At 68.4% G+C, this 45,467-nt stretch carries 43 protein-coding genes and 1 riboswitch (1 of these 44 running past the window's edge); of the genes, 22 read left to right on the forward strand and 21 right to left on the reverse strand.

The window, feature by feature from the left end:
• Positions 1-225 carry the 3' portion of a DUF4148 domain-containing protein gene (locus ACNQQL_RS22625; protein ID WP_347065806.1) on the forward strand. Its footprint begins 54 nt before the window's first position, so 225 of the gene's 279 nt are visible here — the last part of the coding sequence; its start codon lies off the left edge, out of view; the stop codon is at positions 223-225.
• 52 nt (positions 226-277) lie between these two features.
• Here ACNQQL_RS22625 and ACNQQL_RS22630 read toward each other — a convergent pair whose 3' ends face one another.
• A complete protein-coding gene (locus ACNQQL_RS22630; RefSeq protein WP_072435892.1) occupies positions 278-1,195 on the reverse strand; it encodes a 3-hydroxyacyl-CoA dehydrogenase NAD-binding domain-containing protein in 918 nt (305 codons plus the stop codon).
• Positions 1,196-1,440: 245 nt separating this feature from the next.
• Between ACNQQL_RS22630 and ACNQQL_RS22635 the strand changes: the two genes are divergently transcribed.
• Together ACNQQL_RS22635 and ACNQQL_RS22640 are read left to right on the forward strand one after the other, a co-directional pair.
• Complete coding sequence (locus tag ACNQQL_RS22635) at positions 1,441-1,881, forward strand: Hsp20/alpha crystallin family protein (protein WP_072435893.1); 441 nt, start codon at positions 1,441-1,443, stop codon at positions 1,879-1,881.
• 16 nt (positions 1,882-1,897) lie between these two features.
• Positions 1,898-2,308, forward strand: coding sequence for an Hsp20/alpha crystallin family protein (locus tag ACNQQL_RS22640; RefSeq protein WP_347065809.1), 411 nt, complete (start codon positions 1,898-1,900; stop codon positions 2,306-2,308).
• A gap of 111 nt (positions 2,309-2,419) precedes the next feature.
• On the opposite strand, the gene ACNQQL_RS22645 is transcribed toward ACNQQL_RS22640, so the two are convergent.
• Both ACNQQL_RS22645 and ACNQQL_RS22650 read right to left on the reverse strand, forming a co-directional pair.
• A complete protein-coding gene (locus tag ACNQQL_RS22645) occupies positions 2,420-2,731 on the reverse strand; it encodes a zf-TFIIB domain-containing protein (RefSeq protein ID WP_347065810.1) in 312 nt (103 codons plus the stop codon).
• Positions 2,732-2,822: 91 nt separating this feature from the next.
• On the reverse strand, positions 2,823-3,578 hold the full coding sequence (locus ACNQQL_RS22650) for a TerC family protein (RefSeq protein WP_072435896.1): 756 nt from the start codon (positions 3,576-3,578) through the stop codon (positions 2,823-2,825).
• 108 nt (positions 3,579-3,686) lie between these two features.
• On the opposite strand from ACNQQL_RS22650, the gene ACNQQL_RS22655 reads away from it, so the two are divergent.
• Both ACNQQL_RS22655 and ACNQQL_RS22660 read left to right on the forward strand, forming a co-directional pair.
• The gene (locus ACNQQL_RS22655; RefSeq protein ID WP_347065813.1) at positions 3,687-4,580 is read left to right on the forward strand and encodes a LysR family transcriptional regulator; all 894 of its coding nucleotides are present in this window, start codon (positions 3,687-3,689) and stop codon (positions 4,578-4,580) included.
• 227 nt (positions 4,581-4,807) lie between these two features.
• A complete protein-coding gene (locus tag ACNQQL_RS22660; RefSeq protein ID WP_347065815.1) occupies positions 4,808-5,887 on the forward strand; it encodes a DUF2242 domain-containing protein in 1,080 nt (359 codons plus the stop codon).
• Between the two features lie 263 nt (positions 5,888-6,150).
• Here ACNQQL_RS22660 and ACNQQL_RS22665 read toward each other — a convergent pair whose 3' ends face one another.
• Positions 6,151-7,071: a pyridoxal-phosphate dependent enzyme gene (locus tag ACNQQL_RS22665; RefSeq protein WP_347065816.1), complete on the reverse strand. Its 921-nt coding sequence runs from the start codon at positions 7,069-7,071 to the stop codon at positions 6,151-6,153.
• Positions 7,072-7,228: 157 nt separating this feature from the next.
• Here ACNQQL_RS22665 and ACNQQL_RS22670 point away from each other — a divergent pair, with 157 nt between their 5' ends.
• Both ACNQQL_RS22670 and ACNQQL_RS22675 read left to right on the forward strand, forming a co-directional pair.
• Positions 7,229-8,140 (forward strand): LysR family transcriptional regulator, encoded by a 912-nt coding sequence (locus ACNQQL_RS22670; RefSeq protein ID WP_347065818.1) that lies wholly within the window; start codon positions 7,229-7,231, stop codon positions 8,138-8,140.
• Between the two features lie 628 nt (positions 8,141-8,768).
• Positions 8,769-9,974 (forward strand): MFS transporter, encoded by a 1,206-nt coding sequence (locus ACNQQL_RS22675; RefSeq protein WP_347065820.1) that lies wholly within the window; start codon positions 8,769-8,771, stop codon positions 9,972-9,974.
• Positions 9,975-10,022: 48 nt separating this feature from the next.
• Here the strand turns inward: ACNQQL_RS22675 and ACNQQL_RS22680 are convergent, their stop codons facing one another.
• Genes ACNQQL_RS22680 through ACNQQL_RS22690 form a run of 3 tightly spaced genes read right to left on the reverse strand, consistent with a single transcriptional unit; the run spans position 10,023 to position 13,684 of the window.
• Positions 10,023-11,045 (reverse strand): histone deacetylase family protein, encoded by a 1,023-nt coding sequence (locus ACNQQL_RS22680; protein ID WP_310135013.1) that lies wholly within the window; start codon positions 11,043-11,045, stop codon positions 10,023-10,025.
• 25 nt (positions 11,046-11,070) lie between these two features.
• A complete protein-coding gene (locus ACNQQL_RS22685) occupies positions 11,071-12,342 on the reverse strand; it encodes a Zn-dependent hydrolase (protein ID WP_347065823.1) in 1,272 nt (423 codons plus the stop codon).
• Positions 12,343-12,373: 31 nt separating this feature from the next.
• Positions 12,374-13,684 (reverse strand): MFS transporter, encoded by a 1,311-nt coding sequence (locus ACNQQL_RS22690; protein ID WP_347065825.1) that lies wholly within the window; start codon positions 13,682-13,684, stop codon positions 12,374-12,376.
• Positions 13,685-13,876: 192 nt separating this feature from the next.
• Between ACNQQL_RS22690 and ACNQQL_RS22695 the strand changes: the two genes are divergently transcribed.
• Complete coding sequence (locus ACNQQL_RS22695; RefSeq protein WP_204426087.1) at positions 13,877-14,833, forward strand: LysR family transcriptional regulator; 957 nt, start codon at positions 13,877-13,879, stop codon at positions 14,831-14,833.
• Between the two features lie 58 nt (positions 14,834-14,891).
• Here ACNQQL_RS22695 and ACNQQL_RS22700 read toward each other — a convergent pair whose 3' ends face one another.
• The 8 genes from ACNQQL_RS22700 to ACNQQL_RS22735 all read right to left on the reverse strand — a co-directional run bounded on the left by ACNQQL_RS22700 (position 14,892) and on the right by ACNQQL_RS22735 (position 24,137).
• The gene (locus tag ACNQQL_RS22700; protein ID WP_347065827.1) at positions 14,892-15,962 is read right to left on the reverse strand and encodes a porin; all 1,071 of its coding nucleotides are present in this window, start codon (positions 15,960-15,962) and stop codon (positions 14,892-14,894) included.
• A 165-nt stretch (positions 15,963-16,127) separates the two neighbouring features.
• Positions 16,128-17,558, reverse strand: a complete 1,431-nt coding sequence (locus tag ACNQQL_RS22705) for a purine-cytosine permease family protein (protein ID WP_258282114.1) — start codon at positions 17,556-17,558, stop codon at positions 16,128-16,130.
• Between the two features lie 534 nt (positions 17,559-18,092).
• Positions 18,093-18,722 (reverse strand): NAD(P)H-binding protein, encoded by a 630-nt coding sequence (locus ACNQQL_RS22710; protein ID WP_072435908.1) that lies wholly within the window; start codon positions 18,720-18,722, stop codon positions 18,093-18,095.
• 182 nt (positions 18,723-18,904) lie between these two features.
• The gene (locus ACNQQL_RS22715) at positions 18,905-19,087 is read right to left on the reverse strand and encodes a hypothetical protein (RefSeq protein ID WP_347065830.1); all 183 of its coding nucleotides are present in this window, start codon (positions 19,085-19,087) and stop codon (positions 18,905-18,907) included.
• A 26-nt stretch (positions 19,088-19,113) separates the two neighbouring features.
• The gene (lpdA, locus tag ACNQQL_RS22720) at positions 19,114-20,505 is read right to left on the reverse strand and encodes a dihydrolipoyl dehydrogenase (RefSeq protein WP_347065832.1); all 1,392 of its coding nucleotides are present in this window, start codon (positions 20,503-20,505) and stop codon (positions 19,114-19,116) included.
• A 5-nt stretch (positions 20,506-20,510) separates the two neighbouring features.
• A complete protein-coding gene (locus tag ACNQQL_RS22725; protein ID WP_347065834.1) occupies positions 20,511-21,860 on the reverse strand; it encodes a dihydrolipoamide acetyltransferase family protein in 1,350 nt (449 codons plus the stop codon).
• Position 21,861: 1 nt separating this feature from the next.
• Positions 21,862-22,908, reverse strand: coding sequence for an alpha-ketoacid dehydrogenase subunit beta (locus ACNQQL_RS22730; RefSeq protein ID WP_371286988.1), 1,047 nt, complete (start codon positions 22,906-22,908; stop codon positions 21,862-21,864).
• Positions 22,905-24,137, reverse strand: coding sequence for a 3-methyl-2-oxobutanoate dehydrogenase (2-methylpropanoyl-transferring) subunit alpha (locus tag ACNQQL_RS22735; protein ID WP_072435912.1), 1,233 nt, complete (start codon positions 24,135-24,137; stop codon positions 22,905-22,907). The genes ACNQQL_RS22730 and ACNQQL_RS22735 overlap by 4 nt, the downstream gene beginning before the upstream one ends.
• Before the next feature lie 1,013 nt (positions 24,138-25,150).
• Between ACNQQL_RS22735 and ACNQQL_RS22740 the strand changes: the two genes are divergently transcribed.
• The 7 genes from ACNQQL_RS22740 (at position 25,151) to ACNQQL_RS22770 (ending at position 32,389) form a co-directional block, all read left to right on the forward strand.
• Positions 25,151-26,176 carry a substrate-binding domain-containing protein gene (locus tag ACNQQL_RS22740; RefSeq protein ID WP_347065836.1) on the forward strand — a complete coding sequence of 342 codons (1,026 nt, stop codon included), beginning with the start codon at positions 25,151-25,153 and terminating at the stop codon, positions 26,174-26,176.
• A gap of 73 nt (positions 26,177-26,249) precedes the next feature.
• Positions 26,250-27,278: an ABC transporter substrate-binding protein gene (locus ACNQQL_RS22745; RefSeq protein WP_347065838.1), complete on the forward strand. Its 1,029-nt coding sequence runs from the start codon at positions 26,250-26,252 to the stop codon at positions 27,276-27,278.
• Positions 27,279-27,295: 17 nt separating this feature from the next.
• Positions 27,296-28,120 (forward strand): ABC transporter permease, encoded by an 825-nt coding sequence (locus ACNQQL_RS22750; RefSeq protein ID WP_072435915.1) that lies wholly within the window; start codon positions 27,296-27,298, stop codon positions 28,118-28,120.
• Positions 28,121-28,130: 10 nt separating this feature from the next.
• On the forward strand, positions 28,131-29,033 hold the full coding sequence (locus tag ACNQQL_RS22755) for an ABC transporter permease (protein WP_347065840.1): 903 nt from the start codon (positions 28,131-28,133) through the stop codon (positions 29,031-29,033).
• Positions 29,034-29,062: 29 nt separating this feature from the next.
• Positions 29,063-30,094 carry an ABC transporter ATP-binding protein gene (locus ACNQQL_RS22760; protein WP_204426079.1) on the forward strand — a complete coding sequence of 344 codons (1,032 nt, stop codon included), beginning with the start codon at positions 29,063-29,065 and terminating at the stop codon, positions 30,092-30,094.
• Between the two features lie 86 nt (positions 30,095-30,180).
• Complete coding sequence (locus ACNQQL_RS22765) at positions 30,181-31,005, forward strand: phosphodiesterase (protein ID WP_347065842.1); 825 nt, start codon at positions 30,181-30,183, stop codon at positions 31,003-31,005.
• Positions 31,006-31,189: 184 nt separating this feature from the next.
• Positions 31,190-32,389: an MFS transporter gene (locus tag ACNQQL_RS22770; RefSeq protein ID WP_347065844.1), complete on the forward strand. Its 1,200-nt coding sequence runs from the start codon at positions 31,190-31,192 to the stop codon at positions 32,387-32,389.
• A 21-nt stretch (positions 32,390-32,410) separates the two neighbouring features.
• Here ACNQQL_RS22770 and ACNQQL_RS22775 read toward each other — a convergent pair whose 3' ends face one another.
• The gene (locus ACNQQL_RS22775) at positions 32,411-33,583 is read right to left on the reverse strand and encodes an EamA family transporter (protein ID WP_072436413.1); all 1,173 of its coding nucleotides are present in this window, start codon (positions 33,581-33,583) and stop codon (positions 32,411-32,413) included.
• A gap of 508 nt (positions 33,584-34,091) precedes the next feature.
• On the opposite strand from ACNQQL_RS22775, the gene ACNQQL_RS22780 reads away from it, so the two are divergent.
• Positions 34,092-34,445 carry a type II toxin-antitoxin system RelE/ParE family toxin gene (locus ACNQQL_RS22780; RefSeq protein ID WP_347065847.1) on the forward strand — a complete coding sequence of 118 codons (354 nt, stop codon included), beginning with the start codon at positions 34,092-34,094 and terminating at the stop codon, positions 34,443-34,445.
• Positions 34,442-34,723, forward strand: a complete 282-nt coding sequence (locus tag ACNQQL_RS22785) for a helix-turn-helix domain-containing protein (protein WP_048251311.1) — start codon at positions 34,442-34,444, stop codon at positions 34,721-34,723. The genes ACNQQL_RS22780 and ACNQQL_RS22785 overlap by 4 nt, the downstream gene beginning before the upstream one ends.
• Positions 34,724-34,795: 72 nt before the next feature.
• Here the strand turns inward: ACNQQL_RS22785 and ACNQQL_RS22790 are convergent, their stop codons facing one another.
• The 3 genes from ACNQQL_RS22790 to ACNQQL_RS22800 all read right to left on the reverse strand — a co-directional run bounded on the left by ACNQQL_RS22790 (position 34,796) and on the right by ACNQQL_RS22800 (position 36,652).
• A complete protein-coding gene (locus tag ACNQQL_RS22790; RefSeq protein WP_347065849.1) occupies positions 34,796-35,584 on the reverse strand; it encodes a molybdopterin-dependent oxidoreductase in 789 nt (262 codons plus the stop codon).
• Positions 35,585-35,613: 29 nt separating this feature from the next.
• Positions 35,614-36,246: a cytochrome b/b6 domain-containing protein gene (locus ACNQQL_RS22795; protein WP_347065851.1), complete on the reverse strand. Its 633-nt coding sequence runs from the start codon at positions 36,244-36,246 to the stop codon at positions 35,614-35,616.
• A gap of 154 nt (positions 36,247-36,400) precedes the next feature.
• Entirely contained in the window at positions 36,401-36,652 is a 252-nt protein-coding gene (locus ACNQQL_RS22800) for a pentapeptide MXKDX repeat protein (protein WP_347065853.1), read from the reverse strand.
• A gap of 269 nt (positions 36,653-36,921) precedes the next feature.
• Positions 36,922-37,038, forward strand: a riboswitch (TPP riboswitch).
• 124 nt (positions 37,039-37,162) lie between these two features.
• On the opposite strand from ACNQQL_RS22800, the gene thiC reads away from it, so the two are divergent.
• The 5 genes from thiC (at position 37,163) to ACNQQL_RS22825 (ending at position 42,864) form a co-directional block, all read left to right on the forward strand.
• The gene (gene thiC / locus ACNQQL_RS22805; RefSeq protein WP_072435924.1) at positions 37,163-39,094 is read left to right on the forward strand and encodes a phosphomethylpyrimidine synthase ThiC; all 1,932 of its coding nucleotides are present in this window, start codon (positions 37,163-37,165) and stop codon (positions 39,092-39,094) included.
• 258 nt (positions 39,095-39,352) lie between these two features.
• Positions 39,353-39,565: a glycine zipper 2TM domain-containing protein gene (locus ACNQQL_RS22810; protein WP_034183179.1), complete on the forward strand. Its 213-nt coding sequence runs from the start codon at positions 39,353-39,355 to the stop codon at positions 39,563-39,565.
• Positions 39,566-39,771: 206 nt separating this feature from the next.
• Complete coding sequence (locus tag ACNQQL_RS22815) at positions 39,772-40,035, forward strand: hypothetical protein (RefSeq protein WP_347065856.1); 264 nt, start codon at positions 39,772-39,774, stop codon at positions 40,033-40,035.
• A gap of 139 nt (positions 40,036-40,174) precedes the next feature.
• Positions 40,175-41,101 (forward strand): DMT family transporter, encoded by a 927-nt coding sequence (locus tag ACNQQL_RS22820; RefSeq protein WP_034183177.1) that lies wholly within the window; start codon positions 40,175-40,177, stop codon positions 41,099-41,101.
• Between the two features lie 482 nt (positions 41,102-41,583).
• On the forward strand, positions 41,584-42,864 hold the full coding sequence (locus ACNQQL_RS22825) for an EAL domain-containing protein (RefSeq protein ID WP_347065858.1): 1,281 nt from the start codon (positions 41,584-41,586) through the stop codon (positions 42,862-42,864).
• A 70-nt stretch (positions 42,865-42,934) separates the two neighbouring features.
• Here the strand turns inward: ACNQQL_RS22825 and arfB are convergent, their stop codons facing one another.
• Both arfB and ACNQQL_RS22835 read right to left on the reverse strand, forming a co-directional pair.
• Positions 42,935-43,339: an alternative ribosome rescue aminoacyl-tRNA hydrolase ArfB gene (arfB, locus tag ACNQQL_RS22830; RefSeq protein WP_347065860.1), complete on the reverse strand. Its 405-nt coding sequence runs from the start codon at positions 43,337-43,339 to the stop codon at positions 42,935-42,937.
• The coding region (locus ACNQQL_RS22835; protein WP_347065862.1) for an AAA family ATPase at positions 43,336-45,467 on the reverse strand (2,132 nt) is incomplete at its 5' end. The genes ACNQQL_RS22835 and arfB, both read right to left, overlap by 4 nt.

Consider the following 45,467-nt stretch of genomic DNA (forward strand, 5'->3'; position numbering starts at 1 on the left):
GCCTTCGCCCAGACCGATGCCGCCGCTCCCGAACAGGGCCTGACACGCGCGGAAGTCATCGCCCAGTTGAAGCAAGCCTATCTCGACGGCGAACTGCCGACAAACGACGGCAACTATCCGCCGAGCGCCGCGACGCGCGCGCGCAACCGCGAACTCGTGCAGGCCGCGAGCCCCTCGTGGCTTGCCCGGACGCCGCAGGCACCGCAAACGGCAGCGCAGCAGTAGCCGAGCGCGGCGGCCCATCGCCGCCCGGCCGATACCCGGCGCTGCGACGCGGTCAGGGCAAAAAGCTGCGGCGCCGCGCGTCGATCAGCTCGACGAGCAGCCGGTCGCGCTCGGCCGCCAGCTCCTGCATCGAATGCTCGCCCTGGATCGCGCGCAATTCGTCGGTCAGCTTGCGGTCGACGTCCGGATCGAACGAAGGCGTGCCGAGGTCGTCCCACCAGCTCGCGATCGGCCCCGACAGGTGTTCGAGGAAGTGCGCGATCCCGCCCGCGCCGCCGCCGAGGTGATAGGTCAGGCACTGCCCCATCAGCCCCCAGCGCAAGCCAGGGCCCCATGCGACCGCCTTGTCGGCATCGGCCACGCTCACGACGCCTTCGCCGACGAGGTGATACACCTCGCGGAACAGCGCGGCCGCGAGCCGGTTCGCGACGTGGCCGGTCATCTCCTTGTTGAGGACGATCGTCTGTTTGCCGAGCGCATCGTAGAAATCCTTCACGCGCGCGATCACGTCCTGGCCGGTCGCGTCGCCACCGACCAGCTCGACGAGCGGAATCAGGTGCGGCGGGTTGAACGGATGCGCGATCAGGCAGCGTTCCGGATGCTTTTCGCACGCGGTCTGGATGTCCGACATCTTCAGGCCCGACGAACTCGACGCGATCGGCACGTGCGCGGGCAGCACGTCGTCCATCTGCCGGTACAGCGCGCGCTTCAGGTCGAGCCGTTCCGGGCCGTTCTCCTGCACGAAGTCGACGCCGTCGAGCGCGCGCACGAGATCGGCGTCGAACGACAGCCGCGCGGAAAGTTCGGCGGCCCGGTCGCCGAGAAACGCGGCCAGCGCGTCGCGCAGCCGCGCGTCGGCTTGCGGCGCCGGATCGGTCGCGACGACGTCGAAGCCCTGCGTCAGATAAAAAGCGGCCCAGCTCGCGCCGATCACGCCGGCGCCGACGATCGCGATGCGTCGAATGTCCATGGTTGTCCCGTCTCGTTGGTCTGCTGATATCGCGGCGATTGTCGCATCGAATCGCACGGGCACGCGTTGACGCAAGTTGCAGATTCCCTCTTGAAATGTGCTGCGGCGGCCACTAATTACGCGTTGCCGGGCAGTGCTCCACGCAAACGCACTGCCCCCGTTTCGACCCAGTGGAGCCACCCGTCGCGCCCGCCGCAGGCGTCGCGCCGTCGCGTCTCCCGCGTTCACTGTTCCGGAGGACCATCATGAGCGGTATCCATAACGGCCAGGATCTGTTCGACGAATTCGCCCGCGTGCAGCGGCAGGTGGCGAACCTGTTCGGCGAGCTCCCGTCCGGCATCCGTGCGGTGCGGCCGGGCGCATTTCCCGCGCTCAACGTCGGCGCCACCGACGATGCGATCGAGATCGTCGCGTTCGCGCCCGGCATGGCCGCGGCCGACTTCGACGTGTCGATCGACAAGGATCTGCTGACGATCAGCGGCGAGCGCAAACCGGCGCCGCGCGGCGAAGGCGACGACGTGCGCACGTATGCACAGGAGCGCTTTCACGGCACATTCCGCCGCGTCGTCGAGCTGCCGCAGAATGCGGACGCCGACAACGTCAGCGCGCGTTACGAAAACGGCTGCCTGCTGATTCGCGTCGGCCGGCGCGAAGCATCGAAGCCGCGTGCGATCACCGTTCAGTAATCTTCAGGATACCGACATGAACACGAACCCGACCCTTGCCGAACGCCACGCCGCCACTGCCCACCCGGCTGCCGCGGAAGCCGCGCGACGGCCCGCAATCACGCCGGCCGTCGACATCGTCGAGAACAATCTCGGCGTCACGCTGCGGGCCGACCTGCCTGGCGTGCCGCGCGAGAACCTCGACGTGAAGGTGCACGACAACACGCTGACGATCGAAGCCGACACGCAGATCGACACGCCGGCCGACCTGCGTGTGCGGCATGCCGAAGTCCGCACGCGGCGCTATGCGCGTACGTTCGTGCTGAGCCCCGATCTCGACACGTCGAGGATCGACGCGAACCTGCGTGACGGTGTGCTGACGCTGACGATTCCGCGCCGCGAAGAAACGCGCCCGCGCCGCATCGACGTGACGGCAGGCAACGCGTAAGCTTCGGCGCGCCGAAGCGCGGCATGTTGCGACATGCATGAAAAGGCCCCGCCGGGCGCGATACCCGGCGGGGCCTTTTTGCAACCGGCGACGCGCGCGCCGTATGCGGATTCAATCGAAATCGAACAGGTCGAACATCGATTTGCGGCTGCGCTGGCCGTCGTGCCGGTGACGGTCGTCGTGCGAGCGGCCGTCGCGCTCCCAGCCATCGCGATCGCGCGACGCGTGGGTGTGGGCGTGGGCGTCGCGCGAAGCAGGCGGCTCGTCGCGCCGCGCCGGCGCATCGCCGCCCTCGCGGGCGATCAGCTTGTCGAGTTCGCCGCGATCGAGCCACACGCCGCGGCACGTCGGACAGTAGTCGATCTCGATCGACTGGCGCTCGGCCATCAGCAGGTCGGGCGTCTTGCAGACAGGGCATTTCATCGCGTTTCTCCTTTCCGTGCGAATTCCAGACGAATTCCATATCAAGGCGCGCGAGCCGGCCGTTGCGGCGGCCGGCATCCCGCGCGCTGGCTCAGTGGCCTTCCACCCGTGCCGCGCGCTTCGCCTTCGCGCGCCGCGCCAGCATGTTCATGCCTTCGACGAAAGCCGAGAACGCCATCGCCGCGTAGATGTAACCCTTCGGCACGTGCGAACCGAAGCCTTCGGCGATCAGCGTCATGCCGATCACGACCAGGAACGACAGCGCAAGCATCACGATGGTCGGGTTGCGGTCGATGAAGCGTGCGAGCGGCTGCGCAGCGAACAGCATCACGGACACGGCGACGATCACCGCGACGAACATGATCGGGACGTGCTCGGTCATGCCGATCGCGGTCACGATGCTGTCGATCGAGAACACGATGTCGAGCATCACGATCTGGCCGATCGCGGCCCACATCGTCAGGCCGGCCGCGCCGCCGGAACCGCCGTCGCCGTCAACGTCGTGCGACACGTGGTGATGGATCTCGGTGGTCGCCTTCCACACGAGGAACAGGCCGCCCGACAGCAGGATCATGTCGCGCCACGAGAACGCGTGGTCGAAGAGCGTGAACACGGGTTCGGTGAGGCTCGCGATCCACGCGACGCTGCCGAGCAGCGCGAGGCGCATCACCAGCGCGAGCGCGATGCCGAGGCGCTGCGTGCGGGCACGCTGCGCTTCGGGCAGCTTGTTGCTGAGGATCGAGATGAAGATCAGGTTGTCGATGCCGAGCACGACTTCCATCACGACGAGCGTCAGGAGCGCGGCCCAGACGGCGGGGTCGGCGGCAAGCGTCAGCAGGTAGTCCATGAAATGGGCCGATACGAAAGTGGAAAGCCCGATGATATGCCGACCCGGACTTCGAAAAAATCAGAGAGAATCTGATTTTAAGTTCGGTTTTTACGAAGTTTCGATCCGATGCTCAATTTCCGACATCTGTACTATTTCTGGGTCGTCGTGAAGGAAGGCGGCTTCGCGCGCGCGGCCGGGCGGCTCGACATGGCCGTGCAGACGATCAGCGCGCAGGTGCGCGAGCTCGAGAAATCGCTCGGGCACCAGTTGTTGCGCCCGGCCGGGCGCGGCGTCGCGATGACCGACGCGGGCCAGGCCGCGTATGCACGCGCGGAGGTCATCTTCGAGATGGGGCGGCTGATTCCCGACGAAGTGCGCGCGGCGGCCAGCCAGCCGACCGTGCGGCTCGCGGTCGGCCTCGCGGACGGCATCTCGAAGCTCGCCGCGCACGCGATCCTCGCACCGGTGCTCGATACACCCACGCTGCGGCTGCTGTGCCACGAGGGCGAGCACGATGCGCTGCTCGCGGAACTCGCGCTGCATCATCTCGATCTCGTGCTGGCCGGCCAAGGTGCGCCGTCGGGGTCGAACCTGCGCGTGACGAGCGAACGGCTCGTCGCATCGCCGGTCGACTGGTATGGCCCCGCGGCGCTCGTCACGCCGGCCGCGCGGCAACGCTTTCCGCAGTGCCTGGCCGACCTGCCCGTGCTGCTGCCGACCGCGCATTCGGCGCTGCGCGCGCGCCTCGACCGGTGGCTCGAAGGCGAACGGATCGTGCCGCGCGTGGCCGGGGAATTCGAGGACAGCGCGCTGATGGCCGTGTTCGCGGCGCGCGGCCTCGGCGTGTTCCCGCTGAGCGAGCTCGGCGCAAACGACGCGTCGCTGCTGCGCGGCCTCAGGCGGCTCGGGCGCGCGGGCGACGTGACCGAGGAAATCCACGCGATCCGCTCGCGGCGCGGCGAACATCATCCGCTGACGTCGCGATTGCTGGCTTCCGCGCGGCCGTCGCCGGCCGGCTAGCGCCGGTTCGCGATCGTTCTCGCCGGTAACGGTTCGCCGAAACTGTCATGGGCGGAAACAGCCGCCGAAGCGAACGCGACATCAAACGAAACTATAATGACGCCCCGGCCATCCGAGATTGCCACGCGCCCATTGCCGGCCCCGCCCTTGCGCGACGGCCGCCATCCGGTTGCGGCGCGACGCGCGCAACCCCGCGCGGCATCTCGCCGAGCCTTCTGAAAGACGCCATGCACAACCGATTTCGCCTGTTTTCCGTTTCGTGCGCGCTCGCGGCCGCGACCGTGCTGGCGGCGTGCTCGTCGCCGCCCAAGCCGATCTACCAGCAGGAACAGTTCGACGCGGCGACCAGCCCGTATGCGCATACGTTCCACTCGAAATCCGACGCGGCCTGCGAGGCCGCGCGGCGCGCGCTGTTGAGCCAGGGTTATGTGGTGTCGTCGTCGCGCAACGACGCGGTCGACGGCAGCAAGAATTTCCAGCCGAACAACGACATGCACGTCGTGATCGAGTTTCACGTGGTGTGCGCGGACGCGACCGCGGACGGCTCGTCGAGCATCGCGTACGTGAACGCAGTGCAGGACCGCTACACGCTGAAGAAGTCGAATACGTCGGCCAGCGTCGGCCTCAGCGTGTTCGGCTCGCTGTCGCTGCCGATCGGGTCGAGCGACGACGCGCTCGTCAAGACCGCGAGCGAGACGATTCCCGCCGGCGTGTTCTACGAGCGCTTCTTCAATCTTGTCGACCATTTCCTGAAGATCGACCCGGCCCGCCGCGACCGCGCCACCGTGAAGGCCGCCGAGAAGGAAGCCGTCACGCCGCTGCCCGAACCCGCGCCGACGCCGCAGGGCGAACCGCTGAAGATGACGACGCCGGTCGTGCCGACGCCGCCCGCGGCGCCGGTGCCGCTTTCGGTGCCGGGTGTCGCGCCCGGGTCGGCCGCGAACGCCGTGCCGGCCGCGGCGTCGGCCGTTGTCGCGCCGGCTGCGATGCGCGCGGCCGCGCCGATGGCGGCGTCCGGCTCGGCGGCAGCATCGGCTTCAGCTCCCGCTTCGGTTTCTGCACCTGCTTCCGGCACGGCGTCGCCGCCTGCCGGTGCGGCATCGACGCCCGCCGTTTCGGCACCGGCCGCAGCAACGCAGGCATCGGCCGTCGTGCCGGCGCCTGCGTCCGCCACGTCCGCACCCGCATCGGCATCCACGCCGTCGAGCGTCTCGACTGCGCCGGCGAACAAAACACCCGCCCCCGCCGCTGCGAACCCCGTCGCGTCATCCGCGCCGTCCGGCGCGAGCGCACCGGCCGCGCACTGACCGGCCGTCCAACTGGCCGTCCAACCGGCCGTCCGTATCGTCGCGCCCGGCCGCATCCGGCGCAGCGCGACGATACGCATCCCCTTCGCCCCCCCAGGAATTTCCGCGCGCCCGGCTGCCTGCCGGCTGCGTTTTCGCCATTGCGATAACCGGAACGTGACGTCGACGCGTCGCGGCAAGCCCTGCATGGCCGATGCCCGCCGTCGCCGAAATCGACGACCGTCCTTCCGTCACCCGACCAACCTGCGTGGCGGCTTCCCCGCTTACCGCAACGTTGCGCGCAGCGTCTGCAGATGCTCGACGGTCGCCGTCACGCCGCCGCAGACGATCACGGCGATGTCCGATGCCGACGCAAGCACCGGCACCGGCCGCTCGAGCGCGGCCAGCGCGGCGCCGCACGCGGGCTCGACGACGATCCGGTGTTCGTCCAGGAACCGCAGCGACGCGGCCACCGCGTCCGCGTCGGACACGACGACGGGATGGATCTCGTGCCGCGTCGCCCATTCGACCGCCGCGTCGCACGGCCGCTTCGCGCCGAGCGACGTCGCGATGCTCGCGATCGCCGCCAATTCGACCGGGCGCCCCTGCGCGACCGAGCGCGCATAGCAGTCGGCGCCTTCCGTTTCGGCCGCGACGACCGGCACGTCGTGCCAGCCATTGCGCGCCAGCCCTTCGAGCACACCGCACAGCAGCCCGCCGCCGCCGACCGCGAGCACGACCGCGTCGGGCTTCGGGCCGACGGCCGCCAATTCGTCGATCATCGTCGCGTGGCCCTGCCACAGCACGCGGTCGTCGAACGGATGCACGAACGCGTCGTGCTCGCCGAGCGCCGACTGCGCGAACGCGTTCGCCTCGGCCCAGCTCGCACCGTGCACGACCAGTTCCGCGCCCTCGACGCGAATCAGTTCGCGCGCGCGGGCCGACGCGCTTTCCGGCACGACGACGAGCACCGGCACGCCGAGTTCGCGCCCGCAATACGCAACCGCGATACCCGCGTTGCCGCCCGACGACGACACGAACCGCCGCGCGCCGGCCGCGTGCCGCGCTTCGCAGACGGCGCCGATGCCGCGCAGCTTGAACGAGCCCGACGGCTGCAGCGCATCGAGCTTCAGCCGGATGGTCCTGCCGAGCCGGCGGGATGCGATTTGCGAGCGGATATAAGGGGTCGGGATATGAAGCGGCATGGAGCGAGACACGATCGGAACGGAGGGAACGCACGCGACTCGCGAACGAGTGCGGCAACGACGGTCATCGTACGGCACGCACGCCATGCTTTCCAATACCATCGAATGGCATTTGTTATGCTTCACAGGCATATCAACGAACCGGGACGGGCTCCGCATGCGCCAGATCGAACTGCGTCACCTGCGTTACTTCGTGGCCGTCGCGCAAGCCGGCAGCGTGATGGCCGGCGCCCGCGCGGCCGGCATCGTCCAGCCCGCGCTGTCGCGTCAGATCCGCGAACTCGAGGACGCGATCGGCACGCCGCTGCTGATCCGCCGCACCACCGGCGTCACGCTCACCGCGGCCGGCGCGAGCTTCCTGCGGGATGCGACCGGCCTGCTCGCGACGCTGCAGGACAGCCGCGAACGCGCGCTGCGCAGCGCGGCCGGCCAGCTCGGCGAACTGCGGCTCGGCGCGCTGCCGAACTGCCTGCCGCTGCCCGTCGTCGCGAACGTGCTCAAAGCGTTTCGCGACGCGTGCCCGGACGTGAAGCTGTCGATCGCGCCGATGCTGTCGGCCGAACAGGCGAGCGCGCTGGTGCGCGGCCAGCTCGATGGCGGGATCATGGCGTGGCGTCGCGAAGAGGCGCCGCACCTGTCCGGCGTGCGGCTGCTGAGCGATCGTTTCGTGCTCGCGATGCCCGCGCCGCCCGGCGGACGCTTCAACGCGCCGCGCACGCTGGCCGACGTCGCGAACGAGCCGTTCGTCTGGTTCGACGCACAGCGCTCCGCCGCCCACCACCGGTTCCTGATGACGCAGTGCCGGCAGGCCGGCTTCACGCCACGCATCGCTCAGGTCGGCAGCGACATCCCGACGCTGATCGGCCTCGTCGCGGCCGGAATGGGCTGTGCGTTCGTGCCGGAAAGCGCGTCGCCGACGTGCCCGCGCACGGTTCGGCTCGTCGCGCTCGACGAGCTAGCGAGCCGCTTCGATATCGAGTTCGTGTTCGACGGCGCGGCGGCGGCACCGTCGCCCGTCGTCGCACGGTTTCTCGCGGCCGTGCGCGAGGCGGCCGGCGCACCGGATTGACCCGGTACCGGATACCGGTCAGGCGCGGCAAGCGCTCGAGCGGTGCGATTCGCGCCGCCGGCCGGCGAACGGATTCCGCCCTCCGTCAAATCGACGTTCAGCCGTTGCAACGCGCTAAACAGCGGCATCGCGCCCGCGAAAAATCTTTTTAAGCGATGACGACGGACGCCCCTGCGCCCGTATTTTTAAATTGACACCAAAAACGGCCGTTTAACGCCATTTCGAATTGTCATGTGCCGAAATATACTTCGCGCGCATCCAGTCCTCGTGCCAAAGAGAGGATGCGTTTCCGCCCCGGTCACGGCCCCCCTGTGACCGGGGCTTTTTTGCCTGTGCGCCGTGCCGGCAAAGGGTTTTTGGGCTACGACGCGATGCCCGCGCCGGGTTGCAGCCAACGCATGAACGCCCCGTTCGATCTCCCCGGGCACACGCCGCTGCGCAGTCGCCGGCCGGCTCCCGGATCGCCACGAGCGGGCCTCGCGCGCACGCGGGACGCGCTCCGCATTGTTGACATGGAATCAAGATAATTTCGTCAGCATGCGGCTTTTTCCGCAAAAGTAATGCAGGCACACTTCGCGCTGTCGTCAATGGCCCGTGCCGTTGCCCCTCGATTACAGGAGCCCACCGCGTGAACACCACGACTTCCTCTCCTTCCCACCCGGGCGGCAGCGCCGCGCTGCCGCTGCTGGCGCTCGCCGCCGGCGCGTTCGGCATCGGCACGACCGAATTCTCGCCGATGGGCCTGCTGCCCGTGATCGCCGACGGCGTGCACGTGTCGATCCCGCAGGCCGGCATGCTGATCAGCGCGTATGCGATCGGCGTGATGGTCGGCGCCCCGCTGATGACGCTGCTGCTCGCGCGCTGGTCGCGCCGCTCGGCGCTGATCGCGCTGATGTCGATCTTCACGATCGGCAACCTGCTGTCGGCCGTCGCACCGGGCTACACGACGCTGCTGCTCGCCCGCCTCGTGACGAGCCTCAACCACGGCGCGTTCTTCGGGCTCGGCTCGGTGGTCGCGGCCAGCCTCGTGCCGCGCGACAAGCAGGCCAGCGCGGTCGCGACGATGTTCATGGGTCTCACGATCGCGAACGTCGGCGGCGTGCCGGCCGCGACCTGGCTCGGCCAGATCATCGGCTGGCGCATGTCGTTCGCGGCGACCGCGGGCCTCGGCCTGATCGCGATCGCCGGCCTGTTCGCCGCGCTGCCGAAGGGCGAAGCCGGCAAGATGCCCGACCTGCGCGCCGAACTGTCGGTGCTGACGCGCCCGGTCGTGCTCGGTGCCCTCGGGACGACGGTGCTCGGCGCCGGTGCGATGTTCACGCTCTACACGTATGTCGCGCCGACGCTCGAACACCTGACCGGCGCGACGCCCGGCTTCGTGACCGCGATGCTCGTGCTGATCGGCGTCGGCTTCTCGATCGGCAACATCGCGGGCGGCCGTCTGGCCGACCGCTCGCTCGACGGCACGCTGGTCGGTTTCCTGCTGCTGCTGATCGCGACGATGGCCGCGTTCCCGCTGCTCGCGAGCACGCATGCCGGCGCCGCCGTCACGCTGCTCGTGTGGGGTATCGCGACGTTCGCGGTCGTGCCGCCGCTGCAGATGCGCGTGATGCGTGCGGCTCACGAGGCACCTGGCCTCGCGTCGGCCGTCAACATCGGCGCGTTCAACCTCGGCAACGCGGTCGGCGCGGCAGCCGGCGGCGCGGCGATCTCGGCCGGCTTCGGCTATGCGGCCGTCCCGCTCGTCGGCGGGCTGATCGCCGCGGCCGGACTCACGCTCGTCGTGCTGCAGATGGCGCAGCGCCGCCACGCACCGGCCACCGCCAATTCGTAACCGCGCCCCGTCCCGCGCCGGCGGCGCATGCAATCCCGCGCTGCTGCGTCAGCGCGCGCCGGCGAACCCGCCGAAGAACGCACGCGCGTTCGCGTCGAGGCTGTCGAGGTGATAACCGCCCTCCTGCACGATCACCGTCGGCAGGCCGAGCGCGCCGATCGCGCCGCCGAGCCGCCCGAAACCGTCGGTCGTGACGGCGACCTGCGATTGCGGATCGTCCTTGTAGATGTCGAAGCCAAGCGCGAGCACGAGCGCATCGGGCTGGAACCTCGCGAGCGCGCGCAGCGCGTCGTCGAGCCGCTCGAAGAACACCGACTCCGGCGCGCCGTGCGGCATCGGCAAGTTGAGGTTGAAGCCGTCGCCCGCCCCCGCGCCCGTCTCTTCCTCGTAGCCGGCGACGACCGGGTAGAAGTTGGTCGGATCGCCGTGAATCGATACGTACAGCACGTCGTCGCGGCCGTAGAATATCTCCTGCACGCCCTGCCCGTGATGCATGTCGGTGTCGAGGATCGCGACCCTGCGATGGCGGCCGAGCAGCGATTGAGCGGCAATCGCCGCATTGTTCAGGTAGCAGAAGCCGCCGGCCGCGTCGCGACGCGCATGATGGCCGGGCGGCCGGCACAGTGCGTAGGCCTCGCGCGCGCCGTCGTTGACGTCGGCCGCGGCCGCGAGCGCACCCTGTGCGGACCAGTACGCGGCGCGCCACGTGTTCGCGCCGACCGGGCAGCTGCCATCGGCGAGGTAGCGCGCGGCTTTCGCGAGTATGCCGCGCAGAGGGTTCGGATCGCGCACGAACACGTTCGACATCACTTCGTCGCCCCAGTCGTCGGGCATCTGCTTCCAGTCGCGGTGCGCGTCCTCGAGAAAGCGCAGGTAGTTCATGTCGTGCACGGCCGCGATCGGCGCGGTGCCGCGGTCGGCCGGCTCGCGCACGTCGAAGTCGAGCGAGCGCACGGCGGCGACGAGCCGCGCCGCGCGCTCGGGCACTTCCTGCGGTTCGCGCATCTGCCCGCGCGACAGGTAGCTGCGCGGATGGTGCAGCAGTTGTTCGGGATGGAAATAGGTTTTCATCGTTCGTCCTCGTCGATTCGCCGCGTCATGCCTCGTGCGCGGTGGTTGCCGCTTCGACGCGCGCCGCGATGCCGGCGCGCGCCAGCACCGCATGGAGCAGCACGTTCGTGCCGCGCGTCACGTCGTCGGGCAATGCATCCTCTGCTTCGTTGTGCGACAGACCGTCGACGCACGGGATGAACACCATCGCGGTCGGGAAGCAGCGCGCGAGCAGGATCGCATCGTGGCCGGCGCCGCTGACGATCCGCTCGTTCGTGTAGCCGAACGCGGCCGCCGCCTGCGCGACCAGCTCGACGCAATCGCGATCGAACGGCGTCGCCGGGCTGCGCCAGCAGGTATCGATCGCGACCTGCACGCCGCGCACGGCGGCGATGCGCGCGCACGCATCGCGCAAGTCGCGCTCCATCGCATCGACTTCGGCATCGTCGTGATGGCGCAGGTCGACCGTGAACGTCACGTCGCCGGCAATGGTGTTGCGCGACGCGTTGCGGATCCCGACCTGCCCGATCGTCGCGAGCCCGCGCGGCGCGTAGCCGGCGACGATCCGTTCGAGTTCGAGCGCGATCTGCGCGCTCGCGAAATATGCGTCCTTGCGATACGGCATCGGCGTCGTGCCCGCGTGCGCGGCGATGCCCGTTACCGTCACGTCGAGCCAGCGGATCGCCTGCCCGCCCGTGACGATGCCGATCGTCGTGCCGTTCGCCTCGAGCACGGGCCCCTGCTCGATATGCGCTTCGAAATACGCATCGACGGCGCCGCCCGTCGCGCGCGTGCCGCGATAGCCGCATGCGTCGAGTGCCGCGCCGAGCGTGACGCCGTCGGCGTCCTGCTTCGCCAGTGCGTCGGCGAGCGGCAACGCGCCCGTGAACACGGCCGAACCGAGCATCGCCGGCGCGAAGCGCGCGCCCTCCTCGTTGGTCCACGACACGATCTCCAGCGGCTTGTCGGTCGCGATGCCGGCATCGTTCAGCGTGCGCACGAGTTCGAGCGCGGCGAGCACGCCATACACGCCGTCGAAGCGGCCACCTTCGGGCTGCGTATCGAGATGGCTGCCGATCAGCACCGGCGCGGCCTGCGCATCGGTGCCGTCGCGCCGTGCAAACAGGTTGCCGGCTGCGTCGACGCTCACCGTCATCCTCGCATCGCGGCACCATTGCGCGAACAGGTCACGACCGCGGCGGTCGTCGTCGGTGAGCGCGAGGCGCCGCACGCCGCCGCGCGGCGTCGCTCCGACGCGCGCCATGTCGGCCAGGCTCTGCCACAGACGTGCGCCATCGATTTCCAACAGGTCTTTCATCTGCACTCCGGATGAATTCGTTCTTAGCGGTTCAATGCGAGCCGAGCGCTTCGGCGGCGGCCGGCTGCGCGGCCCGGCGCGCATCGAGCGCGACGATGCAGAGCAGCGAGATGCCGGCGAGACACGTGTAGAACACCGCGAGCGGCCACCACTGACCCGTGAAGCGATGCGCGAGCCACGTGCCGACGAGCGGCGTCAGGCCGCCCGCGATCGCGCCGCAGATTTGATAAGCGAGCGAGATCGCCGAATAGCGCACGTGCGCGGGAAACACGTCGCTCACGAAGCCCGCGATCACCGAGTAGAAACCGGCCATGCATACGACCGCGAGCGCGATGCCCGCGACGAGCGACGCGGACGTGCCGCCCTGCACGAGCATGAACATCGGATACGGCGACAGCATCGCGAGCAGCGCCGCGAGCTTCAGGAAGCGCGCGCCGCCGATCCGCTCGGCGATCCATGCGGCGATCGGCTGCGCGACGAACTGGATGATCGCGACCGCGAACAGGCTGTCGAGGATCAGCGAGCGCGATACGCCGACGTACTGCGTCGTGTAAGCGATCATGAACGTGTTCGTGAAATAGACGCCCGCGATCCCGATCGTGTTCGCGCCGATGCATAGGGCCACGAGCCCCGACGCGGAACGGAACACTTCGGCGACCGGCAGCTTCACCGTGCGGTTCGCTTCCTTCACGCGTGCGAATTCCGGCGACTCGTTCACGCCGAACCGGATCAGGATGCCGACCACGAGCAGCACCGCGCTCGCGAGAAACGGCAGGCGCCAGCCCCATGCGAGGAAGTCGGCCTTGTCCATCGACGTGACCGCGCGGAACGCGATCAGCGACAGGATCAGTCCGGCCGGGCTGCCGAGCTGCGCGAACGACGCGAAGAACGTGCGGCGCCCCTGCGGCGCATGCTCGCCCGCCATCAGCACCGCGCCGCCCCATTCGCCGCCGACCGCGATCCCCTGCACGACGCGCAGCACGACGAGCAGCACCGGCGCGAGCATGCCGACCTTCGAATAGTCGGGCAGCAGCCCGACGCAGACGGTCGCCACGCCCATCATCATCAGCGTCGTCATCAGCGCCTTCTTGCGGCCGATACGGTCGCCGAGATGGCCGAAGATGACACCGCCGAGCGGCCGCGCGAAGAAGCCGACCGCGAACGTCGCGAACGACGCCATCGTGCTGACGAACGGGTCGTGCGACGGGAAATAGAGTTCGCCGAACACGAGCGCGGCAGCGGTCGCGTAGATGTAGAAGTCGTACCACTCGATCATCGTGCCGATGAACGCGGCCGTCGCGGCGCGTCCCGGCTGGCGGGCGGAAGGAAGGGACTGGGTCATGCGGGCTCCTGACGCGCGCCGCGTTGCGGGCGACACGCAATATCGTGGTGACGGCCGTCTGTCGCGGCCTCGCGCCGCACGCTGCGGCACCCCTCCTTTATCGGCGACCGCAAATCATTAGTCAAATTTCAAGTTGTTATTCGCTGTATAAATTTAACTAATACCCACCCCGACGCCTCGCCCGGAGACCCGATGCGCCCCGACCTCGCCCCGTTCCTGAACGACCGTCTCGACTGGAACCTGCTGCGCACCTATCTGGTGATCATGCAGGAGCGCAGCGTGAGCCGCGCGGCCGCGCGCCTGCATGTGACTCAGCCGGCCGTGAGCCAGGCGTTGCGGCGGCTCGAGGACGCGCTCGAGCGCCGGCTGATCGAGCGGCGCGGCGCGCACTTCGCGCCGACGCCGGCCGGCGAAGCCGTGTACCGGATCGCGAGCGACATTTACGGCGGCATCTCGCGCCTCGAAACGGAAATCGACGACAGCACAGCCGACCTGACCGGTTCGATCCGGCTGCTGACGGTGAGCCGCATCGAATCGCCCGTCTACGACGAATTCCTCGCGGACTTCCATCGCGCGTATCCGCGCATCGACCTGCAGATCGAAGTGATGCGCTCGTCGGACATTCTTTCGTCGCTGCTGCAGAAGACGGCCACGGCCGGGCTCGGCCTGTGCCGCACGCCGCACGACAAGCTGGAGATGCGCTGCTTCCTGCGCCAGCGTTATGCGATCTACTGCGGCCGCCATCACCGGCTGTTCGGGCAGACGCAACTGCGGATGGACGATCTGCTCGCGGAGAATTTCGTGTCGTTCACGAGCGACCAGATCGGCGACAGCCTGTCGCCGCTCACCGTGTTCCGCGACCAGAAGGGTTTCACGGGGCGCATCGTCGCGTCGTCGCCGAGCCTCGATGAAGTGCGGCGGCTGATCTTCGCGGGCTACGGGATCGGCTGCCTGCCCGAGCACATCGTGCGCGACGATATCGCGCAGCAGCGGCTGTGGCGGCTGCCGCCCGACGACGGGCTCGTCGATGTCGACGTGTTCCTGCTGTGGCATCGCGACCGCAAGATGAACGCGGCCGAGCACGCGTTTCTCGACGCGATGGAGCGCTGCATGCAGCGCTATTCGCTCGCGGAGCGGCTGGGGAAGTAGCGGCGCGAACGCGCCCGGGGAAAGCGCCGGGCGCACACGGCCCGGCGCGTCGACGACGTCAGAAGCGATGCACGATGCCGAGCTGCACGCCTCGCGCATTCGCGCCCGGATACGCGAGCGGCAGGCCAGGGTTCGCCGCGCCCGCGAGCGTGTAGCCGGCCTGGTTGCGGTTGCGCAGGTACGACAGCGCGCCATAGAAGCTCGTGCGCTTCGACAGGTCGTATTCGTACATCAGCCCGAGCTGGTCCGCGTTGTTGCCCTGCGACGACTGGTCGTGCAGATACGCGTAACCGAGCGCGACATAGTTGGCCGGGTTGAACTGGTATTTGACCGACAGCCCGTACACGCGCGAATCGATCCCGAGGTCGGCCCACTTCACCGCGGAGAAACCACCGTAGACCGTCGCCTTGCCGATCGCATACGACGCGCCGGCCATGATCGTGCGATCGGTCGTGGTCGCCGTCGCGTTCTTCAGCCACTGGCCCGCGACGAACGCCGCGAACGGCCCGTGTTCGTAGGTCAGGTCGAACTGCTGGCTGGAGCCTGCCGAGCGCGCACCGCCCGCATCGCCGAACCCGAAATACAGCCCGCCCTGGAAGCCGGCGATCTCCGGGCTCTGGTACGACAGCGTATTGCTGGTGCGGAACGCGAACACGGTCAGGTTGTCCATGCCGGACGCCTGCGTGACACCGCCGAACGCATCCTGCCCGCCCTGGTCGTTGAACAGCGGCGAATTCTGCCGGCCCGCGCGCACCTTGCCCCACTGCCCCGCGATGCCGACCCACGCCTGACGGTTGAACATGCTGCCCGAACTCGCCAGCGAGCCGTCGTTCGGGTTGAAGCCGTTTTCCAGCGCGAACTCGATCTTCTGCCCGCCGCCGATATCCTCACCGCCCTTCAGCCCGAACCGGCTGCCCCACTGGCCGCCCGAGTTGATCGCCGCCGTATAGCCGTTGCCGGTATTCACGTACTGCGCGAATTCGTCGATCACGCCGTACAGCGTGACGCCGTCCTGCGCGAACACGGCTCCCGAGCCGCCAAGACACACGGCTGCGACCGTCATCCGAAGAACGGCATGCGGCGGCCGTACCGGCGAAGCGCTCGCGCGGCATTTCATTTGTTTAGTCATACTATTTGATGAAAGGAGAGTGAGACGATGCCGGGCACGGCAATCGCGCCGCACCGGCATCGCAAGACAGGAAATTTGTGGACCACCCGGCGCCGGCAACGCCGGGACCGACGCGACATGCTGCTCAGGCCGGCCGCCGGCCGGCCCGATGCACGACGCGTGTCGTCAGTGGTGAACTTCGCCGCGTTCGAGCGGCAGGATCAGGCGCTCGGGGATGCTGCGCCGCGACGCGCGCGCGCCGATGTAATACAGCACGGCCGGCACGATCAGGCCGAGGATCCACGAGATGTCGGTGCCGCCGAGCGCGTCGACGAGCGGACCGGTGTAGATGTGCGTCGACATGAACGGCAACTGCACGAGGATGCCGACCACGTAGATCGTGATCGCCATCGCGTTCCAGCGGCCGTAGCGGCCATCCGGATCGGACAGCGCCGGCACGTCGTAGCGCGAGCGCGTGAAGCAGTAGTAGTCGACCAGGTTGATCGCGCTCCACGGCGTGAAGAACGCGAGCAGGAACAGGATGAACGCGGTGAATTCCTTCAGGAACGAATGGCGGCCCGCGAGCGCGATCAGCGTCGACACGCAGATCATCCCGAAGATGTACACGAGGCGGCTCTTCGACGACACGGCACCCTTGCCGCGAAAGCCGCTGACGATCGTCGCCATCGACATGAAGCTGCCGTATGCGTTGAGCGCCGTCACCGTCACCTTGCCGAACGCGATGCTGAAGTACAGCAGCGCGGCCACGGCGCCCGTCGAGCCGAGACCGACGATATACGCCACTTCATGGTGCGCGAACTGGCTGCCGGCCAGCGCGGCCGCGAACACGCCGAACACCATCGCGGCCTGCGCGCCGATCACCGAGCCCAGGCCGACCGCGAGAAACGTCGCGACCGACGACGTCGAGCGCGGCAGGTAGCGCGAATAGTCGGCGACGTACGGGCCGAACGCGATCTGCCACGACGCCGACAGCGACATCGACAGCAGGAAGCTCGCGAGCGAGAAATGCCTGTTCGCGAGCAGCGCTCCGACGTCGTGGTTCGCGAACAACTGCGAGAACATGTAGACGAACGCGACGATGCCGACCACGCTCGCGATCCGGCCAACGAAGTGGATCGCGCGATAGCCGAACACGGTCAGCACGACGATCACGGCCGCGAACAGCAGGATGCCGGCCGCGTCGTCGACGTGCAGCAGCTGCGCGACGGCCTGCCCGGCCAGCACCGAGCCGCTCGCGGAAAAGCCGATATACATCAGGCATACGAGCACGATCGGGATCATCGCGCCGTACACGCCGAACTGCACGCGGCTCGAGATCATCTGCGGCAGCCCGAGCTGCGGCCCTTGCGCGCCGTGCAGCGCCATCACGGCGCCGCCGACGAGCTGGCCGAGCAGCAGCGCGACCAGCGACCAGAACACGTCGCCGCCGAGCACGACGGCGAGCGCGCCCGTGACGATGGCCGTGATCTGCATGTTGGCCGACAGCCACAGCGTGAACTGGCTCAGCAGCCCGCCGTGGCGCTCGGCGTCGGGAATGAAGTCGATCGAGCGAACCTCGATCAGGCCGCCGGCTTTTCCACTGGAATTCGTTGACACGGGGAAATCTCCACAATACTCAGGACCGCAAATGGTTTGAAAAGACAGGAATCTGCGAGCCGCCCTTTCGGCTCTTCGGGTGCGGGGCGCCGTGGATCGCCGGCATGCGCCACGCACGCACGGTTTGCACGCTGGCGCGCAAGCGGCACGACGTGTGCCGACATTGCCAGCGGATGATCTTGTATATACAACTTGCGAGATATCGGTGATTACCCGATAACCGTCGATTTTCGAAATTGTTCTAACGATCGGGACGTGTCCGACTGGTTTTTCGTAAGCTCGAAGTTTGAAAAATGAAAGGCCTCGCGCTTGTGCACGAGGCCTGTTTGCATGACGAATCAGTTTTGAGAACGCGCGATGTGTCGGGGGTCGGCCGATGTGCGCATCACGCGTTCGGCTCGCGCGCGCCCGACCCGATCTGGAGCGCCGGAATGTCATCGCCGGCGTCATCGAGCTTGCCGGTCGAATGCCGGCCGAGATGACGGGTATGCATTCACCGCAGCGCTCGCCGAACAGTTCGGCGGGTGCTCCGTTTCAGACGAGCCGATCCGATGCGACGACCTGCACACCCGGCCGCGCATCGATCGCGGCGTCGACCAGCGCGCGCGCAATCCGCGACGCGGGATTCACGCGCCACTTTGTCGGCAATACGGGCCGGGCGACGTTCAACGCGAACACCAGCAGCCGCTCGCCGAGCCTGAATTCGTCGCGGCTGCCGCCGATCAGGCCCGGCCGCACATAAGTGAGCGACGCGAACCCGACGCCGGCCAGCGCGTGTTCGACCTCGCCCTTGACGCGGTTGTAGAAGATGCGCGACGCCGGGTCCGCGCCAAGTGCCGAGTTCAGCACGTAGGCCGGCGTGCCGTGCCGGTGCGCGAGCCGCGCGACCGCGAGCGGATAGTCGTGATCGACGCGCCGGAATGCGGCCTGCGAACCGGCAGCGCGCATCGTGGTGCCGAGCGTGCAGATCACCGCATCGGCCTGCCACCAGTCGGCCGCGTCGGGCAGACGATCGAAGTCGACCTCCAGCGCGCGCATCTTCGGATGCGGCGACAACGGCCGGCGCGCGAGGACGACCACGTGATCGACCCGTGCATCGGCAAGCGCGACTTCGAGGACGTGGCGCCCGACGAGCCCGGTCGCGCCGACGAGCAGCAGTTTCATGTCCGGTTCTTCCGTGTGGAGCCTGCGTTGGCGGGCCGGAAGCGGCCCGGTTTCCGACTATCGACATGATGGTCGGCCGACGTGGCGCCGGCAACCGTCCCGCATCTCTAAAAATTACAGGCCGCACTCATTCCATATCTCGAACCGGCCGCGTCACGCCGCCGGCTCCGGGCCATCGCATCTCAGATCATTAAGATCATGGTTATTCGATATTTGTGCGACGAACGATATAAAACCCATTCGCGGGCTTTTTGCGTCGCCAAAGCCGTGCGCGATCGATTCGGATTTGCTTCGACGCAGGAACCGGCACAGCTCGCAGCAAACGGCACGACAACCTGAAAGCCGCCGATGCGCGCATAGCGCACCGGCGCCTCCGTTTCAGAACGACGCGTCAAACATGCAACGCGTGCCCCAGCGCACGCAATGCCGCCTCCTGCAGCGCTTCGCCCAGCGTCGGATGCGCGTGAATCGTGCCGCCGATGTCTTCCAGCCGCGCGCCCATCTCCAGCGACTGCGAGAACGCCGCGGCCAGCTCCGACACGCCGCGCCCGACGGCCTGCCAGCCGACGATCAGGTGGTTGTCGCGCCGCGCGACGACGCGAACGAAACCTTCGGTTGCCTGCAGCGTCATCGCGCGCCCGTTCGCCGCGAACGGAAACGACGCGCTCAGACAATCGACGCCGGCCGCGCGGGCGTCGTCCGGCGAGCAGCCGGCCGTCACGATCTCGGGATCCGTGAAGCACACGGCCGGGATCGATGCCGGCATGAACTTGCGGCGCCGGCCGGCGATCAGTTCGGCGACCACCTCACCCTGCGCCATCGCGCGATGCGCGAGCATCGGCTCGCCGGCGACGTCGCCGATCGCCCACACGTTGCGCATCGACGTCCGGCATTCGTCGTCGATCCACAGCGCCCGGCCATTGCGATCGAGCGGCAGCGCTTCGAGCCCGAAGCCGTCGACGCGCGGCCGGCGGCCGACCGCGACCAGCACACGATCGGCCGGCAGCGTCCGTTCGGCGCCGTCGGCCGCCTGCACGCGCACCGCGCCGTGCTCCGCGAGCCCGAGCACCTTGTGGCCGAGCCACAGCCCGACGCCGAGCCGCGCGAGCGAATCGGCAACCGGCCTCGCGAGCTCGGCATCGTACGCAGGCAACACGCGCTCCGCCGCTTCGACGACGCTCACGTCGACCCCGAGCTTGCGATAGACGATCCCGAGTTCGAGCCCGATATACCCGGCCCCGACGACGACCAGCCGCTTCGGCAACGTCGCGGGCGACAGCGCCTCGGTGGACGACACGACATGCCCGCCGAACGGCATCGACGGCAGTTCGACCGGTTCGGAACCGGTCGCGAGCAACAGGTGTTCGCAACCGATCCGCGCCGTGTGGCCGCCGGCGATGACGTCGACCGTCTTGCCGTCGATCACGCGCGCGTCGCCGTGCAGCACGCGCACGCCGTTCTTCTTGAGCAGCGCGCCGACGCCGCGCGTCAGCCGGTCGACGATGCCGTCCTTCCACGCGACGCTTTGCGCGATGTCGATCTCGGGCGTGCGCACGCGGATCCCGAGCGCCGCTTCGCCGGCCTGGCCGCAGGCCTGTTCGAATGCGTCGGCCACGTGGATCAGCGCCTTCGACGGAATGCAGCCGATGTTCAGGCACGTGCCGCCGAGCCGGTCGCGCTCGACCAGCACGGTCGGAATGCCGAGCTGGCCGGCGCGGATCGCGGCGACGTAGCCGCCCGGGCCGCCGCCGATCACGAGCAGCGTGGTGTGTTCGTTTTTCATCGGCCTCACTCCACGAACAGCAGTGCCGGGCGTTCGAGCACCCCGCGCACGGCCTGGATGAATTCGGCCGCGTCCGCGCCGTCGACGACGCGATGGTCGAACGACGACGACAGGTTCATCATCTTGCGCGCGACGACCGCGCCGTCGCGGATCATCGGCCGCTCGACGATCCGGTTCACGCCGACGATGCCGACTTCGGGATGATTGATCACCGGCGTCGACACGATGCCGCCGAGCGCGCCGAGGCTCGAGATCGTGATCGTCGAGCCGCTCAACTCGTCGCGCTGCGCGCGGTTCGCGCGCACCGCATCGGCGAGCCGCGCGATTTCGGCGGAGATCGACCACACGTCACGCGCTTCCGCATGACGCAGCACGGGCACCGTGAGGCCGCCGTCCGTCTGCGTCGCGACGCCCATGTGCACCGCGCCGTAGCGTGTGACGACGCCCGCTTCGTCGTCGAAGCGCGCGTTGATCTGCGGGAAGTCGCGCAGCGCGATCACCATCGCGCGGATCAGCAGCGGCAGCGGCGTGAGCCGGCCGCGCGTGTCGCCGTAGCGGCGGTTCAGGTCCGCGCGCAACGATTCGAGCTCGGTGACGTCGATTTCCTCGACGTAGCTGAAGTGCGGAATGCGGCGCTTCGCTTCCTGCATCTTGCGCGCGATCGCACGCCGCAGGCCGATCACCGGCACGTCGGTTTCGTCGTTGCGTTCTTCGTAGCCGTGCGCTTGCGACGCACGCGCCGCACCGCCGCTCGTCTTCGCATACGCATCGAGGTCCGCGTGCAGGATCCGCCCGGCTTCACCCGTGCCGCGCACATAGCGCAACTCGATGCCCATGTCCCATGCGCGCTGACGCACGGCCGGCGACGCGAGCGGCCGTTCGCCCGGCGCGAGCGCCGCGCGCGGCTGCGCCGCAGGTTCGGCACGTTCCGCACGACGGGGCTCCGCGGGGGCGCGGTTCGCCGCACGATCCGGCGTCGCAGCGGCCGCAGGCGCTGCCGCCGGCACGTCGGCCACCGGCACCGACCTTGCCGCCGCTGTCGTTTGCACCGGCGCCGCTTCCGCCTTCGCCTTCGCATCCCGCACCGGCGCACCCTGCTTCAGATTGCCGTCGCCTTCGACCTCGAGGCGAATCAGCTCGCTGCCGACCGCCATCATCTCGCCGATCCGGCCGCCAAGTTCCAGCACCTTGCCCGACACCGGCGACGGAATCTCGACCGCCGCCTTGTCGGTCATCACGTCGGCGAGCGGCTGGTCTTCGTTGATCGTCTGTCCGACTTCCACATGCCAGGCCACCAGCTCGACCTCGGCGATCCCTTCGCCGATGTCCGGCATCTTGATGACATGAATCCCCATTTCACGCCTCCATCACGCGTCGCAACGCTTCGCCGACCCGGGCCGGGCCCGGAAAGTACGCCCATTCCTGCGCATGCGGATACGGCGTGTCCCAGCCCGTCGTGCGCTCGACCGGCGCCTCGAGGTGGTAGAAGCAATGTTCCTGAACCAGCGACACCAGTTCCGCGCCATAACCGCAGGTGCGCGTCGCCTCGTGCACCACGACGCAGCGCCCGGTCTTGCGCACCGACGCGACGACCGTGTCGAGGTCGAGCGGCCACAGCGTGCGCAGGTCGATCACCTCCGCGTCGATGCCCGTCTCCTCGGCCGCCGCGAGCGACACGTGCACCGTCGTGCCGTACGTCAGCACCGTCACGTCGTTGCCGGGCCGCACCACGGCGGCCGTATCGAGCGGCACCGTGTAGTAGCCCTCGGGCACCGCGCTCGCCGGATGCTTGAGCCACGACGTGACGGGCCGCTCGTGATGGCCGTCGAACGGCCCGTTGTACAGCCGTTTCGGCTCGAGGAAGATCACCGGATCGTCGTTCTCGATCGACGCGATCAGCAGCCCTTTCGCGTCGTACGGATTCGACGGCATCACCGTGCGCAGCCCGCACACCTGCGTGAACATCGCCTCCGGGCTCTGGCTGTGCGTCTGGCCGCCGTAGATGCCGCCGCCGCACGGCATCCGGATCGTCATCGGCGCGGTGAACTGGCCGGCCGAGCGATAGCGCAGCCGCGCGCCTTCCGACACGATCTGGTCGGATGCCGGGTAGAAATAGTCGGCGAACTGGATCTCGCACACCGGGCGCAGCCCGTATGCGCCCATCCCCACCGCCACGCCGACGATCCCGCCTTCCGAGATCGGCGCATCGAACACGCGCGACTTGCCGTATTTGTTCTGTAGTCCTTCGGTACAGCGGAACACGCCGCCGAAATAACCGACGTCCTGCCCGAACACGACCACGTCGCCGTCGCGCCCGAGCATCACGTCCATCGCGGAGCGCAGCGCCTGGATCATCGTCATCGGCTGCGTCGCCGTGCCTGTCTCGAGTTGCGCCATGGTCATGCTCCCAGTTCCTGGCGCTGACGGCGCAGATGCGCGGGCAGCTCCTTGTACACGTCGTCGAACATCGAGGCCGGCGACGGAATCCGGTCGTCGGCCAGCGACCCGTATTTCTCCGCTTCCTTCTGCGCGGCGATCACCTCGGCCTCGAGCTCGGCCGTCAGCGCGTCCTGCGCGCTGTCCGACCAGATGCCCTTGACGATCAGGTGGCGCTTGAAGCGGGCGATCGGATCGCCGAGCGGGAAATGGGACCAGTCGTCGCTCGGCCGGTACTTGGTCGGATCGTCCGACGTCGAATGCGCACCGGCGCGGTAGGTCACCCACTCGATCAGCGTCGGGCCGAGATTGCGGCGTGCGCGTTCGGCCGCCCAGCTCGACGCCGCGTAGATAGCGAGGAAGTCGTTGCCGTCGACGCGCAGCGACGCGATCCCGCAGCCGACGCCGCGCCCCGCGAACGTCGTGCCTTCGCCGCCCGCGATCGCCTGGAACGTCGAGATCGCCCACTGGTTGTTGACGACGTTCAGCACGACCGGCGCGCGGTACACGTGCGCGAACGTGAGCGCGGTGTGGAAGTCAGCTTCGGCCGTCGCGCCGTCGCCGATCCACGCGGACGCGATCTTCGTGTCGCCCTTGATCGCCGACGCCATCCCCCAGCCGACCGCCTGGATGAACTGCGTCGCGAGATTGCCGGAAATCGAGAAAAAGCCCGCGTCGCGATCCGAGTACATCACGGGGAGCTGGCGCCCTTTCAGCGGGTCGCCTTCGTTCGACATGAGCTGGCAGATCATCCGCTCGAGCGGCACGTCGCGCGCGATCAGGATGCTCTGCTGCCGGTAGGTCGGGAAGCACATGTCGCCGTCGCGCAGCGCCATCGCGTGCGCGGTGCCGATCGCCTCTTCGCCGAGGCTCAGCATGTAGAACGAGATTTTCTTCTGGCGCTGCGCGATCATCATGCGCGCGTCGAAAATGCGGGTCTTGAGCATCGCGCGCAGCCCGGCGATCAGGCGCGCATCGTCGAGGTCCGGCGCCCACGGGCCGAGGGCGTTGCCGTGGTCGTCGAGCACGCGCACGAGGCTGCGGGCGAGATTGGCGGTATCCGCCGGGGCAACGTCGATCGGCGGGCGGCGGACCGCGCCGGCCGGCGATAGATGCAGATAGGAAAAGTCCGTCTTGCAGCCCGGGCGCCCGGTAGGCTCCGGCACATGCAGACGCAATGGCTCTGACAGGCTCATCGTGTCGTCTCCACGCTCGATTGTGTCTCACGCTGATAGGCGCGCGCGGCCGGTTGCCGGCCTGCGCGCGGGCTGGCGCGCGGATAAGCACGCCAGCCTTGGAAATCTATGCAATGCCGCGCCGGCCGTCGATGACCAACCCGCTCGATCGCGGTGAGCATATTTGCCATGATAGGCGCGGGATGGCGGGATGGTATGCCTGTCGCGGCTGACGGTCGCGCGCGCTTGTGTCGGTTGCATGGTCATCGCATCCGACGCGATGCCGCAAAAACAAAAAACCCGCGAGCGTTCGATCTCTCGCGGGTTTTCGGGCCTTCATGGAATCGCGTGGAAGCGATCGTGGTGCCGGGGACCGGACTTGAACCGGCAAGCCTGTTAAGGCGGCGGATTTTCGTCACACTGCTTCTTTCGAAGCCGGTGTCGCGAGCGCGATGCCGTTCGTGCGCTGGACTATGCCTTCGCCGTCGCGCGCGGGCGTGACCGCTGCCCGTGCGCCTTAGGCGCCCCCCGTCTAGTCTCTACACCTTCCTCGCGGGAGCCGCGAGGCTTGGCTCGGCGTTGCCTCGATGCGCGCATCAGGGGTTTCGCCGAATTTGAAGGGTTCTGCACCGACCGTTTCCGGCCGGGCACTCAATCGTTTAAGTCCGCTATGTTTACCAATTTCATCACCCCGGCAAGAGGGCGGACGCGATTCTACCATTGCTTGCGCATACGTTCCCTTATTCGGACGACATGCATTGGGACGCGTCGTACGTGCGCGCGCCATCGCCGCTCGACGCACCATCGCATCGCACGCATTCATCCAGTGTAATCAGCGCCGATACGACACTGCCCGCGATTTCGTCCCGCGCCGCAACATCCGTCGATACAATCGAGTCCGCCTTGTCCGACGGTCGCAAACTGTCTGACGTTTGTATCGTGCCTGTTGCGAAACAAGCGTCGCGTACGTCATCGCGAAGTCACAAACGTTTTCGATAATCCCCCTGCCGAAAACGTTTACATCGCGCTACTTCATGACCTCGACCATCAAGGACGTCGCTGCCCTCGCGGGCTTCTCGATCGCCACTGTCTCGCGCGCGATCAACGCACCGCATACCGTCAGCCCCGCCACGCTGCAGACGATCCGCACCGCGATCGACACGCTGCAGTTCCGCCCGAGCCCGCTCGGCCGGCAACTACGCGGTGAACGCACGCGGCTCGTCGGCGTCGTCGTGCCGACGCTGTCGAACCCCGTGTTCGCCGACTGCCTGCAAGGTATCGACGAGCTCGCGACGGCGGCCGGCTTCAAGCTGATCCTGATGACGACCGAGTACGACGCGGCACGCGAGCGTCACGCGATCGAGACGCTGCGCGAGCAGCGCGTCGAAGGGCTGATCCTCACCGTCGCCGACGCGGACACGCACCCGCTGCTCGACATGCTCGACCGCGACGGCCCGCATTACGTGCTGATGCACAACGACACGCAGCGCCGCCCGTCGGTATCGGTCGACAACCGCAGCGCCGCCTATGACGGCGTGCGGCTGCTGACCGCGCGCGGTCACCGCCGCGTGCTGATGCTGGCCGGTTCGCTCGCCGCGTCGGATCGCGCGCGCCAGCGCCATCTCGGCTATGCGCAGGCACTCGAGGAAAGCGGCGTCGCCACGCTGCCGCCGGTCGAAGTCGACTTCAACGCGCCCGAGCTGCCCGACGCGGTGCTCGCGCATTTGACCTCGCGCGCCACGCGTCCGACCGCCCTCTTCTGCAGCAACGACCTGCTCGCGATGGTCGTGATGCGCGGCCTGCGCCGCGCGGGCTTCTCGATCCCGGACGACCTGTCGGTGCTCGGCTTCGACGGAATCGCGATCGGCGAACTGCTCGCGCCGCCGCTCGCGAGCGTCGCGACACCGAACCGCGACATCGGCCGCCACGCGTGGCGGCGTCTCGTCGAATGCATCGGCGGCGCGACGATCGAACGCAAGTCGCTGATCCTGCCGCACGCGGTACGCGACGGCGCGACGGTCGCACCGCCCGCCACCGACCTGCAATTGCGCAAGGCCTGAACGCACCGGCGTGCCACCACGCACGCCGACCACCACATCACCCCAGCGCCACACACTCGCCCGGAGACCCACCGTGTCCTTTCGCCTGACCTCGCTGCTGCGCGCACTCGCCGCGCCGCTCGCCTACGCCGCGCTTTTCGCCGGCGCACCCGCCGCCCATGCCGACGAAACGGCGATCTGCTACAACTGCCCGCCCGAATGGGCCGACTGGGCCGCGCAGATCGCGGCGATCAAGCAGAAGACCGGCATTCGCGTGCCGTTCGACAACAAGAACTCGGGCCAGTCGATCGCGCAGCTGATCGCCGAACAGAAGAGCCCGGTCGCCGACGTCGTCTACCTCGGCGTGTCGTCGGCATTCCAGGCGAAGGACAAGGGCGTGATCGCCCCGTACAAGCCCGCGCACTGGAACGACATTCCCGCGAACCTGAAGGATCCGCAAGGCTACTGGTTCGCGATCCACTCAGGCACGCTCGGCTTCTTCGTGAACAAGGACGCGCTCGACGGCAAGCCGGTGCCGCGCTCGTGGGCCGATCTGCTGAAGCCCGAATACAAGGGCATGGTCGGTTATCTCGATCCGTCCAGCGCATTCGTCGGCTACGCGGGTGCGGTGGCCGTCAACCAGGCGCTCGGCGGCAGCGTCGACAACTTCAAGCCGGCGCTCGACTGGTTCCGCAAGCTGAAGGCGAACGCGCCGATCGTGCCGAAGCAGACCGCGTATGCGCGCGTGCTGTCCGGCGAGATTCCGATCCTGCTCGACTATGACTTCGACGCGTATCGCGCGAAATACAAGGACAACGCAAACGTCGAGTTCGTGATTCCGAAGGAAGGCACGATCGCGGTGCCGTATGTGATGAGCCTCGTGAAGGGCGCGCCGCACGATGCGAACGGCAGGAAGGTGCTCGACTTCGTGCTGTCGGACGAGGGCCAGAAGCTGTGGGCCAACGCCTACCTGCGCCCGGTGCGCGCGCAGGCGCTCGGCGCCGATGTCGCCGCGAAGTTCCTGCCGGCGAGCGAGTACGCACGTGCGAAGCCGGTCGACTTCGGGAAGATGGCGGCCGGTCAGCAGGCGTTCGGCCAGCAGTACCTGCAGGTGATGCAGTAAGCAGCAGGACGCAACCGATGCTCGATCTGACTTTCCCGCTGCGCTGGCGCGTCGCGCTCGTCGCGCCGGCACTCGCGATGTTCGCCGCGTTCTGGCTGCTGCCGATGGCGGCGCTCGTGCAGGTGTCCGCCGACGGCGCGTTTTTCTCTCAGTACGCGGCGCTGCTCGGCAATGCACGCTACATGAAGAGCCTCGGCGAGACCGTCGCGCTGTCCGCGGGCGTCACGCTCGCGACGCTCGCGCTGTCGACGATCTCCGGCCTGCTGCTCGCGCGCCGCGAATTCGCCGGCAAGCGCGTGCTGCTCGCGCTGCTCACGTTCCCGCTCGCGTTCCCGGGCGTCGTCGTCGGCTTCATGGTGATCATGCTCGCCGGGCGCCAGGGTCTGATCGGCATGCTGTCCGCGAAGCTCACGGGCGACAAGTGGGTGTTCGCGTATTCGGTCGCGGGCCTGTTCGTCGGCTACCTGTACTTCTCGATTCCGCGCGTGATCGTCACCGTGATCGCGGCCGCGTCGAAGCTCGACGCGTCGCTCGAGGAAGCCGCCCGCTCGCTCGGCGCGTCGCCGTGGCGCATCTTCGTCGACATCGTGCTGCCCGCGCTCGCGCCGGGCCTGATCGCGGCCGGCGCGATCTGCTTCGCGACCGCGATGGGCGCATTCGGTACCGCGTTCACGCTGGCCACCGACCTGAACGTGCTGCCGATGACGATCTATACCGAGTTCACGCTGAACGCGAACATCGCGACGGCGGCCGGCCTGTCGATCGTGCTCGGCATCGTCACCTGGGCCGTGCTCGCGCTCGCGCGCCGCTTCACCGGCCATACCGCCGCCGCCGCGGCCTGAGGATTTCTGCATGCAATCGCTTTCCGGCTCTTCCGCGCCGTCGCCGGCGCCCGCTTCCGCTTCCGCGCAGGCGAACGGTGTTGCGCGGCGCGCGCCGCGCGTCACGGGCGTGCGTGCCATCGCCGCGCTGCAATGGGGTGTCACGCTGCTGCTGTGCGCGTTCCTGATCGTGCCCGTCGTGATGTCGGTGCTCGCAGGGCTGACCGTCAACTATTTCCGCGGACTGTCGAGCGGCCTCACGCTGCGCTGGCTCGAACAGGTGTGGCAGCAGTATCACGGCTCGGTCGCGCTGTCTCTATACGTCGCGTTCGCGACGCTCGCGATCGTGCTCGCGGTCGGCGTGCCGGCCGGCTATGCGCTCGCGCGCAGCAAGAGCCGCGTCGCGCGCGCAATCGAGGAGGCGCTCGTGCTGCCGGTCGCGCTGCCGGGCCTCGCGTCGGCGCTCGCGCTGCTGGTCGTGTACGGCGGCTTCACCGCGTTCCGGATGAGCCTGTGGTTCATCGTCGTCGGCCACGTCGTGTTCACGCTGCCGTTCATGGTGCGCGCGGTCGCGGCCGTCGCGGCAGGCGCCGACCTGCGCACGCTCGAGGAAGGCGCGGCCAGCCTCGGTGCGTCGTTCGTCACGCGCTTCGTCACGATCGTGCTGCCGAACCTGCGCCCCGGCATCGTCGCGGGCGCGCTCGCGGTGCTCACGCTGTCGATCGGCGAATTCAACCTCACGTGGATGCTGCATACGCCCGACACCAAGACGCTGCCCGTCGGGCTCGCCGATACCTATGCGTCGCTGCGCCTCGAAGTCGGCAGCGCATACACGATCCTGTTCCTGCTGATGACGCTGCCGCTCCTCGTCGCGATGCAATGGCTCGGCGTCGATCCGTCCGGCACGCGTGCACTCAAGCGCCGCCCGCGCTGACCCGCTGACCCGCCGACCTTTTCGCTGACATGAAACTCGATTCCACTCCCATCACCCTGACCGGCTGCGCGAAGACGTTCCGCGGCACGCGCGTGCTCGAACCGCTCGACCTGTCGATCGGCGCGGGCGAAACGCTCGTGCTGCTCGGGCCGTCCGGCTGCGGCAAGACGACGACGCTGCGCCTGATCGCGGGCCTCGACACGCCGGACGCCGGCGGCACGATCGCGTTCGGCAACGACGACGTGACCGCACTGCCGATCGAGCGCCGGCAGGTCGGCATGGTGTTCCAGAACTACGCGCTGTTTCCGAACCTGACGGTACGCGGCAACGTCGGCTACGGGCTCAAGATTCGCAAGACCGAACCGCGCGCGCTGCGCGAGCGCGTCGACGAACTGCTCGCGATGATGCGGCTCGACGCGCACGCGGACAAGCCGATCGATCAACTGTCGGGCGGCCAGCGCCAGCGCGTCGCGCTGGCGCGCGCGCTCGCGGTGCGGCCGCGCGTGCTGCTGCTCGACGAACCGCTGACGGCACTCGACGCGAAACTGCGCGACGTGCTGCGTCGCGAGATGAATGCGCTGCTGCGCGAGCTCGGCGTGACGACGGTCTACGTGACGCACGACCAGGCCGAAGCGATGGAGCTCGGCGACCGCATCGTCGTGATGGGCGCGGGTCGCATCGAACAGATCGGCACGCCGCGCGACATCTACTACCGGCCGGCCAACCGCACGGTCGCGCAGTTCATCGGTACGCTGAACCGGCTTGGCGGACAATGGCGCGATGGCGCGCTCGTGACGACGGGCGGCGCGATCGTCACGCCGCATGCGTCCGACGAGTGGTTCTTCCGCCCCGAGGATGCGCAGCTCGCCGATCCCGCGCATGCGCCGTTGCGCGGCACGGTCGGTGCGTGCGCGTTTCTCGGCGAGCGCACACGGCTCACGATCGAGCACGCGGCGCCCGACGCGCTCGTGATCGACGTGCCGGGCCGCATCGCGCTCGCGCACGGCACGGCGGTCGGCATTACGATTGCACCGGAAGGACTGATCGCGCTCGGCGCGTAATGCGCTTCGAATGCACCACGCATGCACGCCCCACCGCGGCGCATGACGCCGCACCCACAATAACCAGACGATTCCGAGAACCGACGATGCTGCTAGCTCAAATCAGCGATCTCCACATCAAGCGGCCAGGCCAGCTCGCGTACCGGCGCGTCGACACGGCGGCCGCGCTCGCGCGCTGCATCGCGAGGCTGAACGCGCTCGTGCCGCGCCCCGACGCCGTGCTCGTCACCGGCGACCTGACCGATTTCGGCCACGACGACGAATACGCCAACCTGCGCGACCTGCTCGCGCCGCTCGAGATTCCGTACTACCTGATGATCGGCAATCACGACGACCGCGCCGGGCTGCGTCGCGCGTTCGCCGATCGCGCCGAACTGCAGGACGGCGAATTCGTGCAGTACGCGCTCGACGTCGGCGCGGTGCGCGTGCTCGCGCTCGATTCGCAGGTGCCCGGCGCGAGCCACGGCGACCTGTGCGAGGCACGGCTCGCATGGCTCGCCGCGCAGCTCGACGCCGCGCGCGATCGCCCGGTGATCGTCGCGCTGCATCACCCGCCGTTCGTATCGGGGATCGGCCATATGGACGCGCTGCGCCTCGCGCCCGCCGCCGCCGCGAAACTCGACGCGCTGCTGCGCGGTTATCCGAACGTCGAGCGCGTGCTGTGCGGCCACGTGCACCGTACGATGTTCACGCGTTTCGGCGGCACGCTCGCGTCGGCCGTGCCGGCGCCCGCGCACCAGGTCGCGTTCGACCTGCGGGCCGATGCGCCGTCCGCGTTCCGGCTCGAACCGCCGGCGTTCGCGGTGCATCGTCATGCGCCGGATACGGGGATGACGTCGCACCACGTGTATGTGGACGAAGGCGCCGGGCCTTACCCGTTCTATGAGCCGACGGGGGAGCTGGTCGACTGAACGCGTGAAGAACGTGCGATGACGAGCGGCCGGTCATGCCACTTGTATCGGTCGTGCCGGTTCGCCGCGCCCGGCAGGATTCACGGTGCTCCGGTATGATCGGCAGCCTCGGCCGGCGCCCGGCCCGCCTGCGCACCCGACGCGTGCGCCGCGCGCCGCGCCGCCCAACTTCGCCCGCGCAGCCATGTCCACCGCCTCCACCGACCGTCCGACCGACGCCGCCTCGCCCCACTACTCGCGCAGCCTGCTGTTGCTGCTCGCGACGATCGCGGGCGTGTCCGTCGCGAACATCTACTACAACCAGCCGCTGCTCGACAGCTTCCGCTCGGCCTTTCCCGACGGCGCGTCGTGGATCGGCGCGGTGCCGACCGCGACCCAGCTCGGCTATGCGGCCGGGATGTTCCTGCTCGCGCCGCTCGGCGACCGTTTCGATCGCCGCGGGCTGATCCTGATGCAGATCGCCGGCCTGTCGATCGCGCTGATCGTGGCGGCCGCCGCGCCGTCGCTGGCCGTGCTCGCCGTCGCGAGCCTCGCGATCGGCGTGCTCGCGACCATCGCGCAACAGGCCGTGCCGTTCGCGGCCGAGATCGCGCCGCCCGCCGAACGCGGGCACGCGGTCGGCACCGTGATGAGCGGCCTGCTGCTCGGCATCCTGCTCGCGCGCACGGCCGCCGGCTTCGTCGCCGAATATTTCGGCTGGCGCGCGGTGTTCGCCGCGTCGGTCGCGGCGCTCGTCGCGCTGGCCGCCGTGATCGTGCTGCGGCTGCCGCGCAGCTCGCCGACGTCGACGCTGCCGTACGGCAAGCTGCTCGGCTCGATGTGGCATCTGGCGGTCGAACTGCGCGGGCTGCGCGAGGCGTCGCTGACGGGCGCCGCGCTGTTCGCGGCGTTCAGCGCGTTCTGGCCCGTGCTCACGCTATTGCTCGCCGGCGCGCCGTTCCATCTCGGCCCGCAGGCAGCCGGCCTGTTCGGGATCGTCGGCGCGGCAGGCGCGCTTGCTGCGCCCTACGCGGGCCGCTTCGCGGACACGCGCGGCCCGCGCACGATCATCTCGCTCGCGATCGCGCTGCTCGCGCTGTCGTTCGTGATCTTCGCGCTGTCGGGCTCGAGCCTCGTCGGGCTCGTGATCGGCGTGATCGTGCTGGATGTCGGCGTGCAGGCCGCGCAGATCTCGAACCAGTCGCGCATCTATGCGCTGAAGCCCGAGGCGCGCAGCCGCGTCAACACGGTGTTCATGGTGTGCTATTTCATCGGCGGCGCGCTCGGCTCGTCGGCCGGCGTCGCCGCATGGCACGCGTTCGGCTGGACCGGCATGTGTGCAGCCGGGCTGCTGTTCACCGCGCTCGCGGGCTGGTCCCACCATCGCGGCGGCCGGCGCGCCTGAGCGCGACCGGCGGCGCCGGCATCACGCGTCGGCGCGCGGCGCGGCCGGTTCGCCCGCGGGCGGCGGTGCGAACGCCTGCGCCGGATCCATGACCACCGCCGGATCCATCACGGCTGCCGGCGTCGGTACCGCCAGCGGGACGGCGGAAGGCGCCAGGATGGGCGCCGCTTCCGGCAGCGCGATCTGATCGGGTGCGGACGCAACGTCCGCGGTCGACGCGGCCGCCACGACCGGCGACCCGACAGCCGCCGCGCGTGCCGCGGGCCGGCGCGCCGGATCGAACACGAACGACAGCCCGACGCTGCCGAGGATCGCGACCGTCGCGACCACGGTCGCCATCGTCACCGGTTCGCCAAGCAGCAGCGCACCGAGCGCGACCGCAACGATCGGGTTCACGTACATGCAGCTGCTCGCGATGATCGGGCTCGTATGGCGGATCAGGTAGCCGTACGCGACATACGCGGCCATCGTGCAGAACACCATCAGGTACAGAAACGCGAACACCGGCCCGACGGCCAGCTGCTCGACGCGTTCGCCGAGCAGCCAGGCGACGAGCGTCGACATCAGCCCGCCGAGGCCGATCTGCAGCGACGTGGACAAAAACAGGTCGGACGGCAGCTTGAGCCGCGTCGCGAGATGCGCGCCGCCCGCCCAGAACAGCGCGCCGGCCAGCACGCAGATCGTGCCGAGCGCCGAGTTCGCGGCCGCTGCGCCGCCCGAATTCAGCACGACGATGCCGACCATCCCGAGCGCGACGGCCGCCCACTCGCCCTTCGTCACCGGCCGCCCGGCCACCGCCGCGATCACGGTCGCGAACAGCGGCACCGTGGCCACCATCACCGCGGCCGAGCCGCTGCTGACCGTGCGCATCCCGAGCGCGATCGTGCCCGACGACAGCGCGACGAGCATCGTGCCGACGATCGCCGAGTTGCGGATCTCCAGCAGCGTCGGCCATTCGGGCTTGCGCCGCAGCGCGAAGATGAACAGGCCGATCCCGCCGAGCAGGTTGCGCAATCCCGACAGCAGCAGCGGCGGAAACGACTGCAGCGCGAAATGCAGGCCGCTGTAGGTCGAACCCCAGACGAAATAGATGAACACGAGCGCCAGCGCGACGCGGCCGCCGCGGCTTTGCGGCAGGCGGACCCGGAACGAAAGGCGGGAGAAGAAATCGAGGAGACGGTCGAGCGGGGTCATCGTGCAACCCGCCCGCACATCGCACCGCGTGCTCCGCTGAAAGACGCCGGCAATGCCGGCAAACGGTCCTGGCGGGACCGGGAAGGCAGAGCAAACATGCGGAACGACATGGCAGTGCGAACGGCGACGAAAGAGAACCGGCAAGCGGCGGCAAAGGGGAAAAAAACGCGCGCAACCGTTTCGGCTGCGCACGCTCGGGATTATGGCATCAAGGATTCGAAAGCATCGTCAGACCTGTCTGAAAGGATAAGGACTGACGTTTCGGCGCGACATTTCCCGGCCGGCGGGCCGGTGAAATCCGGGGCCGGATGTGCGATGCGCGCACATTGCCGGCGTCGGCGCCGGTTCCACACGCAATTCATAGCAATCCGTAACGGTCGAACCAGACATCGGCCGAACAGCCAATCATGCGCGCCGGCCTTCGATTCACGCTTATCGTGACGGTCGGCATACCCTCCTCGTGCCGTCCGCAGCCTCCGTTCGAAACCCGCACCATCCATATAAAATTTTGTATAATTCGACCATTCTTCCGCCGAAGCCGGTCGTGTTCGTCGGCAGCGCGCTCGACGATCTTCGCGGCTTTCCGCTGCCTGCGCGGCGTGATGCCGGCCACCAGATCGACCAGGTGCAGCGCGGCCTCGCGCCCGACGACTGGAAGCCGATGCGCACCGTCGGCGTCGGCGTGCGGGAAATTCGCCTGCGCGATGCGAGCGGCGCGTTCCGGATCGTCTATGTCGCGACCTTCGCCGATGCCGTCTACGTGCTGCACTGTTTCCGGAAGCAATCGGCACGCACGAACAAAACCGATATCGACCTGGCCGCCCGGCGTTATCGCACGCTGATGATGGAGTCGAAACGATGACCAATGAACGTTACACGAACGTCTGGGACGCAATCGAGGGGCAGCCGGCCGAGGCCGAGAACATGAAGCTGCGCTCCGAACTGATGATCGCGCTCAAGCAGCGCATCGCGCAGCTCGAACTCAGTCAGGCCCAGGCTGCGCAACGGCTGGGCGTCACGCAGCCGCGCGTCTCCGACCTGCTGCGCGGCAAGATCAACCTGTTCGGGCTCGATGCGCTCGTAAACATGGCCGCGGCAGTCGGCCTGCGCGTCGATCTCCAGGTGCGCGAATCCGCATGACGCGACGCATGGCGCATGATGCGCGATACAGCGCGGCACGCGCATGCACGGCGATGGCCGGCCATGCGCCGCTCACGATCCGCCGAACCAGTTGTATCCCTGATCGACCCAGTAGCCGCCCGGAAACGTATCGGTCACGAAGATTTCCATGATGTGCTTCGGGTTCTTGTAGCCGAGCTTGGTCGGCATCCGCAGCTTCATCGGAAAACCGAATTCCGGCGGCAGCCGGCGGCCGTCGTAGTCGAACGCGAGCAGCGTCTGCGGATGCAGCGCGGTCGGCATGTCGATGCTCTCGTAGTAATCGTCCGCGCACTTGAAGCCGACGTATTTCGCGCGCGTGTCGGCGCCGGCGCGCGCAAGGAACGCGCCGAACGGCGTGCCGCCCCAGCGGCCGATCGCGCTCCACCCTTCCACGCAGATATGCCGCGTGATCTGCTCCGCGTGCGGCAGTGCATACAGCTCGTCGAGCGTCCACACGCGCTTGCCCGTCACGCGGCCGGACAGCACGAGTCGATACGTCGACGCATCGACGTGCGGCACGTCGTCGATCCCGTAGTACGCGTTGAACGGGAACGGCCGCGTGATGTCGGCTTCGGTGTAGGTCGGCGCGAGCCGTTCGCCGCTGAACAGCCAGGCCTGCACGCGATCGTTCATGCGCGACACTTTCTCGAGGAACGTGTTGACCGATGCATCGTCCTGCAGCGTGCAGCCGGTCAGCATCGTCAGCCCGCCGAGCGTCAGCACGCGCCGGTTGAAGAGCCGCCGCGACGGCATCTCGAGCTCGCGGCGCACGTCGAGTTCGAGCGACTTCCGGTCGAGGGTCCAGCGCGGCTGGCCGCGCCTGTTTTCGGATTCCGACATGATGATTTCCTTCGCCCGCGGCTCGCGGGTCAGCGGCCGCGCAGCATCGCGAGCAACGAGCGCGGCACCAGCAGCGCCATCGCGACGTGTACGACAAAAAATGCGACGAGCAGCGACATCGCCCAGAAATGCACGACGCGCGCGTTGTCGTAACCGCCGAACAGCTCGCGCAGCAGCGGAAACTGCACGGATTTCCAGATCGCGAGCCCCGACAGCACCAGCACGACGAGATCGACGATCGCGGTCAGGTACGCCGCGCGCTGCACCGAGTTGTAGACGCTCAGGTCGGCGTGCGACAGCCGCCCGCCGAGCGCGGCGCGTACGTCGCGCCACACGGACGCCGGCGTGACGGGCAGCATCTTGCGCACAAGGCGCCCGGTCGCAAGCGACATCGCGAGGTAGAACAGCCCGTTGCCGACGAGCAGCCACATCGCCGCGAAATGCCATTGCAGCGCACCGCCGAGCCAGCCGCCGATCGTGATGCCGTGAGGAAACGTGAACGGCGGATAGATCGGCGACGCGTCGTAGATGCGCCAGCCGGACAGCGCCATCAGCACGGCCGCGAGCGCGTTGAGCCAGTGGCTCGCGCGCACCCACAGCGGATGGATCGGACGTGCGGGCGGCATGGCGGCCGCGCGCGCGGTGGCGGGAACAGTTTGCATGATGAAAACTCCCGGAATGAGGCGACGGAGCGCGAGACGGGGCCGGAGACCGGCCACGCAACGCATGCGCTGACGCGCGGCGTGGCGCGTGTCCCGCGTGCCGTCCCGGCACGCAGCGGCGACACGCGCGTCGGCCGCGCTCCGTCCGTTTCCGTCAGTTCGACGGGGCCATCTTGTCGTCCGACTTCGGCTTGCCCATCGAGTCGTGCGACATCGCGTCCTTCTTCATCGCGTGCTTCTTCATGGCGCCCTTCTTCATCGCGCCGTCCTTCGCCATCGCGTCGTGGCCCATCGCGTCCTTCGACATCGACGAACCTTCCTTCGACATCGCGTCGTTCTGCGCATACGCACCCGTTGCGACCATGGCGAAACCGGCGACGCAGGCTGCGATCAGTACTTTTTTCATGACATCTCTCCGAAACATGGGTTTGAGGAGCCGAATAGACGGACGACGTCACGGGAAATGACAGCCGATCTGAAAATATTTTTTGTGCCGGCCGGACAGCCCGCCATGCTGCACCGCTCATCCGCCGCCGACCGGGCTGCCGGACCGGACTCCAACCGAGCGTGTTGCGGCGCACCCGCCTGCCATGCAGCCCGTCATAGCGCGACCGCACCGGGATAATCACTGTACGCCCGGTTGAAACCGCCGCAAAGCCGGTGTATCGTGTGCCCTTGCTAACGCGGGGGTCCTGCAATGCGTTCGGTCAAACAACCGGCATTGCGGGTGAGAAATACCCTTTGAACCTGATCTGGATAATGCCAGCGCAGGGAAGCGTACGGATTCCGCCGCCATCCTTCTGACGAAATCCGCCGCCTCACCAAGCCTCGTCTCCTGCTTAGCTCGAGCCCCACATTCGTCAAGGGCTCCGGGCAAGCGCCGAAGCGCCTGTCCGGCGCTCACACAGGAGATTGCATGAACGCCAATCCGAAGTTTCTGTCCGCCGACGCCCACGTCGATGCCGCTGCCGTCGCGCCGCTGCCGAATTCGCGGAAAGTCTATGTGACCGGCTCGCAGCCCGACATCCGCGTGCCGATGCGCGAAATCACGCAGGCCGACACGCCGACCGGCTTCGGCGGCGAAAAGAATCCGCCGATCTACGTGTACGACACGTCGGGCCCCTACACCGATCCGGAAGCCAAGATCGACATCCGCGCGGGCCTGCCCGCGCTGCGCCAGCGCTGGATCGAAGCGCGCGGCGACACCGAAGTGCTCCCCGGCCTGTCGAGCCGATACGGCCTCGAGCGCGCGGCCGATCCGGCCACCGCCGACCTGCGTTTCCCGGGTCTGCACCGCAACCCGCGCCGCGCGCAGGCCGGCAAGAACGTCACGCAGATGCACTACGCGCGTCAGGGCATCATCACGCCGGAAATGGAATACATCGCGATCCGCGAGAACCAGCGTCGCGCCGAATACATCGAGAGCCTGAAGTCGAGCGGCCCGAACGGCGCGAAGCTCGCCGCGATGATGGGGCGCCAGCATCCGGGCCAGGCGTTCGGCGCTGCCGCATTCGGCGCGAATGCGCTGGCCGAGATCACGCCCGAATTCGTGCGCGACGAAATCGCGCGCGGCCGCGCGATCATCCCCGCGAACATCAACCATCCGGAATCGGAGCCGATGATCATCGGCCGCAACTTCCTCGTGAAGATCAACGCGAACATCGGCAACTCGGCCGTCACGTCGTCGATCGGCGAGGAAGTCGACAAGATGACGTGGGCGATCCGCTGGGGCGGCGACACGGTGATGGACCTGTCGACCGGCAAGCACATCCATGAAACGCGCGAGTGGATCATCCGCAACAGCCCGGTGCCGATCGGCACGGTGCCGATCTACCAGGCACTCGAAAAGGTCAACGGCAAGGCCGAGGACCTGACCTGGGAAATCTTCCGCGACACGCTGATCGAACAGGCCGAGCAAGGCGTCGACTACTTCACGATCCACGCGGGCGTGCGCCTGCAGTACGTGCCGCTCACCGCGAACCGGATGACCGGCATCGTGTCGCGCGGCGGCTCGATCATGGCGAAGTGGTGCCTCGCGCATCACAAGGAAAGCTTCCTGTACGAACACTTCGAAGAGATCTGCGAGATCATGAAGGCGTACGACGTGAGCTTCTCGCTCGGCGACGGCCTGCGTCCCGGCTCGATCTACGATGCGAACGACGAAGCGCAGCTCGGCGAACTGAAGACGCTCGGCGAACTCACGCAGATCGCGTGGAAGCACGACGTGCAGGTGATGATCGAAGGCCCCGGCCACGTGCCGATGCAGTTGATCAAGGAGAACATGGATCTCCAGCTCGACTGGTGCAAGGAAGCGCCGTTCTATACGCTCGGGCCGCTCACCACCGACATCGCGCCGGGCTACGACCACATCACGTCGGGCATCGGCGCCGCGATGATCGGCTGGTTCGGCACCGCGATGCTGTGCTACGTGACGCCGAAGGAGCACCTCGGCCTGCCGAACAAGGACGACGTGAAGGAAGGGATCATCACGTACAAGCTCGCCGCGCACGCCGCCGACCTCGCCAAGGGTCACCCGGGCGCGCAGGTGCGCGACAACGCGCTGTCGAAGGCGCGCTTCGAGTTCCGCTGGGAAGACCAGTTCAACATCGGTCTCGATCCGGACAAGGCGCGCGAATTCCACGACGAAACGCTGCCGAAGGATTCGGCGAAGGTCGCGCACTTCTGCTCGATGTGCGGCCCGCACTTCTGCTCGATGAAGATCACGCAGGACGTGCGTGAATTCGCGGCGCAGCAGGGCGTGTCGGAAACCGAAGCGCTGAAGAAGGGGATGGAAGTGAAGGCGGTCGAGTTCGTCAAGACCGGCGCCGAGATCTATCACCGTCAATAAGCGAACGAGCGAACGCGCGATCCGCACCGGAAACGCGTCGCGATGCGCGAAGCCCGCTTTCGAGCGGGCTTTTTTACGCATGGCGCGTGCCCTGCGCATGTCGCATGCCTGCCGGCGCACGGGGAAACAAATGATTACGAAACCGCGCGAGGCTTAACAAGTCCTTACAGCAGCGGCGCGGGACGGCGCGTAGATTGGAAACATGCGTGGCCGCCCGCCGGTCGCGCGTCCTCCGTTCACAACCACAGGACAACGATCATGAAATCGATTCGGCGTATTGGGGTATGCGCGCTCCTCGTCGCAACGGTGACAAGCCTGTCGGCCTGCGATTCGATGACGAGACGCCAGCGCGACACGGCAATCGGTGCGGGTGTCGGCGGCGTCGCCGGCGCGGCGATCGGCGGCAACGCGCTGTCGACGCTGGGCGGCGCGGCGGCTGGCGGCATCATCGGCAACCAGATCGGCAAGTAAAACGGCTAGACGCGGTCTGCCAGACGCGGCGCAACATTTCAATCAGACGGCGTTTCCGCAGTGCGGAAGCGCCGTTTTCGCATGTGGCGCCGCAACACGGGCAGCAGCGGTCCGGAAATGATCCGTTACCGTTTTGCACACCGTGTCATCGGCGCGCGGCCTAAGCTTAAGCATCTGCCGATTGCCGGCTCCGCCGGAGAGACATCATGAACAGGACCCTCGTCGCCGCGGCGCTCGCCTGCACGACGCTCGCCGGCTGCTACTACCCGTACGGCTATTATCCTGGCGGCTATTACACGGCGGCACCGGTGCAGCCGGCGCCCGTGTACGTCGATCCGGGCCCCGCCTACTACTATCCGGCGCCTGCGTACGCGCCCGCTTACGGCCCCGCGTGGGGCGGCTATTGGGGACCGGCGGTGTCGCTCAATTTCGGCTTCGGCGGACGCGGCGGCGGCTGGCGCCATCACTGATCGGCAATACCGCCGGCAGCCGACCCTCCGCCCGCAACCGGCGGCATTCCCGTTTCTTGCCATTTCATCGAATCGTGAAACGACGGCGCGGTAACGCGGTGTAAGATCCTCCGCATCCCGTCCCTCTCCCTCTCGATCGATGTCGCCCAAGAACGCCATTCTGCTGACCGTGCTCGCTGCCCTGTGGGGCGCGTCGTTCCTGTTCATCCGGATCGGCGTGATCGATTTCGGCGTCGCGCCGCTGATGGCGCTGCGCGTGGGCATCGGTGCGCTGTTTCTCACCGGCTTTGCGCTAACGCGCTTCAAACCCGCCGATCTCGGCGCGCGGCTGCGCCGTCACGCATGGCCATTGTTCGTCGTCGGCGCGCTGAACTCGGGCATACCGTTCTGCCTGTTCGCGTTCGCCGAACTGACGCTGTCGGCCGGCCTGACGTCAGTGATCAACGCGACGACGCCGCTGTGGGGCGCGCTCGTAGCCTACCTGTGGCTGAAGGACAAACTGTCGCTGCCGCGCGCGCTCGGCCTCGTGATCGGTTTTGCCGGCGTGATCACGCTCGTGTGGAACCAGATCGCGAATGCGCACGGCGACACGGGCGCCGGCACAACGGCGCTTGCCGCCGCCGCGGCGCTCGGCGCGACGCTGCTGTACGGCATCGCGGCCAATTACACGAAGCGCAAGCTCAGCGGCGTCGATCCGCTCGTCAACGCGACCGGCAGCATGATCGGCTCGACCGTCCTGCTGCTGCCGTTCGCGATCGCCACCTGGCCGGCCGCGTCGGTCGGCGCGCACGCATGGGGCGCCGTGCTCGGCCTCGGCATCGCATGCACGGGCATCGCGTATTTCATCTTCTTCTACCTGATCGCGCATGTCGGCCCCGCCCGCGCGATTACCGTGACGTTCGTGATCCCGGTATTCGGCCTGCTGTGGGGCGCGCTGTTCCTCGACGAACACGTGTCGGCCGTGATGATCGAAGGCTGCGCGATCGTGCTCGTCGGCACCGCGCTCGCGACCGGCGTGATCAAGCGGATTCCCGGTCTGGGGCCGCGTAGCGGCGAAGCGACCTGAGAATCAAGGCGCATGCGCTGCCGGCCGTCGTGCGGTGACCGCCGACGGCCGAGCGCAACCGGTTCCCCCGGCGCGTCGGCATTCATCCGACGACGACGCCCGCCCGCGCGCGGGGCTGTCCGCCGCGGGTTTTCCCGCGCCACCACGCACGCCATGCGGCCACGACGCACGGTCATGCCGTCGCCCCATGCCACCGGATTGTCATGTGCTTGCGCGGCGCCCTTCGCTTCGTGGCGGTGATGCACTGCGCGCACTCGGGCGGCGCCGGTCATCGCTGCGCGCCGGCCATGGCCGCGGCCGCGTACCGCGTGCGTGTGGAGTTTCCCTGATACGCTCGGCGCCGCATTCCCGTTACACTCGGAACACTCATCCGCAGAAGGCGGTCACGATGCCCCACGTTCTTTCGCGTCCGCCCGCGCATGCGACTGCTTCAGTGTGGCAACGCACTGCCGCCCCGCCGCTCGCCCCTGGGCACCGTTGACATGAAGCCCGCCCACGACCTATCGCTCGATTCCCTGCTCGAACGCCTCACGCTGACGCCCGGCGGCTGGCTCGCCACCTATCGCACCACGACGCTGCGCAGCGTATTCCAGCCCGTGCTGTCGATCACGCACAAGCGCGTCGTCGGCTACGAGGCGCTGCTGCGCGTCGTCGACGCGAACGGCGCGCTGGTCTCGCCCACCGCCCTCTTCGACAAGACGCGCGCCGACGCCGATGCGCTGCTGCTCGACCGGCTCGCGCGCTGCCTGCACACGGCCAATTTCGTCGCGCAGGGCATCGGCGACGGCTGGCTGTTCCTGAACGTGACGCCGCGCGTGCTCGATTCGGGCCTCGTACAGCGCGAGTTCGTCGAGGCGCTGTGCCGGCATTTCGGGTTGCCGCCGAACCGCATCGTGCTGGAAGTCGTCGAACAGCCGTCGCGCGACGAAGCCGCGCTCGCCCGCACGATCGACATGATCCAGCATCGCGACTTCCTGATCGCGATCGACGATTTCGGCACGGGATTCTCGAATTTCGACCGCGTGTGGCGCGCGCGGCCCGACATCGTCAAGCTCGATCGCTCGCTCGTCGAGCGCTCGACCGGGTCGGCCGACGACCGCCGTATCATGCATCACCTCGTGTCGATGCTGCACCAGGCCGGCGCGATGGTGCTTGCCGAGGGCGTCGAAAGCGACGACGCGCTGCAGGCGCTGATGGAAGCCGACATCGATTTCGTGCAGGGGTTCCAGTTCGGCCAGCCCGACACATCGATCGCGCACGCGAGCGCAGCCGCGCCCGCGATGCTCGACGCCGCGTGGCAGCGCTTCATCGCGCGCCGGCACACGCCGGCCATCGCCGAGCAGCCGGGCTTCGACGCGATCGAGCGGCTCGTGCTCACGGGCGCGGCCGCGTTTTCCGCGAGCGGCAACCTGCAGGATGCCGCGCAACGCGTGTTCGCGGTGCCGGCCGCGCGCCGCGTGTTCGTCACCGACGAGATCGGCGAGCAGTTCCTGCCGTCGATCGGCGCGCCCCCCGACGACGGCCAGGCGAGCGCCACCCGCCTGTCGCCGCTGTTCCCGGAAACCCACAGCAACTGGTCGCGGCGCCCGTACTTCCAGCGCGCGATCGCCGCACCCGGGCGCGTCGCGCTGATGGGCCCGCACTTCTCGCTGACGGAAGGCCGCGACTGCTATACGGCCGCCGTCGCGATCCGCGCGCAGAGCCGGCTCGTCGTGTTCTGCGTCGACTTCGTGCTCGACAGCGCGGGAACCGTGATGCGCTAGCCAGCCGGCGCGGCGGCGGGCGTTCGCCCGCGATGCCCGTCGAGCGTGCGGCCCTTCGGCCATCCATTCGTCAGTCGACCACCTTCCCTCTGCCCGACTTCACCGCGCCGCGGCGCGACTTGTGCTCGAGCCGCCGCTCCTTCGACGCACGCGTCGGTCGCGTCGCGACCCGCGCACGCGGCGTGAACGCGACGCCGGCGATCAGCGTATCGAGCCGCGCGAGCGCGGCCTCGCGGTTCTTCTCCTGCGTACGGTATTCCTGCGACTTGATCACGACGATGCCGTCGCGCGTGATGCGCTGGTCGGACAGCGCGAGGAGCCGCTCCTTGATGACGGGCGGCAGCGACGATGCGCGGATGTCGAAACGCAGGTGGATCGCGCTCGATACCTTGTTCACGTTCTGCCCGCCCGCGCCCTGCGCGCGCACGGCCGTCCATTCGACTTCGGCCGGATCGAGCGTATAGCGGATCATCATCGCGAAGCCTCCATGCGGTGCCGTGCGAGTGCCTCGTCGACGCGGGCCGCGAGCCCCGAATCGCGCTGCGTGCGCGTCGCGACCGCCTGCGCCAGCACACGCCTCGGCCCGATCACCTGCACGCGCGTGCGTGCCCGCGTGACGGCGGTATAAACGAGCTCGCGCGTGAGCACGCGGCCGAACGATGCCGGCAGCACGAGCGCGGCTTCGTCGAATTCCGAGCCCTGCGATTTGTGGACCGTCAGCGCGAACGCGGTTTCGTGCGGCGGCAGCGCGGCCGGCGACACCGCGCGCGCGGTGCCGTCCGCGCGCCTGAACCACACGCGCAGCACACCGTGCGCATCGGGCAGCGCGATGCCGATGTCGCCGTTGAACAGCCCGAGCGCATAGTCGTTGCGCGTCACCATGATCGGCCGCCCGGTGAACCAGTGCGCACCGACCGCGAGCGGCACGCGCGCCGCATGCCGCACGTGCGCGGCCACGAGCGCGTTGACGTGCTCCGCACCGCGCAAGCCGCTGCGGGTTGCGCACAGGATCCGGAACCGGTTGAGCGCGTCGAACAGCGGCAGCGGATCGGGCACCGGCGCGGCCAGCGCGTCGCGCAATGCATCGAGGTAGGCGCCGAACCGCCGTGCGAGCCGCTCGACCGTCGACGACGCGAGCGACTCGCCCGCATCGTCGTGGAACGACGCGGCAACCGCGTCGTCCGCGGGCAGCGCATCGAGCGCGGCCTGCACGTCGCCGCGGCGGATCGCGAGCGACAGCCGCCCGATCGGCGAATCGAGGCCGAAGCGGTAATTGCGTTCGAGCCACACGACGCAGTCGGCGAGCGGCGCCGGTGCTGGCGTGGCGGGCGACGCAGCGGTTACGCCGGGCAATGTCGACGTGACCGACGCAAGCGCCGCATCGCCTGCATCGAACGGCGGCAGCTCGACGGCGTCGAGCCACGCGAGTTCGTCGGCCTCGATCCATGCGGGGGCGTTGCCCGCATCGCCGATATCGCCGGCATCGGTCAATGCCGGACCGGCGGACGGAGATGGCGCGACATCGGCCGCGGCAACCGCGTCGTCCTGCGGTTCGTCGTCGAACAGCGACGCCTGTCGCGCATCGGCGCGCGGACGCGACGCGCGTTTTCGTGAAGCAGCGGCGGATACCGAAGCGGAAGCCTGGGCCTGGGCCGCAGCGGAAACCGGATTCGCGGCAGGCACAGTCGCCGCCGCTTCGTCCTGCACCGGCAACGCCGCGACGAACGCCGCCTCGTCGATACCGAGCGCCTGCGCGATGCGCGTGCGCGCCGCGGCGGTAAACGCCGGCCGCGCGCTCAGCTCCGCGAACACGGCGCCCGCCTCGACCGCGGCCAGTTGATCCTTGTCGCCGAGCAGTACGAGCCGCGCGCCCGGCGCGAGCGCGTCGAGCAGGTGCGCGGCAAGCGCGACGTCGATCATCGACGCCTCGTCGACGACGATCAGGTCGTACGGCAGAGGATTGTCGCGATGGTGCCGGAAGCCGGCCGCCCCGCCGCCGCCCAGCAGGCGATGCAGCGTGTACGACGTGTCGGGCAGGCGTGCCGCGAGCTCGGGCGGCAGGTCCCCGGCCCGCGCATGCAGCGCTTCCTGCATCCGCTGCGCGGCCTTGCCGGTCGGTGCGGCCAGCGCGATACGCAGCCCCGGGTGCGCATCGAGCAGACAGGCCAGCACGCCGACGACGGTCGTCGTCTTGCCGGTGCCGGGGCCGCCGCTGACGATCGTCACGCGGCCCGTCAGCGCGACGATCGCCGCGACGCGCTGCCAGTCGACTTCGCCGGTCGCGGGCCCGAAGTAACGCGCGAGGTTGTCGCGCAGCCGTTCGGGCGACAGCCCGTCGTCCGGCACCGCGACGCCGGCCTGTGCAACCAGCGCATCGGCCAGCCGCCGTTCGTAATCGAAATAGCGCGACAGGTACAGGTGGTCGTGCCGATCGACGATCAGCGGCCGTTCGTCGCCGCGCGCGAGCGTGCCGAACGCGACCACGCCGCTCGCGGCGAGCGCCGCGCGGATGTCGTCGAGCGGCTCTTCGTAGCGCTGCGCGAGCGCGCCGAGCGCGACGCATACGTGGCCGCCCGCGGTCGCGCGGCTCGTCGCGAACGCGC

Origin of the sequence: Burkholderia sp. LFS061, assembly GCF_047978125.1 — a bacterium.
In the GTDB taxonomy this organism is placed as follows: Bacteria; Pseudomonadota; Gammaproteobacteria; order Burkholderiales; family Burkholderiaceae; genus Burkholderia; species Burkholderia pyrrocinia_C.

What these genes read in the sequence shown, in the direction of transcription:
- ACNQQL_RS22630 (WP_072435892.1), bottom strand. Translation starts at nt 1,195, where the DNA reads ATGGACATTCGACGCATCGCGATCGTCGGCGCCGGCGTGATCGGCGCG.
- ACNQQL_RS22635 (WP_072435893.1), top strand. Translation starts at nt 1,441, where the DNA reads ATGAGCGGTATCCATAACGGCCAGGATCTGTTCGACGAATTCGCCCGC.
- ACNQQL_RS22640 (WP_347065809.1), top strand. Translation starts at nt 1,898, where the DNA reads ATGAACACGAACCCGACCCTTGCCGAACGCCACGCCGCCACTGCCCAC.
- ACNQQL_RS22645 (WP_347065810.1), bottom strand. Translation starts at nt 2,731, where the DNA reads ATGAAATGCCCTGTCTGCAAGACGCCCGACCTGCTGATGGCCGAGCGC.
- ACNQQL_RS22650 (WP_072435896.1), bottom strand. Translation starts at nt 3,578, where the DNA reads ATGGACTACCTGCTGACGCTTGCCGCCGACCCCGCCGTCTGGGCCGCG.
- ACNQQL_RS22655 (WP_347065813.1), top strand. Translation starts at nt 3,687, where the DNA reads ATGCTCAATTTCCGACATCTGTACTATTTCTGGGTCGTCGTGAAGGAA.
- ACNQQL_RS22660 (WP_347065815.1), top strand. Translation starts at nt 4,808, where the DNA reads ATGCACAACCGATTTCGCCTGTTTTCCGTTTCGTGCGCGCTCGCGGCC.
- ACNQQL_RS22665 (WP_347065816.1), bottom strand. Translation starts at nt 7,071, where the DNA reads ATGCCGCTTCATATCCCGACCCCTTATATCCGCTCGCAAATCGCATCC.
- ACNQQL_RS22670 (WP_347065818.1), top strand. Translation starts at nt 7,229, where the DNA reads ATGCGCCAGATCGAACTGCGTCACCTGCGTTACTTCGTGGCCGTCGCG.
- ACNQQL_RS22680 (WP_310135013.1), bottom strand. Translation starts at nt 11,045, where the DNA reads ATGAAAACCTATTTCCATCCCGAACAACTGCTGCACCATCCGCGCAGC.
- ACNQQL_RS22685 (WP_347065823.1), bottom strand. Translation starts at nt 12,342, where the DNA reads ATGAAAGACCTGTTGGAAATCGATGGCGCACGTCTGTGGCAGAGCCTG.
- ACNQQL_RS22690 (WP_347065825.1), bottom strand. Translation starts at nt 13,684, where the DNA reads ATGACCCAGTCCCTTCCTTCCGCCCGCCAGCCGGGACGCGCCGCGACG.
- ACNQQL_RS22695 (WP_204426087.1), top strand. Translation starts at nt 13,877, where the DNA reads ATGCGCCCCGACCTCGCCCCGTTCCTGAACGACCGTCTCGACTGGAAC.
- ACNQQL_RS22700 (WP_347065827.1), bottom strand. Translation starts at nt 15,962, where the DNA reads ATGACTAAACAAATGAAATGCCGCGCGAGCGCTTCGCCGGTACGGCCG.
- ACNQQL_RS22710 (WP_072435908.1), bottom strand. Translation starts at nt 18,722, where the DNA reads ATGAAACTGCTGCTCGTCGGCGCGACCGGGCTCGTCGGGCGCCACGTC.
- lpdA (WP_347065832.1), bottom strand. Translation starts at nt 20,505, where the DNA reads ATGAAAAACGAACACACCACGCTGCTCGTGATCGGCGGCGGCCCGGGC.
- ACNQQL_RS22725 (WP_347065834.1), bottom strand. Translation starts at nt 21,860, where the DNA reads ATGGGGATTCATGTCATCAAGATGCCGGACATCGGCGAAGGGATCGCC.
- ACNQQL_RS22730 (WP_371286988.1), bottom strand. Translation starts at nt 22,908, where the DNA reads ATGACCATGGCGCAACTCGAGACAGGCACGGCGACGCAGCCGATGACG.
- ACNQQL_RS22735 (WP_072435912.1), bottom strand. Translation starts at nt 24,137, where the DNA reads ATGAGCCTGTCAGAGCCATTGCGTCTGCATGTGCCGGAGCCTACCGGG.
- ACNQQL_RS22740 (WP_347065836.1), top strand. Translation starts at nt 25,151, where the DNA reads ATGACCTCGACCATCAAGGACGTCGCTGCCCTCGCGGGCTTCTCGATC.
- ACNQQL_RS22750 (WP_072435915.1), top strand. Translation starts at nt 27,296, where the DNA reads ATGCTCGATCTGACTTTCCCGCTGCGCTGGCGCGTCGCGCTCGTCGCG.
- ACNQQL_RS22755 (WP_347065840.1), top strand. Translation starts at nt 28,131, where the DNA reads ATGCAATCGCTTTCCGGCTCTTCCGCGCCGTCGCCGGCGCCCGCTTCC.
- ACNQQL_RS22760 (WP_204426079.1), top strand. Translation starts at nt 29,063, where the DNA reads ATGAAACTCGATTCCACTCCCATCACCCTGACCGGCTGCGCGAAGACG.
- ACNQQL_RS22765 (WP_347065842.1), top strand. Translation starts at nt 30,181, where the DNA reads ATGCTGCTAGCTCAAATCAGCGATCTCCACATCAAGCGGCCAGGCCAG.
- ACNQQL_RS22770 (WP_347065844.1), top strand. Translation starts at nt 31,190, where the DNA reads ATGTCCACCGCCTCCACCGACCGTCCGACCGACGCCGCCTCGCCCCAC.
- ACNQQL_RS22775 (WP_072436413.1), bottom strand. Translation starts at nt 33,583, where the DNA reads ATGACCCCGCTCGACCGTCTCCTCGATTTCTTCTCCCGCCTTTCGTTC.
- ACNQQL_RS22785 (WP_048251311.1), top strand. Translation starts at nt 34,442, where the DNA reads ATGACCAATGAACGTTACACGAACGTCTGGGACGCAATCGAGGGGCAG.
- ACNQQL_RS22790 (WP_347065849.1), bottom strand. Translation starts at nt 35,584, where the DNA reads ATGTCGGAATCCGAAAACAGGCGCGGCCAGCCGCGCTGGACCCTCGAC.
- ACNQQL_RS22795 (WP_347065851.1), bottom strand. Translation starts at nt 36,246, where the DNA reads ATGCAAACTGTTCCCGCCACCGCGCGCGCGGCCGCCATGCCGCCCGCA.
- ACNQQL_RS22800 (WP_347065853.1), bottom strand. Translation starts at nt 36,652, where the DNA reads ATGAAAAAAGTACTGATCGCAGCCTGCGTCGCCGGTTTCGCCATGGTC.
- thiC (WP_072435924.1), top strand. Translation starts at nt 37,163, where the DNA reads ATGAACGCCAATCCGAAGTTTCTGTCCGCCGACGCCCACGTCGATGCC.
- ACNQQL_RS22810 (WP_034183179.1), top strand. Translation starts at nt 39,353, where the DNA reads ATGAAATCGATTCGGCGTATTGGGGTATGCGCGCTCCTCGTCGCAACG.
- ACNQQL_RS22815 (WP_347065856.1), top strand. Translation starts at nt 39,772, where the DNA reads ATGAACAGGACCCTCGTCGCCGCGGCGCTCGCCTGCACGACGCTCGCC.
- ACNQQL_RS22820 (WP_034183177.1), top strand. Translation starts at nt 40,175, where the DNA reads ATGTCGCCCAAGAACGCCATTCTGCTGACCGTGCTCGCTGCCCTGTGG.
- ACNQQL_RS22825 (WP_347065858.1), top strand. Translation starts at nt 41,584, where the DNA reads ATGAAGCCCGCCCACGACCTATCGCTCGATTCCCTGCTCGAACGCCTC.
- arfB (WP_347065860.1), bottom strand. Translation starts at nt 43,339, where the DNA reads ATGATGATCCGCTATACGCTCGATCCGGCCGAAGTCGAATGGACGGCC.